We start from the raw sequence: 56,615 nt of genomic DNA on the forward strand, positions 1-56,615 counted from the left end.
GGCGGGCAGGGGTCGGCTAGATCAGTACCGCACCGTTCGACGCCGATCCGACCAGCTTGGAGTATTTGGCCAGCACTCCTCGGGTGTAGCGCGGCGGCAGTGGTGCCCAGCCCTGTGCGCGGGAGTCGAGTTCGGCTGCGTCGACGAGTAGGTCGAGGGTGCCCTTGCCGACGTCGAGTCGGATCTGGTCACCGTCGCGGACGAAGGCGATGGGTCCGCCGTCGACGGCCTCGGGTGCCACGTGTCCGACGCAGAGGCCGGTGGTGCCGCCGGAGAATCGGCCGTCGGTGAGCAGCAGGACGTCCTTGCCGAGTCCCGCACCCTTGATGGCTCCGGTGATCGCGAGCATCTCGCGCATTCCCGGTCCGCCCTTGGGTCCCTCGTAGCGGATGACAACGACGTCGCCCGCTGCGATGGTGCCGTCTTCGAGGGCGTCCATGGCAGCGCGTTCACGCTCGAAAACGCGTGCGGTGCCGACGAAGACGTCGGAGTCGAAGCCCGCGGACTTGACCACGGCCCCGCCGGGGGCGAGTGAGCCTTCGAGGATGGTGATGCCGCCCGTCGGGTGGATCGGCTTGTCGAGTGCGCGCAGCACCTTGCCGTCGGGGTCCGGGGGTGCGATGTGAGCGAGGTTCTCCGCCACGGTCTTTCCGGTGACCGTCATGCAGTCGCCGTGCATCAGGCCGGCGTCGAGCAGAGCCTTCATGACCACCGGAACTCCGCCGATCGCGTCGACGTCGGTCATGACGTGCTTGCCGAAGGGCTTGACGTCGGCCAGGTGCGGAACCTTCGCGCCGACGCGGGTGAAGTCGGCGAGGGTCAGATCCACCTGCGCCTCGTGTGCGATGGCGAGCAGGTGCAGCACCGCGTTGGTCGAGCCGCCGAAGGCCATGACGACGGCGATGGCGTTCTCGAATGCTTCCTTGGTGAGGATGTCGCTGGTGCGGATGCCGCGTCGCAAGAGGTCGACGACGGCCTCGCCGCTGGCATGTGCGAATCCGTCGCGTCGGCGATCGGGAGCGGGGGGAGATGCGCTGCCGGGCAGCGACATTCCCATCGCTTCGGCTGCGCTGGCCATCGTGTTCGCGGTGTACATTCCGCCGCAGGCACCTTCGCCGGGGCAGATGGCGCGTTCGATGGTGTCGACGTCGGCGCGTGACATCAATCCGCGCGAACAGGCACCGACGGCCTCGAAGGCGTCGATGATCGTCACCTGGTGCTCGCTGCCGTCGGACAGGGTCGCGAACCCGGGCAAGGTGGAGCCGGCGTAGAGGAAGACGCTCGCCAGGTCCAGACGTGCTGCGGCCATGAGCATTCCGGGCAGCGACTTGTCGCAACCGGCGAGCAGGACGGAACCGTCGAGGCGTTCTGCGCTGATGACGGTTTCGACGCTGTCGGCGATCACCTCACGTGAGACCAACGAGAAGTGCATGCCCTCGTGACCCATCGAGATACCGTCGGACACCGAAATGGTGCCGAATTCCAGCGGGTAGCCGCCGGCGGCGTGGACGCCCTTCTTGACGGCCTTCGCCAGACGTTCGAGCGAGAGGTTGCACGGGGTGATCTCGTTCCACGAGGACGCGACACCGATCTGGGATTTGCCCCAGTCTTCGTCGCCCATTCCGACGGCGCGGAGCATGCCGCGGGCAGCGGTCTTCTCCAGTCCGTCGGTGACGTCGCGACTGCGCGGCTTGACGTCGATGCCTTCTTGGGGATTCTGCGGGGTCGTCATGACACTCCTGAGCGGTCGGCGAATATGGATCCTCGGTCGCGTCCTGGAGGTTCCGCTCCTGAGGTCGCATTCACTGTCAACCCTAAACCCGTGGGTTCGGCGCATCACGAGGAGTGGTGGTCGAGGTGAGTCCTCGGTCGGATTTCTTCACCGCAAGTTCCCCTCCCGCAGTGACCAATGGCCCTGTCGTGCACTGCCCGCGTGGGTCGACAGTGGTGGGCAGCCATCGCCTCGCGGTGGAAGGTCGAGGAGAGATGATGAACGATCAGCCGGATTCTGCCGTGGTGGAGATGTTGGTGGAGCTCGCGTGTCGCGCTCCGTCGGTGCACAACAGTCAGCCGTGGAGGTGGGTTCTCTCCGAACACGGACTCGATCTGTTCACCGATCGGACGCGACTGCTGGGGGCGATCGACCCGACCGAGCGGCAGATGGTGCTCAGCTGTGGGGCAGCGCTGGACCATCTGTGTACCGCAGCCGCCGCTTTTCGGTGGACGGCCGACGTCGAGACGATGCCGACGGCCGGTGCGCCGGACCATCTCGCGCGTATTCGATTGACCCACGACGCGCACCCCCGATCGCACGAGTTCGACCTGTTGGCGGCCATCAATCGACGCCATTCGGATCGTCGGGCGTTCGGTCCGGTGCCGGACAACCGCATTCCGACGCGGTACTTGGGGCGGGTCGACGGAGCCGACGACATCCGGACGACGTTCCTGTCGGCCGAATCCAAGGAAACGCTGGCCACGGCATCGCGGCTGAGCGCGAGCATTCGAAAGTACGACGCGTCGTATCAGGCCGAGATCAGGTGGTGGGCCGGACACTCGTTCCGGTCGGGAGGAATTCCGCCCGAGGCCCTCACCGATCGCGCAGAGGCATCGAGGGTGCAGGTGGGCCGTGACTTTCCCGAGCCGCACCGAGTCGGTGGAACGGAAACACGAGAGCCGGTGACCGACGAGTCCACCGTGGTGCTTCTCGGTACTGCGTCCGATGAACGCCTGGACTGGTTGCAGTGCGGGCGGGCCATGTCCGCCTTCCTGCTGGCCGCAACCGCCGATGGGCTCGCTACCTGCCCTCTCACACATATGACCGAGCAGTCGGGCAGTCGCCGCCTGGTCGAGTCCTTGGCCCCCGGCCGGGGTGTGCCGCAGGTGCTCGTTCGGATCGGTGCGCCGATGATCGGCTCGCCTCTCGCTCCGACCCCGCGGCGAACGGTGTCGTCGGTGCTGTCGGTGGCCGCCCGCAGTGCGGCACGGGGTTCGCGCAGAACCACGCCGCTGTGACCGGGTATCACGGACCGGAAACTGGGGACCAAATGCTCTGTGGCGCGCTCGCTCTCGAGCTGTCCAATGGGACACGAGTATCCGAGAACGGATGACCGTCGACGGGCCCGGCCGTGTGGTCCGCCCAGACCGAGGACAGGAGATGGCCATGGTTCTGGCACATCATCAGAAAATCGTTGTGGGCGTCGATGGTTCGCCGAACAGTATCTCCGCTGCACTCTGGGCGGCAACCCTGGCCGAGCGACTGAAGGCCCCGCTGCACATCGCCGGGGCGGTGCAGCATCCCGCGTTCTACCTCGGCGAGTCCGCATCGGTCGTTCCCCTCGACATCTGGGACGAGCAGCGCCGCGCCGCAGAACGCATCGTCACCGACGTTGCCACCTCTGTGCTGGCCCGGCATCCGCACAGCGTCGTGACCACGTCCGTGGAGGAGATGCCTGCGTGCTCCATGATGGTCGAGCTCTCGCGCACCGCGCGCATGCTCGTCGTCGGCAACCCCGGTTCGGGGCCGATCGTGTCGGCGTTGTTCGGGAGCACAGCACAGAGGACATCGACGACGGCGTGGTGCCCGGTGATCGTGTGGCGCGAGGGAATCGACGCCGTCGACGCACCGATCCTCGTCGGTATCGACGGGAGTGCGACGAGTGAAGCGGCGGTCGAGCAGGCCTTCGATCTGGCCTCGAGGTTCGACGTGCCGATGATCGCCGCACATGCCTGGAGCTCGTTGTCCCAGGGTGCCGCTCTGTCCCTCCCCGGATCACCCGACGACAGCGAGATCGAGCGTGAACAGCAGCTGTTGCTGTCCGAGTGCCTTGCCGGGTGGAGCGAGAAATATCCGGACGTCACCGTGGAACATGTCGTACAGCAAGGCAACCCGGCTCACCTGCTGATAGAGCAGTCCAAACGGGCAGGCATCGTGGTGGTCGGCAGTCACGGGCGAGGAATCGTCGCCAGTGCCCTGTTCGGATCGACCAGCAACAACCTCACCCGGCATGCGCACTGCCCGGTGATGATCTGCAGGGACCGATGACCAACCGGACGGTGCCGAATCGTTCGCGCCACCACGAGGAACGCCGTCGCATACTCGACGCGAGCACCGCGAACCGGCTCGCACACAGCGCGACACGGGCTCGGTTGATCGGCCACGATCACTTCGGCCCCACCGTCGACGTCGTGCCCTGCATCTGGATCGGGAGTCGGGTGTACTTCTACGCCGAGGGGCGGTCGCAGTTGGGGCGTAGCATTCTCGACTCGTCGGTCGTGCTGGAATTCGACGACGAGAATCCCTCTCGCGCAACAGTGTCCACCGTTGTCGTCCACGGTATCGCGCGTCCCGTCCTGGACGTGCGACGAGATGTCCTCGAACAGGCTCTGCCGCGGCCGCATTCGGAGGAACCGCCGATGCACCGGCTGGTCGAAGTGGCTCCGACGTCGGTCTCGGGCGTCGAACTGACATGCCCCGACCGCAGTAGCCATCCGAAATCGAACGACGTACCGCGGAGGACCGCAACGATGACCGACGACGACGCAGCCGAGGCGCCGGGGGCGGTGGTGCTGGGGTCCGAGTCCATCACCGTCGACATCCCGACGGCCACGGGACCGAGAGTCTTCCCGGTGACCACAGCCGCGATCGGGGGCGTGGTCCATGCGGTGATGATCGCGGAGTACGGACCGATCGGTGGAGTCTCTCCGGACGGGCATGTTCTCGCAACGGCCGTGTCGGACCTGTGGCCGAATGCACGAGTGTTCGAGCGTCGCAGTACCGGTGACCGCGGTGCCGACCCGCGTGGCTACGAGAGCTTCTACGTCGAACTGGACTCGAGCGGCCACCGATCCGACGCCGATCTCGAAGCGGTGTCTGCCCTGTTCCGCTGACCGCTCCCGGCCTCGTCACCGGCGACTGTCACCCGAACGCCGCACTGCCGCGGAGCGAACGGCCAGTGCAGCCTCCACCGATTCCGACACGGTCCCCGCGCACGACACCTTCTGTGCCGTCGGCCACGGGGCCCGGCTGCGCGTCATCGCCTCGTAGACCTGCCTGGTGGCGTCGGACACCGACGATCGGCGAGTGGCGATGCGCTGCAACGACGTCGAGGCCGGCACGACGCATTCGATCTCGATCGAGGTCGAATGCGCGAGGGTGGACAGCAAGCGTGCGCGCTCTCGCATACTGGGGTCGGTCCACGTCGCGTCGATGACGACCGAACGGCCCGCTGCCACGAGTCCCCGTGCGCGACGGAGCAATTCCGCGTAGGTATGGTCGGTGACGCTCGCGCTGTACAGCCCTTCGCCCACCTCCGAATGCCGTGGCTCGGACGGATCGAGACCGGCCAGCTCCTTGCGCACCACATCGCTGGACAGAACCACGGCCCCTGTTCGAGCAGCGCACTCGGCTGCCACCGTGGACTTTCCGGTTCCGGGAAGCCCTCCGACAAGAGTCGTCGTCACCGTCGCCGCTTCGAGGTGCATCAGTGCCAGTCGGGCATGCGCGACGGCATCTGCAGTCGACGTCGCGCAGCCCTGGAGAGCGCGAATGCATGCGACCTTGGCGCGAACCGTGGCTCGGTAGGCGATGTAGTGGTCCACCAGCGACCTGGGTGGTGCGTCGCAGGCAGCCTCGAGGTAGGTGTCGACGACGAACCGCGCTGCGTCGAGTCTGCCGAGGTACTCGAGATCCATTGCCAAGCAACATATGTCGTCGAGACCGTCCAGGTATCGAAGGTCGTCGTCGAAATCGAGGCAATCCAGGATGCGCGGTCCGTCGGGCATGCAGAAGATGTCGTCTGCGAGCAGATCGCCGTGGCCGTCGACCGTGCGTTCCTGCGCCACTCGGAGGTCGAACAGGGAGCCTCTGCCTGCAAGGTAGCGGGCCGATCGCTCGTCGATCTCGTCGATCACCGCGGGGTCGATTATGGGGCGCGGGAGCGCACGCAGTTCGCGGATGTTCGCGGCCCATCGCCCACGGAGAGCTTCACGGGTTCCTGCACGATCGATCGTGTTTTCGTGTGCGCTGAATTTGTGCACTCGGGCCACGATCCGCGCGATCGCGACCAGTTCCTCGGTGACGTCGGCCCCACTTCGCGCCAGTGCGGACAGCTTTCGTGACTCGGGGAGCCTGCGCATCTTCAACAACGGCTCCGGTGGCGCGCCCTCGGGGTCGGTCAGTTCGGCGATACCCAGATACACATCGGGCGCGAACCGGGCATTGAGCGTGTATTCGCGATCGAGTGCGCGCCAACGTGAGTCGACGGTGGAGAAGTCCAGGAAGTCGTTCTGCACTGGCTTCTTCATCTTGTACGCGACGGAACCGAGCAGCATCACGTAGGCGGAGTGGGTTTCGTGGACGGTCACGCATCCGGAGCTGTGATCGGGGCCGGTAGTCGTTGTGGGGTGTGTTCGCTGATCGAGATCGGCCATCGGTGTCCTCCGGGCGAAGAGTGGTCCGACGAACGTCGATGTGGTGCATCGCCGATGCTGTCGTCGAGTCGGATGGGATCCGTCGTCGGCACACGTTACGAGAACCGCTGCCCACCCACACCGGACCTAGGTCACCGGGTTCGAGGACATAGGTCGCCCAGCGGACCTCGGGCGTGGATCGTGACCTGCTGTGATCGTGACCTGCTGTGATCGTGACCTGCTGTGATCGTGACATTGTGCCCTGGTGCAGGGCCCGTGTGCGGCGGAAAATTTGGGCAGACACACGATCAGGGAGAGTGGGCGGTTGCGGTGTTCGGATACGACTTCGCTCGCTGGTGGCGCCTGGCACCGTGGAGTACCAATCCCCTGATGCGGGGCCGTGATCGAACCGCGGCTCTCGCCTTCGCCTGCGCGATGGCGGCGATTCTGGGACTCGTTCCTTTCGCCGCGCTGGTCGGATCGCTCACCTACGCCGATCTCGATGCCGAGTCGGTCCGAACGAGCGCTACCACTCAGCAGATCGATGCTGTGGTGACGACTGAGCCCACGCTGCGGTCGCAACCGAGTGGCACCGTCGACGTCATCGATCACTACGCGACTGTCGCCTGGGAGTGGCCGCCGGGGCAGCTGCACAGTGACGAGATTCGCGTACCGGACGGCACCGAACGGGGCGGCACGGTTCCGACGAGAGTCGATGCCGAGGGCAGGCGAGTTGCGGAACCGTCGTCCGCGACGTCGAACGTGCTGTTGGGAATCGCTGCAGCCGTCGGCTTCTGGGTGGTGGGCACGGTCGTCGTCGCCACCTCTGTCGAGGCGACGCGGTACTTCGACCGGCGAGCGCGGATGCGCCAGTGGGACCGCGACTGGCTGAAGTTCGAGACCGAACGTGGTCGGACGAGGGGAGATTCGGCATGAGGGACCTCGGCCACCTCGATGATGGACCAAGTGCTCTGAATGTGGGGGCGACTGCAGATCTACGTTCGATTCTATTCGACTGCATCGACGGTCGACCACGAGACGAGGAAGAATCATGAGTAATTCCACCGACCGCGTGCGTCCCATCCTGGTAGGTATCGACGGCTCGAGCGAGGCCGACGCCGCAGCGCGGTGGGCGGCCGCCTATGCGGCGAAGGTGCGCGCACCCGTGCGCTTGATTCATGCAGTCCCCGAGGGGGATTGGTACGGATCGGCGGCGTTCGTCGACGGCGGTGCGCTGGAAAGGGATCTGCGTGCGATCGGGCGCAAGCATCTCGCCCGCGCCGAGGCAGCGATTCACGACGTAGCACCGGCGGTGTCCGTCGAGACGTTCACCGCCGATGGAACCATCGCCTCGTACGTGTCGAAGGCCGACGCGGAGCTGGTGGTGCTGGGATCGAGGAAGTCGAGCGCGCTGCGAGACCTGACTCTCGGCAGCAACACTCTCCGAGTCGTGACGCATGCACCGTGCCCGGTGCTGCTCATGCGTGACGCAGGCGACAGCGCCGACGTCGGGCGTCCGATCGTGGTCGGGGTCGACGGAAGTGAGCAGTCGGATCGGGCGCTCGGTGCTGCTCTCGAGATCGCCCACACCCTCGGAACGCCGGTGGTCGCGGTGAACTACTGGGGATTCGCCGTTCAGGCAGGTCTGGGAACAGGATTCGAGAACGTCGATTGGGTGAGCATTCGCGAACACGAAAAGCATTGGCTCGAAACGCATGTGGAGACCATGCGCGAGAAGTACCCGGATGTTGAGCTGAGCACTGTGAGCGCGCAGTCGAGCCCGACGCGAGGCCTGCGTGCGATGTCCGCGTCGGCGTCGATGCTCGTGGTCGGGTGCCGAGGCCGGGGTGCCTTCCTCGGAACGATCCTGGGATCGGTCAGTCAGAACCTCGTCCACCACGCCGACTGCTCGGTGCTGATCGTGCGGTGAGTCACGCGCTCCGACGCGAGGCAGGTGGTGGTGAGCCGATGTCGCAGTGTGGCGGGCAGTTCGACGCGTCCTCGCCGGTACCGCGGATCAGAGCCGCCGCGATGCCGGCACCGATCACCAGCAGTCCGGCGCACATCAGCATCGCGGTGTGGAAGCCGTCCGAGAACACTTCCGGTGCAGCGTAATCGGAGCCTGCGATACCGGCCAGCGCAGGCAGCGCGGCCACGGCGAGCAATTGACTGGTGCGGGCCACGGCATTGTTGACGCCCGACGCGATTCCGGCGCGATCGGTGGACACCGCACCCAGAACCGCTCCGGTCAGCGGGGCCACCAGAGCGGACAGTCCGAGCCCGAAGACGACAACCGCGGGCAGAACGTCTGTGGCATAGGTGGATCCGGGCCCGATGCGCAACATCAGCAACAGTCCCAGCGCCGAGAGCAGAGGCCCGACGGTCATCGGAACACGAGGTCCGATGCGTCCGGCGATTCTCCCCGCGCGGGCGGACAGGACGAGCATGAGAGCGGTGATCGGCAGCGTGGCGACCCCGGCCGCGATCGGCGAGTAGCCCACGGCGAACTGCAACTGCAACACCAGAAGAAAGAACACTCCGCCCAGCGCCGCGTACACGGCGAAGGTGACGAGGTTGGCCGCCAGGAACACGCGTGAGGCGAACAGCGACGGCGGTACCAGTGGATTGCGCGAGCGACGCTCGATCACCACGAACACCCCGGCCGCGACGACACCCAGAGCGAGGGCCAGGGTGTGTGACTCGATCAGACCGTACGTGAGCAGACCCAGCGCCGCCGCGACAGTGACCGCGCCCGGCACGTCCAGTCGGCCGGATGCGTGCGGATCTCGGCTCTCCGGAACGTGTTTCGCGGTCACCCAGATCACGACGACGGCGAGCGGAATGTTGATCAGGAACACCGAACGCCAGCCGACGGCGTCGACCAACCAGCCCCCGAGCAGCGGGCCGATCGCCGACGCCACGCCGCCCAGTCCCGACCACAGGCCGATTGCAGCTCCTCGATCCTCGGCCTTGATGGAGGCCGATATCAGCGCGAGAGAACCCGGCGTCAGCAGGGCCGCGCCGACCCCCTGAAGTAGTCGCGCCGCGATCAGCACCTCGATACTGGGGGCGAGCCCGCACAGCACCGACGCGGCCGCGAACCAGACGGTGCCCCAGACGAACACCCGCCTGCGCCCCAGCCGGTCACCTAGGGACCCGCCCAGCAGAATCAGCGACGCCAACGTCAGGGTGTAACCGCTGAGCGTCCACTGCAGACCGGTGACGCCCGCACCGAGATCGCGACCGATCGCAGGTAACGCGATGTTGACCACGGTGGCGTCGAGCATCGCCAGAGCCGAACCGAGCACCGTGGCTGCGACGATCCACCGCCCCCGAGCGCTCGAGACCGAGATGTCGGTGGCGGTCACAACCGTTCGACGCAGACGACGAAGTTGCGTGAGTCCTTCTCGAATCCGTACAGCGCCGGGTCGGGGCAGTCGTCGACGGACGAGGTGCCCTGCAGGATGGTCACGACGCGGCGGGTGTCGGCACCGGGGGTGGCGCAGTCGATCCGCTGGGCGAATTCACCGACCAGGTCCATGCATCCGCCGACCTGCCAGTCGATGTCGAGGCACAGGGCTCCCTGTTCGATGTCGAAGTAGGTCTCGTAGTAGTACTGATCGGCGTCCTCGGGGCACTCGGCCGATGTCGGTGTCTTGGCGAAGACGACGTAGTTGGATTGCGGGGATCCGCAGGTCGCGTTGGCGATGGCCGCCTCGTCGACGGTGCCGCCCAGGTTGACGCACTCGCCGATCTCCACGTCGATGTCGACGCTGCCGCCGTCGTCGATCTCGGGGGTCGGAGTGCTGGTGGTGGTGCGAGGTGCACTCGTCGTGGTGGGCGCGATGGTGGCACCGGAGATGGCGACGGCGGTACCGGACACCTCCGAGGCGCACCCGCCGAGGATCAGGGCCGCGCACGACGACAGCGCGAGAACGAGAGCGCGGACCGAACGGTTGGATGACGCCATGGTGAGTCCTGCCCTCGTAGGTTCGAGCGTGCCGTGTTCATCGACCGTGCTCGTGTAGAAAATATCGGACTCGCTCGTCGGCTGCATGAGGCAGGATGAACTGCGTGGATCTTCCTCTTGCCGTGCCGGTCGCGCCGATGCTCGCCAAAGCCGCGAAAGTGGTGCCCGCCCAGCCCGAGGACGGGCCGGCCGTGTGGTCGTACGAGCCGAAATGGGACGGGTTTCGCGCCATCGTCTTCCGCGACGGAGACGAGGTGGTTCTGGGGTCACGCGGCGGCAAGGACCTGGCCCGGTACTTCCCGGAGTTGGTGGAGGCCATCAAGGCCGAGTTGCCCGAGAAGATCGTCGTCGACGGTGAGATCGTCGTACCCCGCGAGAAGGACGGTTCCACTCGCCTCGACTGGGAGTCGCTGTCCGAACGAATTCATCCTGCGGCGAGTCGGGTGACGATGCTCGCGGAGAAGACTCCGGCGCAGTTCATCGGTTTCGACCTGTTGGCCGTCGGCGACGAGGACCTGACGAGTGAGCCGTTCTCGACGCGGCGAGCGAGACTGCTCGACGTGGTCGGCCCGCACCCGAAGAGTTGCTTCGTCACCTCGGCGACCGAGGATGCGGCAGTGGCCGAGGACTGGTTCGAGCGTTTCGAGGGTGCCGGACTGGACGGTGTGGTGGCCAAGAAGCTCGACGGGCTCTATCTGCCCAACAAGCGCGAGATGATCAAGATCAAGCATGCGCGCACTGCCGACTGCGTGTTGATCGGCTATCGAATCCACAAGTCCGGCAACGGTATCGGTTCTTTGCTGCTCGGTCTGTACGACGGTGACGACCTGCGGATGATCGGCGGTGCGTCGGCGTTCACCGACAAACGCCGGTTGGAATTGCTCGAGGAGCTCGAACCGCTGCGACTCGGCGACGACGTCACGTACGACGGTGAAGCCACCCGCTGGAATTCGTCGAACGACCGCAACTGGATCCCGGTGCGTATCGAGCGGGTCATCGAGGTGGCCTACGACCAGATGGAAGGGGCACGGCTGCGGCACGTGGCGCGCTTCCTGCGGTGGCGACCCGATCGTGATCCACGCTCGTGTGCCTACGACCAGCTCGAGGTTCCGGTGCGCTACGACGTCGCCGACGTCATTGCCGGGGGACGATAGCCATGGCCGCGAAAACACCACCGGCGTTCGTGCAGGCCGGCGAACGCGAAGTCCGAGTGTCGAGCCCCGATCGCGTCATCTACGAGGCCACCGAACGCACTCCGGAGATCACCAAGCTGCAGGTGTGCGAGTACTTCGCGGCCGTCGGTGAGCCGCTGATGCGGGCCATCGGTGACCGCCCCACCGCGATGGAGCGTTGGCCCGACGGCTATCGCGAAGGCATGAGATTGGCACTCGGCCCCCAGGACAAGGAGGGCGACGGCTTCTACCAGAAGCGGTTGCCCAAGGGTGCGCCCGAGTGGATCGAGACGGTGAAGATCGCGTTCCCCAGCAAGCGCACTGCCGAGGAGTTGTGTCCCTCGGAACCGGCTGCGCTGGTGTGGGCGGCGCAGATGGGCACGCTGACGTTTCATCCGTGGCCGGTGCGTCGACCGGACGTCGACCATCCCGACGAGCTGCGGCTCGACCTCGATCCGCAGCCCGGGACCACGTTCGCCGACGCCCTGCGCGTCGCCGACGTGACCCGAGAGCTGTTGGAGGAATTGGGCTTACGCGGCTACCCGAAGACCAGCGGCAATCGGGGTATCCACATCTACGTTCGCATCGAGCCGCAGTACACCTTCGAGCAGGTGCGCCACGCGGCCATCGGTCTGGGCCGAGAACTCGAACGGCGCGACGACGGGGTGACCACCAACTGGTGGAAAGAGGAACGCGGAGAACGCATCTTCATCGACTACAACCAGAACAACCGAGACCGAACCATCGCCAGCGCCTGGAGTCTGCGCGCTCGACCGGGCGCGACGGTGAGCACCCCGATGACGTGGTCGCAGTTGTCCGAGGTCACCGATCCACGTGACTACAACCTCGTCACGGTGCCGGACTACGTGTCGGACGGAGACCCGTGGGCCGATATGGACGAGCAGGCCTACTCCCTCGAACCCCTTCTGCACCTGTGGGAAACACTGCCAGGAGGGGAGCTGAACTTTCCGCCGGATTACCCCAAGATGCCCGGCGAACCGCCGCGCGTGCAGCCGTCGAAAAAGGTTGCCGAGCACTGGGATGCAGAGGGTAATCGCACGGACAGCTGACGGAGCTACGATCTCTCTTTCGCGACTGCCTGCACGGAATATCCATCACCCCACGTGCGCATGTCTTTTCGCTTCGCGATCGGCCTTTATTCCACTCATGGTCAGGATGACGGCTCCACCGAGTGCCAAGGCCATCGAGAGCGTCAGCATGGCCGTGGCGGGGACGAAGCCCAGGACCAGTAGCCCCGCGATCGACACCGCTGATGCGAGGCAATGGGTGGCGCCCGCCATCATGTAGGGATATGCGGCTCTATGGCCGGCGACCCAGGCTTCCTTGCTGGACTTGGTTGCCCGCGTTTTGATGCCGATCAGCGAATTGGGTTCTTGGTCCGGGTCTTTGGTCACCAGTGCGGTCACGTATACCGTCAGCGACAACACGAACAGTGTCAGCGCGATCGCTCCCGTTACCGCGCGCGCGGATTCTGCGTCCACGGTCGATCCCTTCCGCCTCGGTTGCCATACGCCTCACCGCAGCATACCGGCCGGTCTACTTCGAGTCGCCGGGCAAGGGTGCACACTACGGAGCCGTATCGACGGGATCCGGTCGATTCGGCCGTGTTCTGTGCAACCCGGCCCACCCTCACATGGATTCGAGTTCCCGGATCAACGTCGCCGCATCGTACGGTCCGATGTGACGGGTCAGGTTCTTGTCGCCGCGTCCCAGGTAGAACGTCGGGGTGCCGTCCACGTCCGAGGACGAGGCGTCGAGTTCGTCGTCCTCGACGCGAACGACGTGATCGCCGGTGCGGATGTCGTCCTCGAACTTGTCCATGTCGAGGCCGAGTTCGCGTGCGTAGCCGTCGATGTCGTCGGGTTCGAGAGCATCACTGTTGCGGAACAACATGTCGGCCATCTCCCAGAACTTGCCCTGCGCTGCGGCGGCCTCGCTGGCGTATGCGGCGTAGCGGGCGTGCGGGTGATAGTCGTCGAGCGGTAGGTGTCGGTAGACGTAGCGCAGGTCGTCGCCGAAGTGTTTGCGTACCTCGGCGACGCTGCCGGTTGCCTTGCTGCAGAACGGGCACTCGAAGTCCGCGTACTCCACGATGGTCAGTGGTGCGTCCACCGGACCGCGGATGTGATCGCGTTTGGCGCTGACCGGACGCAGGATGCGTAGCGACGCTTCGGCTTTCGGCGGGTGGATCTTCGCGTCGATGCGGAACAGGATCCAGCCGAGCGCCGCCGCGATGACGGAGGCCGCCAACACGCCGACGCGCGCCTCGTCGGCCAGCAGTTCGTCGTCCAGTGCGAGGTCGATGATGAACAGCGAGATCGTGAACCCGATTCCGGACATCGCCGCACCACCGGCGATGTGCGACAGTGTCAGTCCCGGAGCCAGGGACGACGGTCGCAGCTTCGCGAAAACCGCGGAGGCAGCGGTGATTCCGACGAGCTTACCGAGGACGAGACCGGCGATGATGCCCCAGGTGAGTGTCGAGGTCGATGCAGCTTTCAGTGTCTCCGAGCTGAGCACCACTCCGGCGTTGGCGAGCGCGAAGATCGGCACGATGATGAACGCCGTGTACGGCTGATAGAGCCGCATGAGACGTTCGTTGACCGAGACTGCTCGATCGAGTCCGAGGCGAGCCGCGCGGGCGTATTCGGGATTGGGCGATTGCCGGAACGCGCGCGTCAGGTCCGACGCACGTTCCACCTCGGTGCGTCGCGGCGGGTAGACCGGAAGGATCAGCGCGATCATCACTCCCGCAAGAGTGGGGTGGACTCCGGACTCGTACATCGCGGTCCAGGTGAACAGTGCGACGACGAAGTACCCCACGCCGCGCCACACCTCGAGCCGGCGCAACAGGAAGATCAGTCCGAGCCCGACGAACGCCAGAATCAGTGGCACCACATCGAGGTCGTCGGTGTAGAAGAACGCGATGATCGCCAGTGCGCCCACATCGTCCGCAACAGCGAGGGTGAGCAGGAAGATGCGGAGCCGCGCAGCCTTCTTCGGCCCGAGGACGGCGAGCGCCCCGAGCAGGAATGCGGTGTCGGTGGAGATGACGACGCCCCACGCCTGAGCCGCGGGCCCGGACGGATTGAAGGCGAGGAACAGCAGCGCCGGCGCGGCCAGGCCGGCAACGGCAGCGACGATAGGTATCGCGGCACGTGATCGATCGGTGAGCTCGCCCATCGCGAACTCGCGCTTGACCTCGAGGCCGACGACGAAGAAGAACAGTGCCATGAGCCCGTCGTTGACCCAGTGGGCGAGATCGAGGGAGATGCCGTGCCGGCCGACGGTGATCGACAGCTCTGTGTGCCAGAACGACTGATAGGTCTCGCCGAAGGGTGAGTTGGCCCAGATCAGGGCGATCAGCGTCGCCGCGAGCAGAAAGCCCGCCGCCAGGGTCTCGCTGTTCTTCTCCCCGCGAGCCCGGGAGATCCGTTCGACGAACCGTGCCATGGGCCGACTCGTCGGCGTGATCTGATCTGCCATCGTTCGGCCTGTGTCCTTCCGAGAGTGTTGTGAAGCAGTCTGTACCAACGCGACGGTCGGCGCTTTGCTTCCACGCAGGTGAGTGTGGTTGTCGGGCCAGCTGCCCGGTGTTGTGATGGGAGAGATGTGCACGACATATTCGGTAATCGGCATTAGTCCGTCGAGAATCGGGAATACAAGCCCGACTCACCCCTGCCACGAAGGAACATCCATGCGTGATTTCATCTGCCGCAAATGCGGACAGAAGCTGTCGTTCGAGAACTCACTGTGTCTGAGCTGCTCGAGCGCACTCGGCTTCCATCTGCCGAGCAGAGCCCTGCTGGTGCTCCCCGACAAGGCCGACGACGGTGTTGCCGAGGCAGAGGTGGACGGTGCCACGTGGAAGATGTGCGCCAACCTCAACACTGCCCGCTGCAACTGGCTCGTCGACACCGCAGACGCCGACGAACTCTGCGTGTCCTGCCGGCTCACCCGCACTCGCCCCGCCGACGACGACGTCGACGCGATGGCCGCGTACGCGGACGCGGAGACCAACAAGCGCCGCGTCGTCCTCGAACTCACCGAACTCGGCCTGCCGATCGTGGGTCGCGACGAGGACAACGCCACGGGCCTGGTCTTCGATCTGCTCTCGAGTGCCGATCAGCAGGTGATGACCGGCCACGACAACGGCCTGATCACTCTCGACCTCGCCGAGGGCGACGACGTGCACCGCGAGCAGCTGCGCGTGGCGATGTCCGAGCCGTACCGCACACTCGTCGGACACTTCCGGCACGAGATCGGCCACTACTACCAGATGGTGCTGGTCGGAAACGGCGAGCATCGCGCGGCGTTCGAAGAGCTCTTCGGAGACCCGGATTCCGATTACCAGGCCGCGCTCGATCGCCACTACAGCGAGGGTGCACCGGCCAACTGGGAGGACGACTACGTCTCGTCCTACGCCACCATGCACCCCGCCGAGGACTGGGCCGAGACGTTCGCGCACTACCTCCACATTCGTGACACCCTCGACACGGCCGCTGCGTTCGGCATGGCACCGGCCGGTTCCACGCTGGAGAGCCCGCTGCCGGGTGACGTCGGCTTCGATCAGATCATCGAGTGGTGGCTGCCGTTGTCGTGGGCGCTGAACCAGATCAACCGATCGATGGGCCACCAGGATCTCTACCCGTTCGTGCTGCCGCCGACCGTCGTGAAGAAAATCGGGTACGTGCACTCGCTGATCGCACCCAGCACACTCTGATGCTCTGCTAACTGTTCTTGAGCTTCGTGGCCCGGGGCGTATCCTGTGTTGTCGGCATGCCGCCGATGCGGGGTACGCCCTGTGCAGTAGCGGGACCAGTGTAGTAGCAGGACGAGGTGGCGACCATCAGCGAGCAGACAGTGGATTCGACGGGCACTCGCCCGCCGGTCACCGATTACGAGCTGAGCCGACGGTTGGCCGAGGTCGCGGAGAAGCTGCGGCGTCAGCATTCCGATCCCGAGCGTGTTCTGGCCGTCATCACCGAGTCGGCGGTGGCCAATGTGCCGTCTGCAGAGTTCGCGTCCATCACCACCGTGCTGCAGGGCAAGTTCGTACACAGCGCGGCGCTGTCGGGAGAGCCCGCAGGCCACTGCGACAAGATCCAGGAACAGCTGGGCGAGGGACCGTGCCTCGAATCGGCGATCGAACAGACGACCATCAGGATCGACGACATGGACAGCGACACCCGCTGGCCACTGTTCGCCGACGCGGCGTCCGCTCTCGGAGTCAAGAGCATGATCTGCTTCCAGCTCTACGTCGAGGGAGTCAACTTCGGCGCACTGAACCTGCACTCCACCCGTACCGACGCGTTCAGTGCCGAGGCCGAGTCGATCGGCTCACTGTTCGCTGCGCACGCGGCCATCGCGTTCTCCACCGCACGGGAGGAACAGCAGATCCGAGCCGCATTGACGAGCCGAGATCTGATCGGTCAGGCCAAGGGCATGTTGATGGAGCGCTACAACCTGAATTCGCAAGCGGCATTCGCATTGCTCGCCAAGCTGTCTCAGGACACCAACGTCAAACTCGCCGATCTCGCCGAACAGCTGGTCATCGACGCCGCGAAATCGACAGACTGAGCCCCGTCTCCAGCGGTCGGGCGCAGTCAGCGCACATCGAGGCCGTCGGTACTCGCTACCGACACGGCCGGGCCGTCCGACGCGACGAAGACCTCGATCCTGACGTCCTCGTCCAGGTAGCGACTGAGTAGCGCCAATCCTGGTGTGGCGGCGATGATCTCGTGTACGCGGTCACCCGAGATCGGGTAGTCGTCCACGTCGTGACGCCAGTGCGCCGCCACCAGGGTGCCGCCGGCCTCCAGGTGCTCGACGACGCGGGTCGCCGCCGCCGTCAGGTCGTCGGCGTCGAGGTAGTACCCGACTTCGCTGATGACGACGAGATCGAACATCGCCTCGGGTGTGGGCAGGGTCGACCAGTCGTCGGACAGTGACCACAGCGCGAATTCGACTGCAGCAGTATCACCGACGCGCCTGCGTGCGGAATCGAGGGCGCTGTCCACCACATCGGTGGACACCACGTGATCGCACCGGGTCGCCAATTGTTCGGTGAGCACCCCGATGGAGCAGCCGGGTTCGAGCGCGCGCCGATAATGCGGCTTCGGTAGCGACGCCAGGGTCAGAGCATATTTACGCCGCTCGTACCACTTGCTGTCGAGCATGAACGGATCGTCCTCGGCCGCATAGACATTGCGGAAGTAGTCGGCACCGAGGCTGGTTGGAGAACTGTGGCTCGTCCGAGAATCCATGCTCACGCGAACACCACTTCGAACGGTCGCCGATAGCGGGCCAAGATGTGGGGCGGCAACACCGCTCGGTCCGCAGGGTGATCGGACAGTGGATGGATCTGGGAATCGAACTGCTCGATCGACGCTCGCTTGGCGGCGAGGGTGTGCTCGGGAAGGTCGATACGGCGTCCACGCGTCCACGGCACAGCAGGATGATTCGGAGTTGCCCAGTGCCACATCCAGATCGGGTACTCCACCACGGGGATCCCGACGGCGTTCGCCGCGGTGAGACAGGCACGCGCAGTGGCTTCGTGGTCGGGATGTCCGTCTCCGCGCCACGGCGTCAGACACCAGGTGCCCGGAGCGGCGTCGAGCAGCGGTATCAGTGCATCGGCCACCGCGCCCTCGTGATTCTCGACGGCCCCATCGGCGATCTGCAGCCGCGTCGGAGAGTGGTCGATACCCAACTCAGCCAAGGCACGCTCGGATTCGACGGGGCGACGCGCACGCAGATCTTCCGCCGTGACAGTGGGGGAACCGGGATGGGAGCCGTCGCCGTCGGTCACCGCGACCACCCTCACGTCGACACCTGCCGCGGCCGCCAACGACAGCAGGCCACCGACGCCGAGTACCTCGTCGTCCGGGTGCGGAGCGACGACGACCATGGTGACGACGTCCTTCCACTGCAGACCGGGGATTGACCAGTCGGCCGACATCCAGTCCGATTCGGCGGTGCCGACATCGACTTCGGCGTCGAATGCGTTCTCTACCATGGGTTGTCCTCCTCGGCGATGTCGTGCCCGAGCGCTTCGAGATCGCGTTCGGCGTGGCTCTGCCTCAGATAGACGGTGAGATCTGCGACGCGCCGCGCGTGCTCGGCATCGCTGCACAGCGGGCCGGCACCGAGAGCGCGACCGACGCGGTCGATGCACTGAGTCGCCGCGTCCTCGACCACTGCCCGCACGATGCGGGCTCGGGTTCGGGCTCGACCGGAGCGGTCGAACGGATCCGCGTCCACCTCGGCGGCAGCGGTGGTCAGCGCGCTCGAGGCCGCACCGAGTGCCGCTGCGATGGCACCGAGATGCGCGGCGCGGTGCGGGTCCGGCCTGTCGCGGACGGCGGCATGAAGCGTGTCCGCCACCGCGCACGCGCTCCCGAACCAAGCTGCAGACACTCCGATGGCCCCGTGCCAGAAGCCCGGCCGAGTCAGGTAGTCGGTCGGTCCACCGACCGCAACGGCCGGGACGCTGTCGAATGCAACCGAGCCGGAATCGCTCTCGCTCATCCCCACCGCATGCCACGTGTTCGGTACCGGAGTTGCGCCCGGATGCGTCAGATCGACGGCGAACAGCCGCGGACTGCCCTCCACGCGCGCGGTGACGAGAGCATGCGTGCACAGTGACGCACCTGAGCACCACGGCTTCGTTCCGGTGAGAACCCAGCCCGAGTCCTCCAGCACTGCTTCGAGAATCGGCGCGGGCGGTTCCGCAGCCCACACTCCCCAGATCTGCCCGCGCTGCGGCGTCGGACCGTCGAGTTCGTGCAGGATGGCGATCGCGTCGGTATGTGCTTCGGACCACCGGCCCAGCACCGTGTTGTGACGGCTCAGGGCGGCGAGCGACTGCCAGCGCAGGTCGGTGTATCCCGAGCCGGGCAGCGCCAGATCGAGACGACCGTCCGCCTCGAAGGCCAAGAACGCGTTGCGCAGCCCGGTGTCGATGTCTGCGCGGCCGGTGGACTCGAGAAAATCGGTTTCGCTCATGCGGTGGCCTCCAGAGCACGTAGGAATCCGGCCATGCCGTCGGGCGCTCTACCGCGCAGTCGACCCGATGTCGTGACCGGAATGTCGCACACCCGACGGCACTCGATGCCGCCGAGCTCGAGTCGTCGGACCAGATCGTGGTCCTCGCCGGTGGCCAGTGGTCCGAACCCGCCGACGGCGAGGTACTCCGCCGCTCGGACACCGAGGTTGGCACCGTGCACGTGGGGATGGCCGAACTCGTGTCGGTAGTGCGCGTCGTACGAGGTTCGCAACCCGAGGTTGTCCTCGACGTGGCCCTCGAAATCGACCGCCACCGTTCCGGCCACTGCTCGAGCGCCCTCGGCGGCATGCCGTAGATGGCCGAGCAGCCAGTCCTCACCCACCCGGGTGTCGGCATCGGTGGTGGCGAACCAGGTGGCGTCGAGTCGACCGCCGTCTCGGGAGCCGCTCGAGAATCCGGCGGCTCTGGCCGCTCCGACGTTGCGATGCATCACCTCGATCGCCGACACGGACGGGTGACGTGCCGCGATGCGCACGGAGTCGTCGGTGCACGCATCGAGCACGACGATCGTCGAGACGGACACCGAGGCCGCGTCCATGACGCGGCGCTGCGCTCGCGCCAGGGCGGTCAGGCAGGCGTCGAGCAGATCCTGCTCGTTGTGCGCCGGTACGACGACGACGATGTGGCTGACAGGGGTACGGGGGAAAGCATCGGAGATCACGGTCCACCCTTTTCGGACACCGGACGTCGGAAGAGTCCGTTTCGGAAACCGCCGGTGTCTGGACGGGATGTGCTCCCGTCGCACATACCCATTCCCCGGCAGCCGACACATGTGGACCGACCTGCAGTGACAGCGCTCGGGACCGGTTGCGGGAAGATACTCGTACTCGCGGTTTCTTTCGTCCGTTTCGGAAATATCCGATTAGCAAATGTCGGGGCGGTATGTGTTAATGGGCTTTGCTCACGCACAGCTCTGTCGGTGGGCATCGCGACGCAGCACGAAGGATGGTCGGATTACATGGCATCACCGGTTCGCACACGCAGATTCGCCCGTATCGGCGCGATCCTTGCAGGTACAGCCCTTGCTGCATCCGCCGCATTCGGTTCGGCGCAGGCCGCTCCGCTGTGGCCGGGCGGGCCCGACATCTCCATTCCCGGCCTGCCGGGGTCCTCGGATCCGGCTGCACCCGCTCCGCAACAGCTCGTCCCGCAGCTCGCACCGGCGAACTTCGCCGATCCCAGCATCAGCCCGTCCGGCGGCGAGGTCGTCGGAGTTGCGCAGCCCATCGCCATCCGCTTCGACGAGGCGATCGGCGATCGTGATGCCGCACTGCGGGCCATCCGCGTCACCACGAACCCGTCCGTCGACGGCCACTTCTACTGGATCAACGACACCCAGGTGCGGTGGCTGCCGAACGAGTTCTACCCGGCGCACACCCAGGTGACCGTCGAGGCGGGCGGAGCGAAAGCCGAATTCTCCACCGGCGACTCGATCATCACCACGGCCGACGACAACACCAAGCAGATCACCGTCACCCGCAACGGCGAGGTCGTCAGGACCATGCCCACCTCGATGGGCAAGGTCGGACACGAAACCCCCAACGGCACCTACATCGTCGGCGAGCGGTTCCGCGACATGTACATGGACTCGTCCACCTACGGCGTCCCCGTGGACTCCGAGGAGGGCTACCGCACGTACGTCGAATACGCGACGCGCATCTCCTACAGCGGCATCTTCGTGCACGCGGCTCCGTGGTCGGAAGCACAGCAGGGCTACTCCAACGCCTCGCACGGCTGCCTCAACGTCAGCACCGAAGACGGCAAGTGGTTCTTCGAGAACGCCCAGAAGGGCGACCCCGTCATCGTCGTCAACACCGACGGCGGCACCCTCAGTGGATCCGACGGACTCGGAGACTGGAACCGCTAGAGCGGCTTCACATAGGTTGGTTTGCGCGACGGGAGACGTTGACGCTCAGTTCACCGTTCGTTAGCCGAGGCTGAGCACAGTCCTCGCGGTGAGTGCAACAACCGAACGAGTGCTGCCCAGGGCACGCGAGAAGCGTTTCTTCTCGCGGCCGTGGACCGATTACGCGCTCTTCCTGATTCTGGTGGGCCCCAACCTGGTTCTGCTGGGCGTGTTCACCTATCGGCCGCTGGTGGAGAACTTCCAGTTCTCGTTCTTCGACTGGAACCTGTCCTCGCCCACCTCCACGTTCGTCGGCTTCGACAACTACCGCGAGTGGGCCTCCCGCGAGGACACCTGGCAGATCGTCGGCAACACCGTCGTGTTCACGGTCGCCGCAGTGGTGGGCTCACTGGTTCTCGGCCTGGTGCTCGCGCTGCTGCTCGATCGAAAGCTCAGGGGCCGCAACTTCGTTCGCTCCGCCGTCTTCGCCCCGTACGTCATCTCAGGCGCGGCGATCGGCATCGCGTTCCAGTTCGTCTTCGACCCCAACTTCGGGCTGGTCCAGGACCTGATGCGACGCTTCGGTCTCGGCACGGTTCCTGACTTCTATCAGGACCCCACGTGGGCGATGGTCATGATCACCGTGACGTACCTGTGGAAGAACCTGGGCTACACCTTCGTCATCTACCTCGCGGCCCTGCAGGGCGTGCGTAAGGAGCTGATGGAGGCGGCCGAGATCGATCAGGCGAGTCGCTGGACCACCTTCCGCAAAGTGCTTCTGCCGCAACTACGTCCGACGACGTTCTTCCTGTCGATCACGGTGCTGCTCAATTCGCTCCAGGTCTTCGACATCATCAACGTCATGACGCGCGGCGGCCCGCTGGGCACCGGCACCACCACGATGGTCTACCAGGTCTACGAGGAGACGTTCCGCAACTTCCGGGCCGGCTACGGCGCCACCGTCGCGACGATCCTGTTCCTCGTGCTGTTGATCGTCACTCTCGTGCAGGTACGAATCATGGATCGGGACGATCAGCGATGACCTTGGTGAGCAAGCCCGATGCAGCAGTGCCGGAGAAGGTTTCGCGTGGTCGCGACCCGCAGCGCACGCGCCGAAGCGCGAACATCCTCGGTTACGCAGCCATGGTCGCCGTCCTGCTGATGATCGGGCTGCCACTGTTCTGGATCCTGATCACCTCGTTCAAGGATCGACCGGACATCTACGTGCAGCCGGTCACGTGGTGGCCCAGCGTGTTTCATCCGCAGAACTACGACGAGGCGACGACGGAGGTGCCGTTCTTCACCTATCTGCGCAACTCCATCATCATCACCACGGCCGTGTCGTCCATCAAGTTCGTTCTCGGGGTCCTCAGCGCCTACGGTCTGGTGTTCCTGCGCTTCCCTGGCAAGAACATCGTCTTTCTCGTCATCATCGCCGCGCTGATGGTGCCCAACCAGATCACCGTCATCTCCAACTACTCGCTCATCTCCGAGTTGGGCTGGCGGAATTCGTTCCAGGGCATCATCATTCCGCTGGCAGGCGTCGCCTTCGGTACCTTCCTGATGCGCAACCACTTCCTGTCGCTGCCGCCGGAGATCATCGAAGCCGCGCGTATGGACGGTGCCGGACCGGTACGGCTGATGTTCCGGGTGATCCTGCCGCTGTCGGGCCCGACCATGGTGGCCTTCGCCATCATCACGATCGTCACCGAATGGAACGAATACCTCTGGCCGTTCCTGATGTCCGACGACTCGTCGGTCGCACCGCTTCCGGTCGGGTTGACGGTGCTCCAGAACAGCGAGGGCTACACCAACTGGGGCGCGGTGATGGCCGCGACGGTGCTGACCATTCTGCCGATCCTTCTCGTCTTTCTCGTCCTGCAACGCCACATGATCAAGGGCCTCACCTCCGGTGCGGTCAAGGGCTGATTCACCTCACTATCAGGAGTCGAACACCATGGCACACATCATCAATCGGCGTGGCTTCCTCACGCTCACCGGCGCAGCTGCGGCCGCCGCAGCCCTCGCGGCGTGCAGCGGCCCCGGATCGGGCGGGTCGGGCGGCGAGGCTGTCGAAGGCGATGCGAACACCATCAACTTCTGGTCGAACCACCCGGGCAAGTCCCAGGAATTCGAGAAGGAACTGATCTCGCGCTTCCAGGCCGAGAACCCCGGCCTGACGGTCAATCTCATCGACGGCGGCAAGAACTACGAGGAGGTGTCGCAGAAGTTCAACGCGGCGCTCTCCGGCAACGACGTGCCCGACGTGGTCGTGCTCTCGGACGTCTGGTGGTTCAACTACGCGCTCACCGGGGCGATCGAGCCACTGGACAAGCACTTCTCCGCAGCAGGCGTCGACCAGTCCGATTACGTGGATTCGCTGCTGGCCGACTACAACTGGAACGGCAGCCACTGGGCATTGCCGTACGCGCGCTCGACGCCGCTGTTCTACTACAACAAGGCCGTCTGGCAGCAGGCCGGACTGCCCGATCGCGGACCGGCCACCTGGCAGGAATTCGACGAATGGGGCCCGCGCATCCAGGCCGTTGTCGGAGACGGCAAGCTCGCCCACGGCTGGGGTAATGCCGTCGACTACCTCGGATGGACGTTCGAGGGACCGATCTGGACGTTCGACGGGTCGTACTCCGACCAGTTCGAGCTGAAGTTCGACGACCCCAATACCATTGCGGCAGGCAAGTTCCTGCAGGACATGATTCACACGAAGAAGTACGCAGCGGTGTCCAACGACATCGCCAACGACTTCGCCGCGGGCATCCTCGCGTCCACCATCGCCTCCACCGGCGACCTGTCCACGATCAAGGCCGGAGCCGCGTTCGAGTTCGGGACTGCCTTCCTGCCGGCTACCGACGGCACCCCCGGCTGCCCCACCGGTGGTGCCGGCCTCGCCATCCCGGCGAAGATCTCGGACGAGCGAAAGGTGAACGCACTCAAATTCATCGACTTCGTCACCAACGGTGCCAACACCGCCTACTTCTCCCAGAACACCGGCTACATGCCGGTCCGCAAGTCTGCGCAGCAGGACCCGTCGGAGATTGCATTCCTCGAGGCGAACCCCAACGCGAAGACGGCCGTCGACCAACTGGCGCTGACTCGCTCGCAGGATTACGCCCGCGTGTTCGTTCCCGGCGGCGACAAGATCATCGGTAGTGGACTCGAGCAGATCGCGCTGCAGAATGCCGATGTCGCAACGACATTCGCGTCCATTTCGGATCAACTGCAGCAGATCATCGACCGCCAGATCACCCCGAAGCTGCCGAAGTAATGGCCGCCGTTCACTACGCCGGTGTCTCGCACCGGTACCCGGGTGCCGATTCGCTCGCTGTCGACAACCTCGAACTCGACATCGCGGACGGTGAATTCATCGTTCTCGTCGGACCTTCGGGCTGCGGGAAGTCGACGAGTCTGCGGATGCTCGCCGGTCTCGAGTCCGTCGAAAGCGGTCACATCGACATCGGCGGAGTGGACGTCACCTCGCTGGCACCGCGGGCCAGGGACGTCGCGATGGTGTTTCAGAACTACGCGCTGTACCCCAACATGACCGTCGGCGACAACATGGGCTTCGCGCTGCGCAATGCCGGAATGAGCAAGTCCGACACCGCAGCACGAGTACTCGACGCGGCGAAGATGCTCGAGCTCGAGCCGCTGCTCGGTCGTAAACCCGGCAAGCTCTCCGGCGGCCAGCGCCAGCGAGTGGCCATGGGGCGCGCCATCGTGCGTCAGCCCAAGGTGTTCTGCATGGACGAACCGCTGTCCAACCTCGACGCCAAGCTGCGGGTGTCGACCAGAGCCCAGATCGCCGGTCTGCAGCGACGATTGGGCACCACCACGGTGTACGTCACCCACGATCAGGTCGAGGCCATGACCATGGGTGACCGGGTCGCGGTACTGCTCGACGGCAAACTGCAGCAGATCGCAGCTCCGCGGGAGTTGTACGACAATCCCGTCAACACGTTCGTCGCGGGATTCATCGGATCACCCGGCATGAACCTCGTCGACGCCCCCGTGCGCGACGGTGCGGCCGTACTCGGCGAGTTGCGCATTCCCGTCCCGTCCGCGGCGGGCGAGCGCGTCGTTGTCGGCGTGCGACCGGAATCGTGGGACCTGGTGGGCGACGGCAATGGCCTGCAACTGACCGTCGAGCTGATCGAGGAACTGGGCGCGGAATCGTTCGTCTACGCTTCCGCACCCAGTACGACCGGCGGGTGGACCACCACATCCGGACGAATCTCGGTCCGAGTCGATCGCAAGCTGTCGATCGCACTGGCCGAAACGATTCGACTGGTGCCCCGGCTCGACGAGCTGTTCTTCTTCGACTCCGTTACCGGCCTGCGGTTGTCGTAGCCGGCTCGCCGAGATCCACCGGGAGAGTGGCCCACCCGTGTAGGACTCGGGTGTTGCGACGGGTTCCCTCGCCTGCCGTCCGCAGGTGAGGGAACCGATCGAACAAGGTCTTGAGGCCCACTTCCGATTCGGCCTTGGCGAGTGCAGCACCGAGGCAGTAGTGACGCCCTCCCGAGAACGACAGGTGCTTACCGGCATTGGCGCGGGTGACGTCGAAGCGATTGGGGTCCTCGAACACCAGCGGATCCCGATTGGCGCCTGCCAGCACCAGCACGACGAGCTTGCCCTCGTGCACCGTCACCCCCTCGACCTCCACGTCGTGCTTGGCCATGCGGGCCGTGAGCTGCACGGGAGACTCCATCCGCAGCATCTCGTCGACTGCGGTGGGCCAGTGCGACGGATCCTGTTGCAGCACAGCCAGTTGGTCGGGATGGTCGAGCAACAGTCGGATGCCGCTGCCGAGCAGATTGACCGTCGTCTCGAACCCTGCGGCCAACACCAAACCTGCGGTGGCCCTGAGCTCCTCGTCGTTGAGGCCGATGCCCTCGTCCTTCGCGGCGATCAGCTGGCTCATCAGATCGTCACCGGGATTGCGGCGTAGCTCCGCGATGTGCTCCGAGAGCCAGGCGTCGAACCCGATCAGCCCACGCTCGACCTGCTTGAACTGGGACCACGACAATCCGATGTCGAGGCTGGGTGCGGCCATCTCGCCGAACTCGAGGACTCGTTGATTCTCCTCCTCGGGAACGCCGAGGATGCGCCCGATGACCGCGACCGGCAGTCGCGCGCAATAGCGATCGACGATGTCGACGACCGGAGAGCCGTCGGACAGCTCGTCGAGCAGAGCGTCCGCCGTTTCCTGCACCTGATCGCGCATCTTCTTCACCGCGCGGGCAGTGAAGACCGAGGACACCAGCTTGCGGTACCTGGTGTGGTCAGGCGGTTCGACCGAGAGCAGTGAGGGCGGCAGGATCGGGTGCAGTGCGCCGGATCTGGTGTGCTCCTCGACCCACCGCATCGGACCGGGAAGGGTCGCACCGAGCTGAGTGACGCGGAAGTCGTCCGAGCGCAGCAGGTCGAACGCCACCCGGTGATGCACGGTGATGTTCGAGATCCGAGTCTTCACCAGCGGTGCGGTGGCGCGCAGCTTCTCGTAGACCGGCGTCGGATTGGCCCGCGTCGCCGGATCGGCCACCAGCATCGCCTGCGGATCGCCCGCGGCCGCTGCTCGTTTGGCCGCGAACCGAATGACCCCGTGAGCAGCAAGCCAGCGTACGTATTCCCTCATCCTTGAATTCCCTCCCCATTGCCCTACGCGGAATTACCAGATCCTGACGCGCTTCCCCGGGTCCAAGTACAGCGCATCTCCGGGCTGTACGTCGAAGGCTTCGTGAAAACTGTCGAGATTTCGTACGACGCCGTTGCAGCGGAACTCCGGCGGCGAGTGCGGATCGACGGCGAGTCGACGGATCGCCTCGGCATCGCGCGCCTTGGTACGCCACACCTGTGACCACCCGAAGAACACGCGCTGCAGCCCGCTCAGGCCGTCGAGCACCGGGGCGTCCTTGCCTTCGAGCGAGATCTCGTAGGCGGCGACCGCGATCGAGAGTCCACCGAGGTCGCCGATGTTCTCGCCGATGGTGAACTCGCCGTTGACCTTGTGGCCGGGCAGTGCCTTGGGCTCGAACTCGTTGTACTGCTCGATCAGTGCCGTGGTGCGCTTGCCGAATTCGGTGCGGTCGCTGTCGGTCCACCAGTCGACCATGTTGCCGTCACCGTCGTACTTGGCACCCTGGTCGTCGAATCCGTGACCGATCTCGTGGCCGATGACGGCTCCGATACCGCCGTAATTGGCCGCGTCGTCGGCCTCGGGGTCGAAGAACGGTGGCTGCAGAATGGCTGCGGGAAAGACGATCTCGTTCATGCCGGGGTTGTAGTAGGCGTTGACGGTCTGCGGCGTCATGAACCACTCGTCACGGTCTACCGGGCCGCCGAGCTTGTCGAGGTCGCGCTGGTAGTCCGCGGTGTAGCCGCGGCGGTAGTTGCCGAGCAGGTCGTCGGCGACGATCTCGACACCCGAGTAGTCGCGCCACCGGTCGGGGTAGCCGATCTTGGGGGTGAACTTGCCCAGCTTGTCCAACGCCTTCTGCCGAGTCTCCGGGCTCATCCACTCGAGCTCGGAGATGTTGCGGCGGTAGGCCTCGGTGAGATTGTCGACCAGCACCTGCATCCGCGCCTTGGAGTCGGCCGGGAAGTGGCGTTCGACGTAGAGCTTGCCTACGGCCTCGCCGAGCACGTCCTGCACCAGGGAGACGCCACGCTTCCAGCGCTCGCGGTTCTCTTCGGTACCGGTCAGCGTCGTTCCGTAGAACGCGAAGTTCTCGTCGACGATCGCGCTCGTCAGAAACGGTGCCCGTGAATGCACGACGCGCCAGGCCAGCCACGCCTTCCACGCTTCGATGTCCTCGGAATTCCACAGCGAGACGAACGTGCTCAGGAACGGAGGCTGCCGAACCACGATCTCGGCGAACTGCTCGGTGGTTGCGCCGAGCCCGGAAATCCATGCAGCCCAGTTGAATCCGGCACCGTTCTTGACCAACGTGTCGTAGTCGACGAGGTTGTAGCTCTTCTCGGCGTCACGCCTGGCGACGACGTCCCAGTGGCCTGCGGCGATCTTCTGCTCGAGGTCGAAGACCGTTTGTGCGTCGTACTCGATGCCGCTGAGCGCGAACATCTTCGAGATGTGCTCGAGGTAGCTCGAGCGGATCTCGGCGTACTCGTCCTGGCGGTAGTACGACTCGTCGGGCAGACCGATACCGGACTGGCTGAAGTGCACGAGGTAGCGATCGGACTGCTTGGCGTCGGTGTCGACGTAGTGGCCGATGGCACCGCCGACGCCGGTGCGTTGCAGGGAGCCGAGAACGCCTGCGAGGGTGACGAGGTCGGTTGCGTCGGAGATGGCGGTGAGCTCGTCGGCGATCGGGGTGACGCCGAGTTGCTCCGCGCGATCGGCATCCATGAAGCTCGAGAACAGGTCGCCGATCTTCTGTGCGTCACTGCCCGCGGGCGGGTTCGCATCGGCCGACTCTTCGATGATGGTCTGGACGTCGACCTCGGCGCGGTCGTACAAGGTGCGGAATGCGCCGTCGACGGCGCGGTCGGCCGGGATGGCGTACTCCTCGAGCCATTTGCCGTTGACGTGCACGAACAGGTCGTCCTGCGCGCGTGTGTTCTCGTCCTGGTAGCTGAGATCGATGCCCGAGTTCACTACTGAAGTCATCCGTCCATCTTTACACTCTTGTGCTTGATTGAACGGGTGTTTAATGTGCTGTACATGCGTACAGCATCGGAGGATCTCACGACCAGGGCTCGAATCCGCGACACCGCGATCGGCGTCTTCGGCTCCCACGGCTTCACCGCAGGCGTGCGGTCCATCGCCACGGCGGCAGGTGTCTCGCCGGGGCTGCTCAATCACCACTTCGGGTCCAAGGACGGCCTGCGCACGGCGTGCGACGAGCACGTCCTGCGGGTGATCCGCGAGTCGAAGGCAGCATCGTCCGCCCCCGCCGGAATGATGGAACAGCTCGCCCGTATCGACGAGTACGCGCCGCTCGTCGCCTACATCGTGCGGAGCTTCGCCGCAGGCGGAACGTTGGCGCGAGAGTTGTTCGAGCACATGGTCGACGACGCCGTCCGCTACATCGAGGACGGTGTCCGCGACGGCCGTTTCACCCCCAGTCGAGACCCCGCGGCCCGGGCCCGGTTCCTGACGCGACAGAACGTCGGCGGACTGCTGTTGTACGTGCAGATGGCCGGCCCCGACGTCGATTTCCGCGACGCCCTGAGCGCGCTCGGTGACGAGATCACCCTTCCTGCGCTCGAGCTCTACACCGACGGATTGTTCACCGACTCCCAGGCTTTGCACACCTATCTGGAGGCCACGTCATGACCGAGGCGATCTCCGTGAACGGGCTGGTGAAGACCTTCGGGTCGGTCCGGGCGCTCGACGGACTGGACCTGCACGTACCGACCGGTGAGGTGCACGGGTTCCTCGGCCCCAACGGGGCCGGTAAATCCACGACGATTCGGGTGCTGCTCGGTCTCGTCCGCGCGACGTCGGGAAAGGTGCGCTTGCTCGGCAGAGACCCGTGGGCCGATCCTGTGGCGCTGCATCGACGCCTGGCCTACGTCCCGGGTGACGTGACTCTGTGGCCGTCGCTGACCGGCGGTGAAGTGATCGATCTGCTCGGCCGGATGCGCGGCGGAATCGACACCGCCCGCCGCGCGGAATTGCTCGAACGGTTCTCCCTCGACCCCGGCAAGCGCACTCGGACCTACTCCAAGGGCAATCGGCAGAAGGTTGCGCTGATCTCGGCTCTGGCCTCCGACGTCGAGTTGCTGATCCTCGACGAACCCACCTCGGGACTCGATCCGCTGATGGAGCAGCACTTCGGCGACTGCGTGAAAGATGCTGCCCGACGCGGAGTCACGGTGCTGTTGTCGTCGCACATCCTGTCCGAGGTGGATGCGCTGTGCAGTTCGGTGACCATCGTCAGAGAGGGGCGGACGGTCGATACCGGGACGCTGGCCTCGATGCGCCACCTGTCTCGCACGACGGTCACCGCCGATCTCGAACGCATGCCCGACGGTCTCGCCGCACTCGCGGGGGTGTCCGAAGTTCGAGTCGCGGGATCCTCCGTCACCTGCACGGTGGAGAACGACGCCCTTGCGGCGACGATGCACGTACTGGCCGACGCCGGGGTTCGCAGCCTGGTCAGTTCCGCTCCGACGCTCGAGGAACTGTTCCTGAGGTACTACGCATGAATGCCCTGACCGGGACGGGCGCGTTGCTGCGGTTGTATCTGCGCCGCGATCGTGTGGTGGCATCGGTGTGGATCGTTCTGCTCGGGGCGCTGCCGCTGCTGTATGCGGTCAGCTTCGAGGGTCTGTATCCGACGGCGGCGGATCGCCAGGCCTTCTACCTCGGCACCCTGTCGACGCCTGCGCAGGCCGCGCTCGTCGGCCCCATCTTCGGCAGCGATCTGGGGGCTCTGGTGTCGTGGCGCTCGGGTGCGGTACTGGCGCTGGTTCCGCTGGCGGCGATCCTCACCGTGGTCCGGCACACCCGAGGTGAGGAGGATGCGGGTCGGACCGAGCTGATCGGCTCGACGGCGGTGGGGCGCTACGCCGGGTTGGCCGCGGCGATCGCGTTGGCGGGCATCGGGGTGGCGGCGACGGGCGCAGTGTCGGCGATCTCGCTGGCGGCGTTCGGCCTCCCGGTGGCCGGGAGCCTCGCGTACGGGGCGTCGGTCACGGTGGTCGGCCTCGTCTTCGTCGGTTGTGGGGCAGTGGCGGCACAGGTGGCGTCGGGGGCGCGGGCGGCCCGCGGTTACGCCCTCGGTGTGCTGGCCGTGGCGTTCGCCGCGAGGGCGATCGGCGACGCAGGCTCGGGCACCCTGTCGTGGTTCTCGCCGATCGGTTGGTCGGCGCAGGTTCGACCGTTCGCCGAGGAGAGGTGGTGGCCGATGCTGATGTCACTGGCCACCGCGGGGGTGCTTCTCACCGCCGCGTTCGCCGCCGCCGAGCGTCGCGATCTCGGTGGTGGACTGGTGGCCGAACGCCGCGGCCGCAACGAGGCCGCACCGTCACTGGCCGGGCCGGTTGCGCTCGCCTGGCGGTTCACTCGTGGGGCGACTCTCGGCTGGACCGTCGGCATCGCCTTGTTGGGCATCACCATCGGTTCGTCTGCGCACGGCATCGGTGGGCAACTCGGCAGCAGCAACGCCATCACGGATGCGCTGGAGGAGTTCGGTGGCAGCACCATCGAACAATCGTTCATCGCCGCTGTACTGAGCATCGTCGGTGTGGTGGTTGCGGCCTACTCGGTCTCGGCCCTACTGCGGCTGCACAGCGAGGAAGAGGCGGGCCTCGCCGAGATCGTGCTGGCCACCGGTGTCTCGCGCCTGCGGTGGCTGGCAGGTCATCTACTCTTCGCCGTCCTCGGCCCGGCGTGGCTGCTTCTGGTCGTGGGCGTCACCATCGGCCTGACGTACGGGTCGGCCACCGGCGATATTGCAGAAGAACTGCCATCGGTCCTGCTCGGCGCATTGGGTCAGTTGCCTGCCGTGTGGGTGGTGACGGCCATCGGCGTGGCCCTGTTCGGCGCTGTCCCTCGATTCGCGACCGTCCTGTGGGCCGTTCTCGGCGGCTTCGTCGCCCTCGGCCAGGTCGGGTCGGTGGTGGGCCTGCCGCAGCCGTGGCTCGACCTCTCGCCCTTCACTCACGTTCCGCGGTTGCCGGGAGCAGCATTCGCGCTCGCGCCCATCGGCTGGCTCGTCGTGGTCGCCATCGTCGTCGGTATGGGAGGTTTCACAGCGTTCCGACAAAGAGGCATCCGAGGGTGACGGCGGTCGGATAGCATCGGCGGTGGCCGATTTGTCCGGCCCGGTCCTACATGGTGGCGTCCTGTCGGTTCCGTGATCTCTGAGCCGAACGCGCATGGAGGTTACGTGCAATCGACATTCCTGCGCACGTGGTGGAACCAGCCGCACAGCTACGAGTCGGTGGTGAGCTACCTCGAGCTGCACGGTGCGCTCGCACCGTATCGCCTCGCTGCTTCTCTGAGCACGTTCTTGTACGGACTCGGCGCAGCCGCGTTGCTGTTCCTCACCGATGCCCCGCCGACCTCTGCGATCGGTAGGACGGTCTTCGTCGTGGCGATCGTGTCGACGCTGCTGGTCGGTGTCGCCTGGCTGAAGGCTCCGTGGCCGTCGAAGCGGGTGTCGATGTTGTTCGCCGCGTACTCGGACATCGGGGTAACGCTGATTCTGTTGTCCTACGGATCGCCTCAGACCGTCTTCTTGGCCCTCGCGATGCTCGCAGCCAACAGCGTCTACGTTCAGCTCTTCCACAGCCCGAAAGTCATGGCGCTGCATCTGCTGTGGGCCGGAACGGCCGTGACGCTGTTCTTCGTGCTGATCCTGTCGTCGCCCGACGCCGATCAGGGCCTGGCCATCGCCCAACTCGTCGTGCTCGTGCCCATCACGTTCATGGGCCCGACGTTCTTTCAGTACCTGCTCCTCAAACTGCAGGTCCAAGCGCAGGCGGCCAACTTCGATCCGCTCACTCAGGTACGCAACCGACGAGGGCTCGACGAGGCACTGCCGGTGTATTTCCTCGGTGCGACCGATGTGTCGGTGATGGTCGTCGACGTGGACCGATTCAAGTCGATCAACGACAGATTCGGTCACCACCAGGGGGACGCGGCCCTGCAGCTGATCGCACGTCGGCTGACGACGGACGGTGTGCTGGTCGCGCGGGTGGGCGGTGAGGAGTTCGCGGTGGTGACCAAATCGGCCGATAACGAGGCCCTCGCACTGGCCGAGACGTATCGGTGTGCCGCGCATTCCGCGGAGGACCCCGCACCGCTGACGGTGAGCATAGGCGTCGCGCATTGCACGTACCCGATTGCCGAGGACATCGGCTTCGACATCGTCGAACTCACCACGCTGCTGCTGCGACGAGCCGACGCGGCGATGTACGAAGCCAAGCAGCAGGGTGGCAATCAGGTGATCGTGGCGGGTTCGACGCGCCGAGGCGACCGGACTCCGTCAGGCACCGAGACGTAAGTGTCTCGGCCGCGACTCAGTTCGGTGTCGAGTCGTCGTACTGGTTCTCGACGTTCTGCTGGAACTCGTCGGCACATTGCTGTTGCGCTGCAGTATCGCTGCCTGCGTTGCTGATGCAGTCGGTGAAGTCTTGTCCACCGACTGCGTTGAACAGGCCGACGCCGACGACGACGAGAACGATCGACAGTGCTGCCGCCACGAAACCGAGAATGATCGCGACGAGTGACACGGTGCCGTTCGTGGCGGTGCGTTTCTTGTACCTGGACCGTCCGACGAAGCCGAGAACGATGGCGATCAGGCCGAGAAGGATTCCGCCGACGATCGTCCAGGAGAACAACACGCCCAGAATCGCCAGGACCAGAGCCACCGTGCCGACGGTGTTCTTCGGCGCTGTCGGCTGTTGTTGATACCCGCCCTGCTGGGGGTACTCACCGGGTGAAGGATAGTTTCCGGGAGGGGGATAGTTTCCGGGCGGCGGATTCTGATTCGACACGTTGAATACCTCCGAAATCGGCGATCGTGAACGCTGGGAGTGTATGCGGGTGTCTCCTGTGCGCACAGGACCCACGTGCTCCCGTGATCAACTTGTCATCGAACGTATAGGTCAACCGCCGAGACGTGAATGCATCTCCCAGATCAGCACCTCGGCCGGCTCGGTAGCGGTGATGCGTTGTCCGCCAGTCGAACTCATGCGGACTGCGTCGCCCTCCCAGAGATCGCCCACACCTTCGAGCGTGACGATGCCGCGCGCGACGAACAGGTGCACGAACGGGGCGTCGGGCACCGTCACCGAGGTTCCGGGCAACAACCTTGCCGCGTGCAGCGCAGCCGACTTCTGGGAAATCCCGATCGCAGCCTGACCGCGATGCTTGTCCATCCCCGACGCGACGGTGACCAACCCTCCACGCAGCAATTCGTCGCCGATCTCGAGCTGTTCGTATCCGGGAGTGGCACCGGGGCTGTCCGGAAGCACCCACATCTGCACGAAGCGAACGGGCTCGGTGTGCTTGTTGCCGTCGATGCTCCAGGAATCGTTCTTCTCGGAGTGCAGGATGCCCTTGCCCGCTGTCATCCGTTGCGCGAGGCCGGGATGGATGATTCCGGAGTGCCCGATGGAATCCTGATGCACCAGTGAACCCTGCATCACCCAGGTGACGATCTCCGTGTCGCGATGCGGATGTGTCTCGAAACCTTGACCGGCAGTGACGATGTCGTCGTTGTTGACCAGCAACAGTCCGTGATGGGTGTTGTCGGGGTCGTAGTGCTGGCCGAAGGAGAACGAATGTTTCGAGTCCAGCCAGGACACACGGGTTTTCGATCGATCACCGGCGCGGTGTACGTCGATGTGGGCGGTCAGTGGAGCGGACATGTGACCACTCTACGAGCATGTCTGTGCACCGGCGTACGACCTGCATAACGTTCGGGTGTCTTTGCGGTCGGTGTGTGGGCGTCGCTGGGAGTGGGTAGGTTTCGCTGCGTACGGTCACAAGCTCCGCAAACTCCGAAGAAGGCGGCGAGACATTCTCATGGTCGGTTCCAGCTCGAGTGTGGCACGCACGGTCGAACCCCAGCTCGAGGATGCTCTGGCGGCGTGGTTGCCAGGTCAACGGTGGTTCGGCGCAAAGGGTTCGACCGTGAGTGCGGTGCGGATCGTCGCGCGCGACGTGCTCCGGGACGAGCCACATTTCGCGGCCGAGCATCTGCTGGTGGAGGTGCAGCTGACGCAGGACGGCGCGGCCGTCACACAGACCTACCAGGTGCCCCTCGGGTTCCGGACCGAACTGACCGACGACCTCCGGCCGTGGGTACTGCCCGTGGCGGGAGACGTGGCCGTGTTCGACGGTTTGCGCGACCCCGAGATCATCGGCTTGTACGGAGATGCTCTGGCCACCGGAAAGGCCACGGGCAGCATCGAATTCAAGATCGTCGACGGTTCGAGTGTGCCGAGCGGTCTGCGCGGTCGGGTTCTGGGGGCGGAGCAGTCCAATACCTCGGTGATTCTCGGTGATCTACTGTTGCTCAAGCTGTTTCGTCAGGTGCCGCCGGGGATCAGCCCCGATGTGGAACTGCATCGCGCGCTGGCAGAGGCGGGGAGCGTCAACGTCGCACCACTTCGGGGCTGGCTCGAGGCCGAAGTCGGCGGTGAACCCACGACCCTCGGCATGGCTCAGGATTTCGCCGCGAACTCCGCCGAGGGCTGGACCGCGGCTCTGGCCAGCGTGCAAGAGGTGTTCGATTCCCCGCAGACGCCGATCGAAGACCTGCCCGCCGATTTCGCGCCCGACGCATTTCGAATCGGAGCGGCCGTGGCGCAGGTACACCACGACCTGGCGGCGGTGCTGGGTACCGCCGAACGGTCGGTGGAATCTACCGCCGTCGAGGAGATCCTCGCCCGCATCTCGGGAGTGGCACGGGTGGTGCCGGAGATCGCGCAGTACATCCCGGCGGCGAGCGCTCTGATCTCGCGAGCGGAGGCGTCGAACAGCACCACGGTGCAGCGCATCCACGGTGACCTGCATCTGGGTCAGGTGCTGGGCACGCCGGAACGGTGGTTGCTCATCGATTTCGAGGGTGAGCCGGCAAAGACCTTGGCCGAGCGCAGGCAGATGGACAGCGCTCTGCGTGACGTGGCCGGAATGTTGCGCTCGTTCGATTATGCGGCCAACCACCTGCTGGTCGATCTGCCCGAGGACCGGACGGCGCGAGAGCGGGCCGAGAAGTGGGCGGCCCGCAGTATTTCGGCATTCTTCGACGGATACGCCTCGGTGGCCGGGCACGATCCCCGCGAGGAGGCCGACCTGTTGCGCGCATACGAGTTGGACAAGGCCGTGTACGAGGTTCTGTACGAGGCTCGCAACAGGCCTACCTGGCTGTCGTTGCCGATGCGCGCTGTGGCGCGCCTGGTGAGCTGAGCGGTGAGCTGGGGGTGCACGTCGACCGGACTGTCTACGACAAGTACCGTATTGCCTGACACGGGAGGCAGGACATGAACGGTATTTTGGCAATTTTCGGCATCGCGGTGGTCGTCATCACCATCGTCGTAGTGGTCGTGCTCGTCGCGGTGTTGTTCGTCGCATCGATCAAGCCCGACAGTCTCAACATCGACCTGGACCGCAAGAAGCGCGCTCGGGAAGAAAGTTCCACCAAGGCCTGAGACTTCCGTCACGTCCGAGACCGATTCGTTCGCGGGCGGAGTTGTATCGAGTCGAAGCGCCGACCGACGCTTCCGGTTCTACAACTGGAGTCCTCGTGAGCACTGCCCTGAAAGTCCCGGCTTCGTCCGGGTCGGCGGGCTGTGCGCCTCGCATCAGGTCGCGGATGCTCGGGGAGTCGGTGCTCGCTCAGTTCACGCGCTTCGTGATCGTCGGGGTGTCGAGTAACGGTGTGTACGCCCTGTTGTTCGTCGCACTCGCTTCTCTCGGATCGTTCACTGCCAACCTTGCAGGTGTGGCCGCAAGTACCGTCCTTGCCAACGAGCTGCACCGCCGTCACACCTTTCATGCGGCCGGTCGTGTGGGCTGGTTCCAGACGCAGTGGGAAGCCGGGGGACTCGCCCTGATCGGGCTGGGTCTGAGTACCGCCTCACTGGCCGCAGTGCACATCCTGTTCCCGGCAGCGCCGACGTACGTCCAGGTTCTGGTCGTCATCGCTGTGGGCGGCATCTTCGGAGCCGCCCGGTTCCTCGCTCTCCGTGGCTGGGTCTTCCGTCCGGCGACGCTCGCGTCCTCGGGTTCCACTCTCGCTGCTCGCTGAGCTGTGACGTCGCACCATTCCGTGCGGACGTCGATTGCTACCTCTAACAGAATCCGGGCAAGGCTCCACACGTCACGCACGTATCGCCCTAGGCTTGCGAGCTGACGTCAACGCGAGGAGGCATCTCGATGGCCAGGGATCTGACACAGCTCGAGCTTCTGCAAGAGTTGGTGCCCACTGCCGAGGACAATGTGAACCGTCACATTTCGATGGCGCGGGAGTGGCACCCTCACGACTACGTTCCGTGGGACGAAGGTCGCAACTTCGCCGCACTCGGCGGCCAGGACTACGACCCGGAGCAGTCCAAGCTCTCCGACGTCGCACAGGCCGCGATGATCACCAACCTGCTCACCGAGGACAACCTGCCGTCCTACCATCGTGAGATCGCCGAGAACTTCTCCCAGGACGGTGCCTGGGGGACCTGGGTCGGTCGCTGGACCGCCGAGGAGAACAGGCACGGCATCGTTATGCGCGACTACCTCGTCGTCACCCGCGGCGTCGATCCCGTCGCTCTCGAAGAGGCCCGGATGATCCACATGACCAACGGGTACGTCTCGCCCGCCGGTGCGGGGGTCGGTCTGCTGCACTCGGTCGCGTACGTGACCTTCCAGGAACTCGCGACGCGCGTCTCGCACCGCAACACCGGCAAGGTCTGCGACGATCCGATCGCCGACCGCATGCTCCAGCGCATCGCCGCCGACGAGAACCTGCACATGATCTTCTACCGGAACATCACCGGCGCGGCGATGGACATCTCTCCCGACCAGACGTTGCAGGCTGTCTCGGACATCGTGATGAACTTCGTCATGCCGGGCGCGGGGATGCCGAACTTCCGCCGCAACGGTGTGTTGATGGCCAAGCACGGCATCTACGACCTGCGTCAGCACCTCGAGGACGTCGTCTGGCCGGTGCTGCGCAAGTGGAGCGTGTTCGAGCGCAACGACTTCACCGCACGCGGTGAGAACAAGCGCGAAGAACTCGCCGCATTCCTCGAAGACCTCGAGCGGCAGGCCACCAAGTTCGAGGAGATGCGCGATCGCTCCCTCGCCCGCGAACGTGCGAAGGCCGAGTCGCGCGCGTCCTGACGTGACCGATGTGAGCGGAACTTCGTAGCCTGCTCCGAAGTGTCGCTGGTCGTTCCTGCAGGCTCCACTCCTCACCGCTCACATAGGGTGTGGTGTGAACGAATTCTGGGACCGCATTTCCGCGGTGAGTCCTGATCCACCGGTGTGGATCGTCCAAGCCGCTGCCCTGGCTGCACTCGTCATCGTCGTGTTGCCGCAGACGTGGCGGATCGCACGCAACGTCGTGACCATCGCGCACGAGGGCGCGCATCTGTTCGTCGCGCTGATCACCGGCCGACAGCTGATGGGGCTGCGACTGCACTCCGATACCTCCGGCGTCGCCATCTCCAAGGGCAAGCCCACCGGCCTCGGCGTCATCGCGATGACGTTCGCCGGCTACGTCGGGCCGTCGCTTCTCGGCCTCGGTGCCGCTCTGGTGCTGGGCACACAGCGAGCGTCGGCGGTGTTGTGGATCGGCATCATCTCGATTGCGTTGATGCTGTTGATGATTCGCAACATCTACGGACTGCTGTCCCTCGTCACCGTTGGTGGACTGTTGTTCGTGGTGTCCTGGTGGGGCACCGGAGAGCAACAGGTCGCCGCGGCGTACTTCATCACGTTCTTCCTGCTGATCGCCGGTCCGCGCCCCGTTCTCGAACTGCAGAAATCCCGCAGCGGAGGACGGGCTCGGGACTCCGACGCCGATCAACTGGCCCGGCTGACCTTCCTTCCCGGCATCGTCTGGGTCGGCCTGTTCCTGCTCGTGACCGTCGGCGCATTGGCGTTGGGGGCGTGGAGAATTCTCGTTCCGGTGCAGTGACGGAGGGCGGCTTGGGCGCCTCGACTGTCCGGTCATGGATTTTCCGTCAACATCCCGACCAGTCGCGCTACGCGGTCTGCGCGGGTCTGCTCTCGCGCAGCGTTGTCGATGGGCATCAACAACTGACGACGCTCGCTCGGCCGCTTCCGCTCCCACGCGGATGTGCAGTGCGCCGTCTCCATAGCCTCCGCGACATCCTGCGGGACAGGTACCAGATCGGGATCGGCCGGTTCGAACTCACACGACACCAGATCACCGGGGTGGACGCCCAATCGGCGCTGAAGGCCTGCACCGATGTAGACGAACGACCCGGGCATCACATTCGAATCTGCTTTGTTGAGACCGAGATTGAGACTCAGCCCGTCGATCGAACCGTCGATCCGGCGAGTCGGCCACCGCTCCGCTGCCTCGACCAATCGAGTCGGAACACGGATGATCGTGTACGTGTTCTTGCCCCACGTCATCGGCTCGAGCACTCCGTCGAATCGAATGCTGTCACTCACGATTGCCTCGCACCGTCGATACACCGCTGAAGGAAATGTCGCCTGAGACTGCAGCATATCGAGTGATCTCCGCAGAAAGGAGACCCGTATCGAACCCCCTCGCCGATCGAGACCCATTAGGTTCGAGTCGTGAACCTCACCGCGGTATGGACCGCGTACATGGCGACGCTTCGTGAACGTGCGCCCATCACTGCTGCGTCGATTCGGCCGCCGCGGACCGCGGGCGAGCGAGAGTCTGCGGAACGTGCGACAACGCCGTGGACCGAGGAACTGCGCGAGTTCTACGGACTGCACGACGGGCAGCACGTTCCGGAGGGTGAGGACTACGGCCCAATCGGTTCGGTGCTACCGGACTCGACCCTGTTGTCGCTCGACGAGGTTCTCGCCCGGCACACGTTCAGCCTCGAAAACCCGCATCCGATCGACGATCTGGGCGATGACTGGCCGGACGTCGTCCGCGCTCAGGAGGCAGGTGAGACGGCCGAAATGTTTCTCCCCGCCTATGTCCCGTTCGCCGAGGATGGTGCCGGTGGCACAACCTACGTGGACACACGTCCCGGTACGCGTCGAGGGTGTATCCGCAACTTCTCGCATGATTCCGCTGACCAGGGTGCGCCGTGGTGCGACTCCCTGACCGAATACATCGCAGCGGTCCACCGCAGCATCGAGACCGGATCGGCGATCTACGACGATCTGACTCCCACGTTCGCGGACGGTGTGCTCGAGTGGCGTGACCCCGAGCTTTCCGACGGATCGATGGCACATGCGGCGACGCTCCCCGTCATCCGAATACCTTTCGCACTCATCGACTTTCGTCCGTCGCAACTGTCGGATGACGACGACCTGATCGATCTCGACCATGTTCGTCGCACCGTCATCGAAACCGCTCGGAGGCTGCATCCGCAGGCCGTGGTCGAGGACGCCCGAGCGGTGTATCGGCAGGTGCCGCGTGTGCGTGGTGCAAACATGAATTGGTGGGTGGGGATCGACGGTGCGGAGCTCATCTTCACCGCGATCGTCACCGGAGAGGACCACGACGTCATCGTCCTGGAGCTTCCATCCGGGGGATGCGTCTTCGAAGCCGACGAGTGAGACGAGCGCTGTACTGGTGCCGACGAACGAAGGGGTACGCATGGCCGTCATGGACGACGCACCGAGGGTGCATGCCGAGACACGTGCCCAGTGGCGGACATGGCTGATCGCACATCACGACAGAGCGAAATCGGTGTGGCTGGTGTCGTGGAAGAAGGCCACCGGGAGACCGGCGATCAGCTACGACGACGCCGTGTCGGAAGCACTCGCCGTGGGGTGGGTCGACAGCCGACCGCGCAAGCTCGACGACGAGCGCACCATGTTGTATTTCTCGCCCCGGAAACCCGCGAGTGCATGGTCCCGTCCGAACAAGATCCGCATCGAGGCCCTTCGTGAAGCGGGCCTGATGCTTCCGGCGGGGGAGCGAGCCGTCGAGGCTGCCGTCGCCAATGGAGCATGGACCGTACTCGACGAGGTCGAGGAGCTGATCGTTCCCGACGACCTTGCGGCTGCATTCGCCGAACACGTTGATGCGGAGGACAACTGGAACCAGTTTCCACCGTCCGCGCGTCGAGGGATTCTGGAGTGGATCGTGACCGCCAAGCGGCCCGAGACCCGAGCCGCTCGTATACACGAGACTGCTCGGCTCGCATCGATCGGCGAGCGCGCAGCTCGATGGCAACCCAAGCGCGACGGACGATAACAGCCGGGGTCGCCGACTGTCACGAGCGAAGCGATCCTCGAAAGAGTATGTCCAGCAATTGGCGTCGCGCCTCGGTCGGTGAGTAGGGCAAGACGGACCTGATCTCTACAGGTGAGACGCCGCGCGCCGCTGAAGAGCACTCCAGTAATGCCATCGAGCGTGCTTTCCCCGCGGGTGCTCCCACCCCGAACAACACTGTGTTCGACCTCGTCGACGACACCGGCCAGATCGTCGGGTACCTCTGGATCGGTCGCGACAACTCGGACGACGCCAGCTCGTGGTGGGTGTGGGACGTCGTCGTCGAGCCGGATATGAAACCACAAGTGTGAAGATGCGCAAGCAGCTCTGACCCCCCTCAGTTCTTGGCCTGTCGGGATGGCCGTGAGCTGGTGGAAGGTCGCGCCGATGCCCGAGCTTGTCGTACCGACGTTCGACGACATACATCCGATACAGAGCGGCCGTGCTGGTTGTGGCCGAACCCGCTAGAACACCACCCACAGCAGCGACGCGAGGGCGAATATCGCCAGTCCCAGCGTCGTTTCCATGACGGTCCAGGTTTTCAGTGTCGTCTTCTCGTCCATGCCGAAGAAGCGGCTGACGAGCCAGAAACCGGAGTCGTTGACGTGGGAGAGCACGGTGGCTCCGGCGGCCAGTGCGAACACCAACAGCGCGATCTTGAAATTGCTCAGATCGAGCTCGGCGACCTGGACCGAGATCAGCCCGGCGGTGGTGGTCAGGGCCACGGTGGCCGAGCCCTGCGCGACGCGAAGGGCGGTGGCGATCAGGAAGGCTTGCAGCAGGATCGGCAGTCCGAGGCCGGACAGCGAGGAGGTGAGCGACTGCCCGATGCCGCTGGCCCGCAGCACTCCACCGAACATGCCGCCGGCACCGGTGATCAGGATGATCGAACAGATGGGTCCGAGGGCCTGATCCATGTACTTGGCACCGTCGGCGACGGGGAAGCGTCCCGGCGCGAGAATGAACAGAGCCAGCAGCAAGGTGATGAGCAGCGCGATGGGCGTCTGACCGATGAGTGTCAGCGCTGCTGCCCAGGTCTCGTCTCCGGTCAGCACACCCGAGGTTGTCAGAGTGTTGACCACGGTGTTGAGGGAGATCAGTACGAGCGGCGTCAGCAGGATGAGCAGCACCGCACCGAACTTCGGCGCAGGGTCGCGGAGGCCGGCCATCTCTTTGTCGTGTTCTTCGGAGTTGGCTGCGCCGTCGGCGAAGAGGTCGGCGGGCAAGGTGTGGAACCGCTTACCGAGCTGCGTGCCTACGAGGTACGAGCCGACGAACCAGGAGACGACGGCGACGGGGACGCCGACCAGCAGTACCGATCCGATATCGCCGCCGAGAAGTTCGGTGGCGGCGACAGGTCCGGGGTGCGGGGGAACGATCGCGTGCATCGCGGCGAATGCGCCTGCCGTCGGGAGGGCGTACAGCAGCACCGATCCACCGAATCGCTTGGCGACGGTGAAGATGATCGGCAGGAAGACGACGAGGCCGGCGTCGAAGAAGATGGGAAAGCCGAAGATGAGTGCGGCCACACCGAGGGCGAGCGGTGCACGCTTGGCACCGAATCGGTTGATCAGGGTATCGGCCAATACCTGTGCACCACCGGTGATTTCGAGCAGTCTGCCGACCATCACGCCCAACGCGACGAGTAGGGCGACCGATCCGAGTGTGGAACTGAAGCCCGAGAGCAGGGCCGACGGCACGTCTGCCAGTGGGATTCCCGCCGCGACGGCGGTGACCGCGCTGACCAGGACCAGGGAGACGAAGGCATGCAGCTTCACCTTCATGATGAGGAACAACAGAATTGCAACGGCTGCGGCGGCGATCAGCAGCAGTGCTGTCGTTCCGTATGCCGGTTCGATCGGATCCATCGGTGTACCTCGTTCGCTCGGCTCGAATTTTGACCATAACGGACAGACGGGACGTCGCGCGGGGTTACGAGCGCTGGTTGTGAGTCGGCTTCGGGCGAGTGGAGTACCGTTCGGGTATGAGTGATGGGGATCACGTATTGGGCGGGGACGGCTCCGAAGAACCGACGAAGGAGCAGCTGCGCGAGCAAGCGCAGCGGTACGCCGCGGCAGCGCGACTGAAGATGAAGGAGCGTCGGGCGAAGGCGTCCGGTGGTCTCGGAGCCGTTGTCGCCGAACGCGCAGGTGGCTGGGACCTCGACGATCAGAACACCGTGGCGATGGACCGGCAGCAGCGGCTGTGGAACGGTGTGATGGACCGCTACTTCCGAATGGAGATCGACGGGTGGGAGACCATCCCCGAGTCGCCGGTGCTGGTCGTGGGCGTGCACTCGGGTGCGCCGTTCGTGTGGGACGCGTGGACCGTCGGTGCGCAATGGTGGCGACACTTCGGCGAGAAGCGGATTCTGCACGGCACCGCGCACGACGCACTCATGGCGTTCCCGTTGATCGGCAAGGTCTTTCGATCCATGGGTGTGCTGCCCGCGGCACCGGACTCGATGTCGACGGCACTGGCCGAGGGTCGGGACGTCATCGTGTGGCCGGGCGGTGAGGTCGATTCGTTGCGGCCCTGGAGCAAGCGAGACGAGGCCACTCTCGGCGGTCGAACCGGCTTCATCAAGCTCGCCATTCGGATGGGCGTTCCCATCGTGCCGGTGGCGACGGTGGGTGGCGCCGACGCGATGCCGGTACTCATTCGTGGTGACAAGCTGTCGAAAGCGTTGAAGCTGGACAAGATTGCACGGTTGAAGGTGTTCCCGATCGCGATCTCGCTTCCGTGGATCATCGCGCCCGCCGCGCTGCCACAGATTCCCTTGCCCGCCAAGATTCGTACTCGATTCATGCCGCCCGTCGAACTGGATCACGATCCGGCTCGGTGCGAGGACGAGGCGTACGTCGACGCCAAATACGAGGAGGTGCGCGCGAGCATCCAGTCCGGGATGGACGCTCTCGCCAGTAAGCGAAAGTTCCCCGTCTTCGGCTGATTGTTCGCCGCCTCGGCAACGCGGACCGAAGCTGACCGCGATCGTTTCTAACGTCTCCGTCGTAGGGATTCACCGCTACGACGAGGGGCGTCACAGATGATCGAAACATCGGGATTGACCAAGACTTTCCGGCAAGGCAAGAAGACCGTGAATGCGGTACGCGGCATCGACCTGGCGATCGGTGAGGGAGAGTTGGTGGCTCTGCTCGGTCCGAACGGGGCAGGCAAGTCGACCACTCTGCGGATGCTGACCACCCTGCTGACACCGACGTCGGGCTTGGCCCGCATCGCCGTGTTCGACGTGGGCAAGGACCGGGATCGAGTACGGCGCAGCCTGGGCTACGTGGGGCAGGGAAACGGTGCGGGACACAATCAACGCGTCCGTGACGAGCTCGTCGTGCAGGGCCGGTGCTACGGCATGACGCGTCAGCGATCGCGCAGTCGTGCAGACGAATTGATCGAGGCACTCGAGCTCGGCGAGCTCGCTGCCCGTACGGTCTCGACACTCTCGGGTGGGCAGCGTCGACGGCTCGACATCGCACTGGGTCTGGTGCACCGTCCGCCCCTGTTGTTTCTCGACGAGCCGACCACCGGAATGGATCCGCAGAGTCGAGCGAACCTGTGGGACCACATTCTCCGGCTCAGGCGAGAGATGGGCACCACCATCGTGCTCACAACCCACTATCTCGACGAGGCCGATTCCATGGCCGAGCGGGTGATCGTCGTCGATCGCGGCACCGTCATCGCCGATGACACCGCTGGCGCACTCAAGTCGGAACTGGCAGGCGATCTCATCGTCCTCACCGTGTCCGACGCCGCGGCGTTGGTCCCGCTGCTCGACGGTGTGGCCGGAATCAAGGACGTGACGGTGGCGGGTTTGAGGTTGAACATCAGGGTCGAGCGAGCCGAGGTGGTTCTCCCGGATCTACTGCGGTTCAGCGAGTCTCATGGAATCACGGTGCACACGGCGGACATGACGCGACCTACCCTCGACGATGTGTTCCTCGGCCTCACTGGGCGCAGTCTTCGTGAGAGCGCCGCGGCGGGCACGTCTTCCCTCGAAACCGCGGGAGAACTCCGATGAACGTACTCTCGGGAAGCGCCTTGGTGATGGGCCGCGAACTGCGGCCGATGGTCCGCGATCCGTTCACCGTCATCTTCAGTCTCATCCAACCGCTCATTCTCCTCGCACTGTTCGGCCCACTGCTCACCGATGTTCCCGGTCTGGGGGACGGAAGTGTGTGGGACTGGTTCGTTCCCGGCGTGCTCGCCATGATCACCATCTTCGGAACGTCCATGACGGGTTCGAATCTGTTGGCCGAGTTGCAGCAGGGTTCGCACGAACGAATGTTGGTGACCCCGTTGCCGCGATCGGCGCTGCTCGTCGGGCGCGCGTTCAAGGAGATGGTGCCGCTGGCCGCACAGGCCGTGCTGATCGTTCTGGTGGCATTGCCGCTCGGGCTGTCCGTGAATCCGATCGGTGCGGTCGTGGGGATCGTGCTGCTCGGTGTGTTCGGCGTCGGGCTCGGCGCACTGTCCTACTCATTGGCTTTGGCTGTGCGCGGACAGGATTGGGTCTTCTGGTCCATCCAGCAGACATTGATGTTCCCGCTGCTCATCCTCTCCGGCACGATGCTGCCGCTGACGGCCGCCCCGGGGTGGATGCAGTTCCTGGTGAACATCAACCCCCTCGGATATCTCGTCGACGCCGAGCGTGCACTGTTCGCCGGCGACTTCGCGAGTTCGACGGTCATGGCAGGTGTCGTCGCAGCCGCGGCCACTGCGGCGGTCGGACTTGCCGTCGGGATCCGGGCAATGGGTTCCTCGCGGGTGTGAGGCCGGCTCGAACCGTTCGCGGTGCTCACAGCGCTGCACAACCGAGCCCACAGGCGCAGACTGGCGGTCGTCCGGGCAGGGTTCACGAGGAGTGCAACGCCGATGAACAGTCGATCGACTTTGGGATGTGCGGTAATTCTCCTCGCTGTCGCGGGGTGTTCGTCCACTGGAGAGAACCCGTCCACTCCGGCTGAGCCGTCGGCCGCAGAATCGGTGGAATCCGTGGAGTCGGTCGAAGAGGATTCGGGTGGGTCGGATTTCTGCACGCTGTACGCCACACAGGTGGCGCAGGGTCTGGCCAACCTGCGGGAAGCCGAGGCCGGTGGTGTCGGAGTGGCCGAATCCATTGCCGACGATCTCGCTGCGAAGGCCCCGGTGACCCAGTCGGAGCTGCAAGCCGTCGCTCCACCGGAGCCATTGGCGTGGCTACGAGCCATGGAAGAGGCCGACGCCAAGGGTGCGGCAGGCGACTTCAGCGCGATGGATGGGGTGTTCGAGAACCTCACCCTGCTCACCGACTGGTCGATCGCGAACTGTGGCCCCGAGTACGCGCCGATCTTCACCGAATACAAGGCGATCATCGGGTAGGCGATACGAATGAGGGCTCGGCCCCGACGGCGCAGCTCGAACCATTAGGCTCGGCTCATGGATCGGCCTGCGGTAATTCTCGAAAACGATGTGACCGTGTACGACTTCTATCTGCGTCATCAGCAGAATCGTCAGGTCGCGAGGCTGGCGTATGCCGCTCTCGCCCGACGCTTCCGCCCGCGGGTGTCGTACCCCGACGGTGCTCGTGAGGAGCTGCGTCGTCTTGTCTACGACAACACGCGTCTGCTCATCGCGGTCAATCATCTGACCGAGAACGATCCGTACACGCTCGCAGCGGCGGCATGGGCGTCGCCGCTGCGTCCGGTCATCGGCCGCACGCGGGTATTGGCCAAGGACGAGCTCTTCCAGGAACCGAAGCAGCGCAGGCGAATCGACATGATGGGTGGCATCCCCGTCTTCCGCGGCAAGAATCACGGCATGCGAGCCGTCAGCGCAGCAGGCAGCCGCATGATGGACGTCAGTGCCGAGCGAATGAAGCGGGGCGACGACCTCGCAGTGTTCCCCGAGGGCACCTGCAATCTCGAAGACCCGACGACGGTGCAGCACGTCGGCAGCGGGATCGGCCACATTGCGATGCGGGCACGCAAGCTCGGGGTCGAACCGGTGCTGGTCTGCATCGGTCTGAGCTACGGCCCCGGTACGCCGAAGGTGAAGCAGGCGAGCGTCTACATCGACACGCCCATCACCGAACTGCCCGAGAAGCCGATCGACATCACCCGAGTGGTGGCAGAGGGAATGCAGAAGGCGCTCGACGGAGCGGTGGCTGCGTACTGACTGCGCCGCCGGGGTTGGTAGAAACAGATGACAGGTAATTCGATTCGGCGTTGTGTCAGGAGATATTCGTGAGCGATCAGATCAAGACGGCCATTGTCACCGGTAGTGCGCGTGGTATCGGCGCTGCGGTAGCGAAGCGGCTGGCCAAGGACGGTTTCGGAGTTGCGGTGGTCGACCTCGACGAGGCCGCGTGCAGCGATACAGTCGGTGCGATTCAGGCCGCAGGTGGGCAGGCAGTGGCCATCGGTGCCAACGTCGCCGACGAGGAATCCGTCCAGACCGCGGTCGATCGCATCGCCGGCGAGTTCGGTGCGCCGACCGTACTGATCAACAACGCAGGCATCACTCGCGACAACCTGCTGTTCAAGATGACCGTGCAGGACTGGGATTCCGTTCTCGGCGTACACCTGCGCGGATCGTTCCTGATGACCCGCGCGGTCCAGAAGCACATGATCGACGCCAAGTGGGGTCGCATCGTCAACCTGTCGAGCACGTCCGCCCTCGGCAACCGCGGCCAGGCGAACTACTCCGCCGCCAAGGCCGGAATGCAGGGCTTCACCAAGACCCTCGCCATCGAACTCGGCAAGTTCGGTGTCACCGCCAACGCCATCGCCCCCGGGTTCATCGAGACGGAGATGACGGCGGCCACCGCAGAACGTGTCGGCATGCCGTTCGAGGACTTCAAAGCTGCTGCGGCGTCGCAGATTCCGGTCAATCGCGTCGGACACCCCGACGACATCGCGCACCTGGCGTCGTTCTTCGTCAGCGAGGGTGCAGGCTTCATCTCGGGTCAGGTCGTCTACGCCGCTGGTGGGCCGAAGGACTGACCTCTCCTGAACGCGTGAATGGACCATTCACAGGCCCAGACGGGTGTCAATGGTCCATTCACGCCGAACGGATACGGACTACGGCGTCGGCATTCCGCCGTTGACGTTCAGTGTGTCGCCGGTGACGTAACCCGATTCGGCGGACGACAGATAGACGTACGCACCGGCGATCTCGGCAGGCTGCCCGGCGCGTCCGAGCGGTGTTTCCTTGCCGAATTCCGGCAGTGCCGAGGTCGGCTGACCGCCGGCTGCCTGCAGCGGTGTCCAGAACGGTCCCGGCGCAACCACATTGACGCGAATACCCTTGGGTGCCAACTGCTGCGCAAGGGCCTTGCTGATGGTGTTGATGGCCATCTTCGTGGTCGCGTAATCCACCAGTCCGGGTGACGGTGTGTATGCCTGGATCGAGCTGGTGTTCACGATGGTGGAACCGGCGGGCATGTGCGGCACCGCTTCCTGGATGATCCAGAACAATGCGTAGACGTTGGTTTTGAACGTCTGATCGAATTGCTCGGACGTCAGGTCGGCCAGGTCTTCGACGAACTGCTGTTTACCGGCAACGTTGATCAGCAGGTCGAGGCCACCGAGTTCGTCGACGGCAGTGCGCACGATACCGCGCGCGGCCTGCTCGTCGGTGATATCTGCCGGTGCCAGGACTGCGGTGCGTCCGGCGTCGCGTACCAGCTGAGCAACTTCCTGAGCGTCTTTTTCTTCCGACGGTAGGTAGTTGAGCACCACGTCGGCACCTTCGCGGGCGATGGCAATCGCTGCTGCGCGACCGATTCCGGAGTCGGCACCGGTGACGAGCGCTTTGCGGCCGGTCAGGCGACCGGAACCGCGATAGCTGTTCTCGCCGTGGTCGGCGAGAGGCTGAAGATCTGCGGCCAGACCGGGCGGATCCTGGTGCTGCTCCGGGAAGCCGTCCTGACGGTACTGCGTGACGGGGTTGGTGAAGGTGTACTGATCGCTCACTGTGGAATCGACTCCGAATACGGTGAAATGCGTGAAGAACCTTTGCTTGATTCCGTGTATTTCACGCATGCCCCGATCCGGTCGGCCACAAACTGTGACCGACCGGACCGGCCTTACAGCAACTCAGGGCAGTATCGAGTCGACGTAGCCGCCGTCGACGCGTAGAGCGCCACCGGTGGTCGCAGAAGCCTGCTCGGAGCTCAGATAGACGATCATGTTGCCGATCTCCTTCGGCTCGATCAGCCGGCCGATCAACGATTGCGGACGGTTCTCCTTCATGAACTTGGCCTGAGCTTCGTCCCAGGGCAGTTCGTCGCCGACGAGTTCGGCGACGAACTTCTCGACGCCCTCGGTGTGGGTAGGTCCGACAATCACGGAATTGATCGTAACGCCAGTTCCTGCAGCGGCTTTCGCGAACCCGCGGGTCACCGCGAGCAGGGCTGTCTTCGTCATTCCGTAGTGGATCATCTCTTCGGGAATCACGACTGCGGAATCGCTGCAGATATTCTGGATTCGGCCCCAGCCCGCTTCGGTCATCGCCGGCAGATACGTGCGGATCAGCCGGATTGCCGAGAGCACGTTCACCTCGAAATAGCGTCGCCATTCGTCGTCGTCGATGTCGAGGGCGGCTTTGGCTCCGAAGATTCCGAGATTGTTCACCAGAACATCGACCACCGGGACCGTGGCGAGCAGGGTCTCGACCCCCTCGGCCGTCGCGAGATCGGCTGCCACGACGATCACTCGTGCGCCGGGTACTTCGGTGAGCAGTTGTTCCTCGGCCGAATCCAGCGCGGATGCGCTCCGACCGTTGAGTACGACGCGCGCACCGGCGCGGGCCAATTCGGTGGCGATGGCCAATCCGATGCCCTGACTGGAGCCGGAGATCAGTGCAGTTCGGCCGTCGAGATCGATGTTCATGAAGCCTCCCAGTGTTGTGGAACGACTCCAGTGTGCGCCTTTCGAAGACGTGAATGGTCCATTCACCGGCCCTGACGGGGGTGAATGGACCATTCACGCAGACTCGGGGGGACTACTACGAATACGAGTAGAAACCCTTACCGGTTTTGCGCCCCAGCATTCCGGCGTCCACCATGCGCTGCAGCAGTGGCGGCGGAGCGTAGTGCGGTTCGCGGAACTCCGCGTAGAGGGACTCGGCGACCGCGAGGGTGACGTCGAGGCCGACCGTGTCGGTCAGACGCAACGGGCCCATGGGGTGTGCGCAGCCGTTGACCATGCCCTCGTCGATGTCCTCAGCGCTGGCGAAGCCGGACTCGAGCATGCGGATGGCCGAGACCATGTACGGGATGAGCAAGGCGTTGACGATGAATCCGGCGCGATCACCGGCGCGAATCGTCTTCTTGCCCAGTGTGTTCCCAGCGTAATCCGTCACCGCGGCAACGGTCTCTTCGCTGGTGAGAAGGCTGACGACGATCTCGACCAACGGCAGCACCGGCACCGGGTTGAAGAAGTGCACTCCGACGACCTTGTCGGGACGCTTCGTCGCGTTGGCCATCTTGATGACGGGGATCGACGACGTGTTGGTGGCCAGGATTCCGTCGGGCTTGACGATGGAATCGAGCTTTCCGAACAGATCGAGCTTGAGCGATTCGATCTCCGGTGCTGCCTCCACCACGAGATCGCGGTCTGCGAAATCGTCGATGTCGAGCGTCAACGTGATTGCTGCTCGGGCCTTCTCGGCCGCGTCGGCTTCGATGCGGCCGGACTTGACGGCGCGGGCGAACGACTTGTCGAGGCGTGCCTCTGCAGCATCGGCTGTGGCCTGACTGGTTTCGAGGATCAGCACCGAACTGCCGGAGCGAGCACACATCTCGGCGATGCCTGCTCCCATGGTGCCGCCGCCGATGACGCCTACGAGGTTGATGTCGCTCATTTGAGCAGCGCCCGCGACATGACGACACGCTGGATCTGGTTGGTGCCCTCGTAGATCTGGGTGATCTTGGCGTCGCGCATCATGCGCTCGACCGGGAAGTCGGTGGTGTAGCCGGCACCGCCGAAGAGCTGCACGGCGTCGGTGGTGACCTCCATGGCCACGTCCGAGGCGAAGCACTTCGCTGCTGCCGAGATGAACCCGAGGTTCTTCTCGCCGCGCTCGGCGCGGGCTGCGGAGCTGTAGACCATCAGTCGAGCCGCTTCGACCTTCATCGCCATGTCGGCGAGCATGAACTGCACTGCCTGGAAGCTCGAGATCGCGGTGCCGAACTGCTTACGGTCCTTGGTGTATGCGATGGCTGCGTCGAGTGCACCCTGTGCCAGGCCGACAGCCTGCGCGCCGATGGTGGGGCGCGTGTGGTCGAGTGTTTCCAGCGCGGTCTTGAAGCCGGTGCCCGGGTCGCCGATGATGCGATCGCCGGGGATCTTGCAGTTCTCGAAGTAGAGCTCGGCGGTGGGTGAGCCCTTGATGCCGAGCTTCTTCTCCTTGGGGCCGACGACAAATCCCTCGTCGTCCTTGTGCACGATGAACGAGGAGATGCCGTTGGCGCCCTTGTCGGGGTCGGTCACGGCCATGACGGTGTACCACTCGGACTTGCCGCCGTTGGTGATCCAACACTTGGAGCCGTTGAGGATCCAGTCGTCACCATCGGCCTTGGCGCGGGTGCGCATGCTCGCCGCGTCGGATCCTGCTTCGCGCTCGGACAGGGCGTACGACGCCATCGCGCCACCGGCGAGAGACGGCAGAACCTGCTTCTTGAGCTCCTCGGAGCCCTTGAGGATCAGGCCCATCGTGCCGAGCTTGTTGACCGCGGGGATCAGCGAGGACGAGCCGCACACGCGTGCAACCTCTTCGATGACGATGCAGGCAGCGACGGAATCGGCACCCTGGCCGTCGTACTCCTCGGGAACGTGGATGGCGTTGAAGCCCGAGGCATTCAGCGCTTTGAGCGCCTCCTCGGGGAAACGGGAGTCCTCGTCGACCTCTTTGGCGTACGGAGCGATCTCCTTCTCCGAGAGAGCCCGAATGGCCGCGCGCAGTTCGTCGTGCTCTTCGGGCGATTGATACAGATCGAAGTCGGGATTTCCGGCCATGTCGGCCACGCTCCTCGGTGTGTCGGGGGTGGCACTGCCCACAGGGGGCACTCAGTGCCAAGGATTGCCCCAGTGTACGTCCGGATTCGGACCGATTCAAGACCGGGTCTTCGGCATCCGGCACTCAGTGCCATTCGGTCCGGACGGATCAGGCGGTTGTGTGATCGGCCAACGCATCGACGACTTTGGTGACGGACGTGCCCCGGGGGAACGACGCGACGACGATCTCACCGAAGAACTGCGCGCGGACCTGCGCCAGTGCCGAACGCAGATCCTCGACGGATGTCGGCAGGCCGTCGCGAATCATTCGACGAAGGATGTAGTTGTGCGTCGCAGTCACCGAAGCCGAGAACTGCAGAATCTCCAGGTGAGGGTGATCGGGCAGAACGCGCTGCAGATATTCGACGAAGAGTCGGTCGTAGCGAAACACGGTGACGATCTCCCGATCGCGCAGCGCAGGGTTGCGGTGCACCACCTGATAGCGCAGGCGCGACATCTCGATCCAATCGGAGAATCGCTCGTACACCTGCTGCGCGGCATCGCACACCGCCTGCCAGGGATCGCCCTCGTTCGATTCGAGGAAGTCGCCTGCCTGCTCGAGCAGTATTTCGTGATCGGCGAAGACGACGTCTTCCTTGGCGCGGAACTGACGGAAGAATGTCCGACGCGAGATTCCGGCGGCACCGGCGATGTCGTCCACCGTCGTCGACTCGTATCCCTTGACGGAGAACAGGTCGAGGGCCGCTGTGGCCACGGTGAGCCTGAAGTCGGTCGATTCTTCCGGGTCTCCGCGCATGGGAGTGAAGGTAGCCGAGTTTCGGGACGTGCAGGGAGGTCGTCCCGTTCCGTCCTTTGATTGCTAGTGTTCGCAAGTAGCCTGCTGCGCGGTGGTGGGTGCCACGGGAGGACTTCATGGCCACGGATTCGAGCCGGCCGCTCTACAGAATGAAAGCCGACTTCTTCAAGACGTTGGCGCATCCCGCCCGTATTCGGGTGCTGGAGTTGCTGAGCGAGCGCGAGCACGCCGTGTCCGAGATGCTGCCGGAAATCGGCATCGAGCCGGCCAATCTGTCTCAGCAGTTGTCCATCCTGCGGCGCGCCGGTCTCATCGAAGGCACTCGGGAAGGCCTGTCGGTGTCCTACACATTGACGTCGCCGAAGGTGGCCGACCTGTTGGTCGTTGCGCGGGAAATACTCACGGGAGTGGTGGCCAACCAGGCCGAGCTGCTCGAAGGCGAGTCCGGAGCGCGCGCCTGACTCGACGGCTCGGGATGGTCTGGCTCACGTCGCTGTTCACCTGATTCATTACTTGCTAAACTTAGCAAGTAGCTCGATCAGGATCGATGAGTTCTCAGAAAGCGTCACATGTCCGAACCGACGAAACCCGCCCGTATGACCGACGCCGTGAGGGCTGTGACGGCGCTCCTGCCCAGGTGGAGCGAGTGGAAGCCCGCCCTCCGCGCGCCCGGTGCGGATCTGCTGGCCGGCCTGATCGTGGCCCTGGTCGCGTTGCCTCTGGCGCTCGGCTTCGGCGTCAGTACCGGCCTGGGTGCGGCGGCCGGATTGACCACGGCGATCATCGCGGGAGTCGTGGCCGCGGTATTCGGCGGATCGCGGTTCCAGGTGTCCGGTCCGACCGGTGCCATGACGGTGGTGCTCGTGCCGATCGTCGCCGAATACGGGCCGACCGGAGTGCTCGCCGTCGGCCTGATGGCAGGGGTGATCCTGCTCGCGCTCGCCGTCGCCGGAGTCGGTCGAGCCGTCCGGTACATGCCGGCACCCGTCATCGAAGGGTTCACCGCCGGCATCGCCGTCGTCATTGCGCTGCAACAGGTTCCGTCGGCCCTGGGTATCACCGACGCCGAGGGTGACAAGGTGTGGCAGTCCGCGTTCGACGCGGTGCGCTCGTTCGTCTCGCACGCGAGCATTCTGACGCCCACCGTGGCCGTCACGGTCGCGATCGTCATGCTCGTCGGTGGCCGCCTGGCTCCGAAAGTACCGTTCTCTCTGGTTGCGGTCGCGGGAGCAACGGTGGTCACCCAACTGTTCGATCTCGACATCGCCCGGATCGGCACGATTCCGTCGTCGTTGTCCGCTCCGAGCCTGAGCTTCTTCCATCTCGGTGACGTGACGGCGTTGTTGGCACCGGCGTTCGCCGTCGCTGCGCTGGCTGCCCTGGAATCGTTGCTGTCCGCGACCGCGGCGGACTCGATGGGCGTCGGCGCGCGGCACAATCCCGACCGTGAACTGTTCGGGCAAGGGCTGGCGAACATCGCCGCACCGTTGTTCGGCGGTATCCCCGCCACCGGTGCCATCGCCCGCACTGCCGTCAACGTCAGATCCGGAGCACGCACCAGGCTCGCCGCGCTCACCCATGCCGTGATCCTCGCCGCGATCATGTATTCCGCCGCGGGTCTGGTGGCCGACATTCCACTCGCAGCCCTCGCCGGGGTGCTCCTGGCGACGACGGTGCGCATGGTCGAAACCGCGTCCATCCGAGCAATTTCCCGCGCCGGTCGTGGGGACACCGTGGTGATGTTGTCGACCTTTCTCGTCACGGTCGTTTTCGACCTGGTGACGGCGGTGGCGGTCGGCGTCGGGTTCGCTGCGGTGCTGGCACTGCGCGCCGTCGCGCGATCGGCCACCGTCGAGCAGGTACCCCTCGATGCACTCGACGCGGTCTCGAAGGAAGAACAAGACCTGCTGCGCGAGCACATCGTCGCCTACCGGATCGACGGCGCACTGTTCTTCGGAGCCGCGCACAGCTTTCTGCTCGAGCTCGCCGACGTGTCGGACGTGAAAGTGGTGATCCTGCGCATGTCGCGGGTGACCACCATCGATGCCACCGGAGCCATCGTCCTCAAGGACACGATCACCGAACTCGAACACCGCCGCATCACCGTCCTCATCTCCGCGGCCAAACCCGAACACCTGCGTCCGCTGACGGCGCTGGGGGTGTTCACCACCAAGGACGACGAAGCGCGCCGTGTTTTCGAGACCACGCCGCAGGCCATCGCCTACGCGCGCACGCTGGTGACCGAGGCAACCGCGCCTCGCGGGTAGGGTCCAAGTCACACTTGCGTAGGAAAGGACCGGCTCATCGTGGCTCTCGTTGCAGGGATCGACTCCTCCACCCAATCGTGCAAAGTCTTCGTTCGGGACGCCGAATCGGGAGAGTTGGTGCGCCAGGGGCGAGCCGCCCATCCCGACGGTACCGAGGTCGACCCGCAGCGATGGAAAGACGCGCTCGACGAGGCGGTGGCAGCAGCAGGCGGACTCGACGACGTGGACGCGGTGTCGGTCGGCGCGCAGCAGCACGGCATGGTGTGCCTCGACGACGCGGGATCAGTGGTCCGTAAAGCGTTGTTGTGGAACGACACTCGGTCGGCGCAGGCCGCGACGGACTTGGTGTCGGAGTTGGGGAAGGAGACCGGCGTCGACGGCGGGCAGGCCTGGGCCGACGCCGTCGGAGTGGTTCCATTGGCCTCGATCACCGTCGCCAAGTTGCGATGGCTCGCCGACCACGAGCCGGAGAACGCCGATCGCACTGCGGCGGTGTGCCTTCCACACGATTGGCTCAGTTGGCAGCTCGGCGGGGCATCGGGGCTCGACGCTCTGGCCACCGATCGAGGCGACGCCAGTGGCACCGGGTATTTCTCGGCCGCCTCGAACGAATATCGAACCGACCTGTTGCAGTTCGGTTTTCGTGGGCGTAACCCGCAGCTTCCGCGGGTCGCCGCACCGAACGAGACCATCGGCCGCACACCGAGCGGGGCCCTCATCGGGCCGGGGACCGGAGACAATGCCGCCGCGGCCCTTGCTCTCGATGCCCAGCCCGGTGACGTGGTGGTGTCGGTGGGGACCTCCGGCGTCGTATCGGCCGTGACCTCGGTTGCGGCAGCGGACGGTTCGGGTCTCGTCGCCGGATTCGCCGACGCCACCGGCCGTCAGTTGCCGTTGGTGTGCACGCTCAACGCCGCCCGGGTGCTCGATGCCACGGCGCGTCTACTGGGCGTCGATCATGACGAACTGTCTCGATTGGCGCTGTCGACGACCAGCGAAGGTCTGGTGTTGGTGCCGTATCTCGAAGGTGAGCGCACCCCCAACCGCCCCGATGCATCCGGTGCGATTCACGGCCTGCGACTGAACAATTCGACGCCCGGTCACCTGGCGCGCGCGGCAATCGAGGGACTGCTGTGCGGCTTGGCCGACGGCATCGATCACCTGCGTGCACA

General features: G+C 65.0%; 56 protein-coding genes (1 of these 56 running past the window's edge). 35 read left to right on the plus strand and 21 right to left on the minus strand.

The annotated features are described in order from the left end of the window. Positions 1-16: 16 nt before the first annotated feature. Positions 17-1,732, minus strand: a complete 1,716-nt coding sequence (ilvD, locus tag CH271_RS23685) for a dihydroxy-acid dehydratase (protein ID WP_037196185.1) — start codon at positions 1,730-1,732, stop codon at positions 17-19. Positions 1,733-1,989: 257 nt separating this feature from the next. Between ilvD and CH271_RS23690 the strand changes: the two genes are divergently transcribed. The 3 genes from CH271_RS23690 to CH271_RS23700 all read left to right on the plus strand — a co-directional run bounded on the left by CH271_RS23690 (position 1,990) and on the right by CH271_RS23700 (position 4,887). After that, the gene (locus CH271_RS23690; RefSeq protein WP_306437416.1) at positions 1,990-3,012 is read left to right on the plus strand and encodes an Acg family FMN-binding oxidoreductase; all 1,023 of its coding nucleotides are present in this window, start codon (positions 1,990-1,992) and stop codon (positions 3,010-3,012) included. Between the two features lie 142 nt (positions 3,013-3,154). Further along, on the plus strand, positions 3,155-4,042 hold the full coding sequence (locus tag CH271_RS23695; RefSeq protein ID WP_179274827.1) for a universal stress protein: 888 nt from the start codon (positions 3,155-3,157) through the stop codon (positions 4,040-4,042). Next, positions 4,039-4,887, plus strand: coding sequence for a hypothetical protein (locus tag CH271_RS23700; RefSeq protein ID WP_094635122.1), 849 nt, complete (start codon positions 4,039-4,041; stop codon positions 4,885-4,887). The genes CH271_RS23695 and CH271_RS23700 overlap by 4 nt, the downstream gene beginning before the upstream one ends. 15 nt (positions 4,888-4,902) lie before the next feature. Here CH271_RS23700 and CH271_RS23705 read toward each other — a convergent pair whose 3' ends face one another. After that, positions 4,903-6,429, minus strand: a complete 1,527-nt coding sequence (locus CH271_RS23705) for a bifunctional aminoglycoside phosphotransferase/ATP-binding protein (RefSeq protein WP_094635124.1) — start codon at positions 6,427-6,429, stop codon at positions 4,903-4,905. Between the two features lie 309 nt (positions 6,430-6,738). On the opposite strand from CH271_RS23705, the gene CH271_RS23710 reads away from it, so the two are divergent. Both CH271_RS23710 and CH271_RS23715 read left to right on the plus strand, forming a co-directional pair. Beyond that, the gene (locus tag CH271_RS23710; protein ID WP_094635126.1) at positions 6,739-7,344 is read left to right on the plus strand and encodes an Rv1733c family protein; all 606 of its coding nucleotides are present in this window, start codon (positions 6,739-6,741) and stop codon (positions 7,342-7,344) included. Positions 7,345-7,459: 115 nt separating this feature from the next. Beyond that, positions 7,460-8,338 (plus strand): universal stress protein, encoded by an 879-nt coding sequence (locus CH271_RS23715; protein WP_094635128.1) that lies wholly within the window; start codon positions 7,460-7,462, stop codon positions 8,336-8,338. Position 8,339: 1 nt separating this feature from the next. Here CH271_RS23715 and CH271_RS23720 read toward each other — a convergent pair whose 3' ends face one another. Together CH271_RS23720 and lppU are read right to left on the minus strand one after the other, a co-directional pair. Next, entirely contained in the window at positions 8,340-9,776 is a 1,437-nt protein-coding gene (locus CH271_RS23720) for an MFS transporter (protein ID WP_094635130.1), read from the minus strand. Beyond that, positions 9,773-10,378, minus strand: a complete 606-nt coding sequence (lppU, locus tag CH271_RS23725) for an LppU family putative lipoprotein (protein WP_094635132.1) — start codon at positions 10,376-10,378, stop codon at positions 9,773-9,775. Before lppU ends, CH271_RS23720 begins: the two co-directional genes overlap by 4 nt. Before the next feature lie 104 nt (positions 10,379-10,482). On the opposite strand from lppU, the gene CH271_RS23730 reads away from it, so the two are divergent. Together CH271_RS23730 and CH271_RS23735 are read left to right on the plus strand one after the other, a co-directional pair. After that, positions 10,483-11,532, plus strand: a complete 1,050-nt coding sequence (locus CH271_RS23730; protein WP_094635343.1) for an ATP-dependent DNA ligase — start codon at positions 10,483-10,485, stop codon at positions 11,530-11,532. Between the two features lie 2 nt (positions 11,533-11,534). Continuing rightward, entirely contained in the window at positions 11,535-12,620 is a 1,086-nt protein-coding gene (locus tag CH271_RS23735) for a DNA polymerase domain-containing protein (RefSeq protein ID WP_094635134.1), read from the plus strand. Between the two features lie 45 nt (positions 12,621-12,665). On the opposite strand, the gene CH271_RS23740 is transcribed toward CH271_RS23735, so the two are convergent. Together CH271_RS23740 and nhaA are read right to left on the minus strand one after the other, a co-directional pair. Further along, a complete protein-coding gene (locus CH271_RS23740) occupies positions 12,666-13,052 on the minus strand; it encodes an SdpI family protein (protein WP_094635136.1) in 387 nt (128 codons plus the stop codon). 148 nt (positions 13,053-13,200) lie between these two features. Beyond that, positions 13,201-15,057, minus strand: a complete 1,857-nt coding sequence (gene nhaA, locus CH271_RS23745) for a Na+/H+ antiporter NhaA (protein WP_037196169.1) — start codon at positions 15,055-15,057, stop codon at positions 13,201-13,203. Between the two features lie 211 nt (positions 15,058-15,268). Between nhaA and CH271_RS23750 the strand changes: the two genes are divergently transcribed. Both CH271_RS23750 and CH271_RS23755 read left to right on the plus strand, forming a co-directional pair. Then, positions 15,269-16,294, plus strand: a complete 1,026-nt coding sequence (locus CH271_RS23750; protein ID WP_094635138.1) for a zinc-binding metallopeptidase family protein — start codon at positions 15,269-15,271, stop codon at positions 16,292-16,294. 116 nt (positions 16,295-16,410) lie between these two features. Beyond that, the gene (locus CH271_RS23755) at positions 16,411-17,151 is read left to right on the plus strand and encodes a GAF and ANTAR domain-containing protein (protein ID WP_170945799.1); all 741 of its coding nucleotides are present in this window, start codon (positions 16,411-16,413) and stop codon (positions 17,149-17,151) included. A gap of 26 nt (positions 17,152-17,177) precedes the next feature. On the opposite strand, the gene CH271_RS23760 is transcribed toward CH271_RS23755, so the two are convergent. From CH271_RS23760 to CH271_RS23775, 4 genes are read right to left on the minus strand one after another with little or no spacing between them, the layout of a single operon-like run. Beyond that, positions 17,178-17,837, minus strand: coding sequence for a class I SAM-dependent DNA methyltransferase (locus CH271_RS23760; protein WP_094635140.1), 660 nt, complete (start codon positions 17,835-17,837; stop codon positions 17,178-17,180). A gap of 2 nt (positions 17,838-17,839) precedes the next feature. Next, the gene (locus tag CH271_RS23765) at positions 17,840-18,589 is read right to left on the minus strand and encodes a PIG-L deacetylase family protein (protein ID WP_094635142.1); all 750 of its coding nucleotides are present in this window, start codon (positions 18,587-18,589) and stop codon (positions 17,840-17,842) included. After that, a complete protein-coding gene (locus tag CH271_RS23770; protein WP_252341952.1) occupies positions 18,583-19,578 on the minus strand; it encodes an acyl-CoA dehydrogenase family protein in 996 nt (331 codons plus the stop codon). The genes CH271_RS23765 and CH271_RS23770 overlap by 7 nt, the downstream gene beginning before the upstream one ends. Beyond that, positions 19,575-20,300 carry a glycosyltransferase gene (locus tag CH271_RS23775; protein ID WP_256986526.1) on the minus strand — a complete coding sequence of 242 codons (726 nt, stop codon included), beginning with the start codon at positions 20,298-20,300 and terminating at the stop codon, positions 19,575-19,577. Before CH271_RS23775 ends, CH271_RS23770 begins: the two co-directional genes overlap by 4 nt. Positions 20,301-20,597: 297 nt before the next feature. On the opposite strand from CH271_RS23775, the gene CH271_RS23780 reads away from it, so the two are divergent. The 5 genes from CH271_RS23780 to CH271_RS23800 all read left to right on the plus strand — a co-directional run bounded on the left by CH271_RS23780 (position 20,598) and on the right by CH271_RS23800 (position 25,847). Beyond that, positions 20,598-21,506 (plus strand): L,D-transpeptidase, encoded by a 909-nt coding sequence (locus CH271_RS23780; RefSeq protein WP_037196145.1) that lies wholly within the window; start codon positions 20,598-20,600, stop codon positions 21,504-21,506. An 88-nt stretch (positions 21,507-21,594) separates the two neighbouring features. After that, positions 21,595-22,527: a carbohydrate ABC transporter permease gene (locus CH271_RS23785; protein ID WP_170945798.1), complete on the plus strand. Its 933-nt coding sequence runs from the start codon at positions 21,595-21,597 to the stop codon at positions 22,525-22,527. Beyond that, positions 22,524-23,414: a carbohydrate ABC transporter permease gene (locus tag CH271_RS23790; RefSeq protein ID WP_094635145.1), complete on the plus strand. Its 891-nt coding sequence runs from the start codon at positions 22,524-22,526 to the stop codon at positions 23,412-23,414. Before CH271_RS23785 ends, CH271_RS23790 begins: the two co-directional genes overlap by 4 nt. Positions 23,415-23,442: 28 nt before the next feature. After that, on the plus strand, positions 23,443-24,768 hold the full coding sequence (locus CH271_RS23795) for an ABC transporter substrate-binding protein (RefSeq protein ID WP_094635146.1): 1,326 nt from the start codon (positions 23,443-23,445) through the stop codon (positions 24,766-24,768). Further along, a complete protein-coding gene (locus CH271_RS23800; protein ID WP_094635148.1) occupies positions 24,768-25,847 on the plus strand; it encodes an ABC transporter ATP-binding protein in 1,080 nt (359 codons plus the stop codon). Before CH271_RS23795 ends, CH271_RS23800 begins: the two co-directional genes overlap by 1 nt. Here the strand turns inward: CH271_RS23800 and CH271_RS23805 are convergent. Next, entirely contained in the window at positions 25,825-27,135 is a 1,311-nt protein-coding gene (locus tag CH271_RS23805; protein WP_037196141.1) for a cytochrome P450, read from the minus strand. The genes CH271_RS23800 and CH271_RS23805 overlap by 23 nt on opposite strands. Before the next feature lie 33 nt (positions 27,136-27,168). Continuing rightward, positions 27,169-29,127, minus strand: coding sequence for a M13 family metallopeptidase (locus CH271_RS23810; RefSeq protein WP_094635150.1), 1,959 nt, complete (start codon positions 29,125-29,127; stop codon positions 27,169-27,171). 54 nt (positions 29,128-29,181) lie between these two features. Between CH271_RS23810 and CH271_RS23815 the strand changes: the two genes are divergently transcribed. From CH271_RS23815 to CH271_RS23830, 4 genes are all read left to right on the plus strand, one after another. Next, complete coding sequence (locus CH271_RS23815; RefSeq protein ID WP_094635345.1) at positions 29,182-29,796, plus strand: TetR/AcrR family transcriptional regulator; 615 nt, start codon at positions 29,182-29,184, stop codon at positions 29,794-29,796. Next, on the plus strand, positions 29,793-30,671 hold the full coding sequence (locus CH271_RS23820; protein ID WP_094635151.1) for an ABC transporter ATP-binding protein: 879 nt from the start codon (positions 29,793-29,795) through the stop codon (positions 30,669-30,671). The genes CH271_RS23815 and CH271_RS23820 overlap by 4 nt, the downstream gene beginning before the upstream one ends. After that, positions 30,668-32,251 (plus strand): ABC transporter permease, encoded by a 1,584-nt coding sequence (locus tag CH271_RS23825; RefSeq protein ID WP_256986527.1) that lies wholly within the window; start codon positions 30,668-30,670, stop codon positions 32,249-32,251. The genes CH271_RS23820 and CH271_RS23825 overlap by 4 nt, the downstream gene beginning before the upstream one ends. A 105-nt stretch (positions 32,252-32,356) precedes the next feature. Beyond that, positions 32,357-33,475 carry a GGDEF domain-containing protein gene (locus CH271_RS23830; RefSeq protein WP_094635152.1) on the plus strand — a complete coding sequence of 373 codons (1,119 nt, stop codon included), beginning with the start codon at positions 32,357-32,359 and terminating at the stop codon, positions 33,473-33,475. 16 nt (positions 33,476-33,491) lie between these two features. Here CH271_RS23830 and CH271_RS23835 read toward each other — a convergent pair whose 3' ends face one another. Together CH271_RS23835 and CH271_RS23840 are read right to left on the minus strand one after the other, a co-directional pair. Then, on the minus strand, positions 33,492-33,968 hold the full coding sequence (locus CH271_RS23835) for a DUF4190 domain-containing protein (RefSeq protein ID WP_230596528.1): 477 nt from the start codon (positions 33,966-33,968) through the stop codon (positions 33,492-33,494). Between the two features lie 111 nt (positions 33,969-34,079). Further along, positions 34,080-34,844: a pirin family protein gene (locus tag CH271_RS23840; RefSeq protein WP_094635154.1), complete on the minus strand. Its 765-nt coding sequence runs from the start codon at positions 34,842-34,844 to the stop codon at positions 34,080-34,082. A gap of 157 nt (positions 34,845-35,001) precedes the next feature. Here CH271_RS23840 and CH271_RS23845 point away from each other — a divergent pair, with 157 nt between their 5' ends. The 5 genes from CH271_RS23845 to CH271_RS23860 all read left to right on the plus strand — a co-directional run bounded on the left by CH271_RS23845 (position 35,002) and on the right by CH271_RS23860 (position 39,112). Beyond that, positions 35,002-36,387, plus strand: coding sequence for a maltokinase N-terminal cap-like domain-containing protein (locus tag CH271_RS23845; protein WP_094635156.1), 1,386 nt, complete (start codon positions 35,002-35,004; stop codon positions 36,385-36,387). Positions 36,388-36,461: 74 nt separating this feature from the next. Then, the gene (locus CH271_RS29010) at positions 36,462-36,629 is read left to right on the plus strand and encodes a hypothetical protein (protein WP_170945796.1); all 168 of its coding nucleotides are present in this window, start codon (positions 36,462-36,464) and stop codon (positions 36,627-36,629) included. 164 nt (positions 36,630-36,793) lie between these two features. Further along, complete coding sequence (locus tag CH271_RS23850) at positions 36,794-37,228, plus strand: GtrA family protein (protein WP_371828466.1); 435 nt, start codon at positions 36,794-36,796, stop codon at positions 37,226-37,228. A 128-nt stretch (positions 37,229-37,356) separates the two neighbouring features. Then, positions 37,357-38,313, plus strand: a complete 957-nt coding sequence (locus tag CH271_RS23855) for an acyl-ACP desaturase (RefSeq protein ID WP_094635158.1) — start codon at positions 37,357-37,359, stop codon at positions 38,311-38,313. Positions 38,314-38,407: 94 nt separating this feature from the next. Then, entirely contained in the window at positions 38,408-39,112 is a 705-nt protein-coding gene (locus CH271_RS23860; protein WP_094635159.1) for a M50 family metallopeptidase, read from the plus strand. A gap of 32 nt (positions 39,113-39,144) precedes the next feature. On the opposite strand, the gene CH271_RS23865 is transcribed toward CH271_RS23860, so the two are convergent. Continuing rightward, positions 39,145-39,615, minus strand: coding sequence for a YdeI/OmpD-associated family protein (locus CH271_RS23865; protein WP_179273422.1), 471 nt, complete (start codon positions 39,613-39,615; stop codon positions 39,145-39,147). 129 nt (positions 39,616-39,744) lie between these two features. On the opposite strand from CH271_RS23865, the gene CH271_RS23870 reads away from it, so the two are divergent. The 3 genes from CH271_RS23870 to CH271_RS28540 all read left to right on the plus strand — a co-directional run bounded on the left by CH271_RS23870 (position 39,745) and on the right by CH271_RS28540 (position 41,679). Beyond that, on the plus strand, positions 39,745-40,707 hold the full coding sequence (locus CH271_RS23870; RefSeq protein WP_094635161.1) for an SMI1/KNR4 family protein: 963 nt from the start codon (positions 39,745-39,747) through the stop codon (positions 40,705-40,707). Positions 40,708-40,723: 16 nt separating this feature from the next. Continuing rightward, on the plus strand, positions 40,724-41,350 hold the full coding sequence (locus CH271_RS23875; RefSeq protein ID WP_218830232.1) for a YdeI/OmpD-associated family protein: 627 nt from the start codon (positions 40,724-40,726) through the stop codon (positions 41,348-41,350). A gap of 197 nt (positions 41,351-41,547) precedes the next feature. Beyond that, positions 41,548-41,679 carry a GNAT family N-acetyltransferase gene (locus CH271_RS28540; protein WP_143546108.1) on the plus strand — a complete coding sequence of 44 codons (132 nt, stop codon included), beginning with the start codon at positions 41,548-41,550 and terminating at the stop codon, positions 41,677-41,679. A 153-nt stretch (positions 41,680-41,832) separates the two neighbouring features. On the opposite strand, the gene CH271_RS23880 is transcribed toward CH271_RS28540, so the two are convergent. After that, positions 41,833-43,236: a GntP family permease gene (locus CH271_RS23880; RefSeq protein ID WP_094635162.1), complete on the minus strand. Its 1,404-nt coding sequence runs from the start codon at positions 43,234-43,236 to the stop codon at positions 41,833-41,835. Between the two features lie 116 nt (positions 43,237-43,352). Between CH271_RS23880 and CH271_RS23885 the strand changes: the two genes are divergently transcribed. From CH271_RS23885 to CH271_RS23910, 6 genes are all read left to right on the plus strand, one after another. Next, positions 43,353-44,318: a lysophospholipid acyltransferase family protein gene (locus tag CH271_RS23885; protein ID WP_094635164.1), complete on the plus strand. Its 966-nt coding sequence runs from the start codon at positions 43,353-43,355 to the stop codon at positions 44,316-44,318. 96 nt (positions 44,319-44,414) lie between these two features. Next, on the plus strand, positions 44,415-45,401 hold the full coding sequence (locus CH271_RS23890; protein ID WP_094635165.1) for an ATP-binding cassette domain-containing protein: 987 nt from the start codon (positions 44,415-44,417) through the stop codon (positions 45,399-45,401). After that, a complete protein-coding gene (locus CH271_RS23895; RefSeq protein WP_094635167.1) occupies positions 45,398-46,153 on the plus strand; it encodes an ABC transporter permease in 756 nt (251 codons plus the stop codon). Before CH271_RS23890 ends, CH271_RS23895 begins: the two co-directional genes overlap by 4 nt. 102 nt (positions 46,154-46,255) lie before the next feature. Further along, positions 46,256-46,741 (plus strand): hypothetical protein, encoded by a 486-nt coding sequence (locus tag CH271_RS23900; protein WP_143546109.1) that lies wholly within the window; start codon positions 46,256-46,258, stop codon positions 46,739-46,741. Between the two features lie 57 nt (positions 46,742-46,798). Then, the gene (locus CH271_RS23905; protein ID WP_094635171.1) at positions 46,799-47,536 is read left to right on the plus strand and encodes a lysophospholipid acyltransferase family protein; all 738 of its coding nucleotides are present in this window, start codon (positions 46,799-46,801) and stop codon (positions 47,534-47,536) included. Positions 47,537-47,604: 68 nt separating this feature from the next. After that, the gene (locus CH271_RS23910) at positions 47,605-48,363 is read left to right on the plus strand and encodes an SDR family oxidoreductase (RefSeq protein ID WP_037196086.1); all 759 of its coding nucleotides are present in this window, start codon (positions 47,605-47,607) and stop codon (positions 48,361-48,363) included. 78 nt (positions 48,364-48,441) lie between these two features. Here CH271_RS23910 and CH271_RS23915 read toward each other — a convergent pair whose 3' ends face one another. The 5 genes from CH271_RS23915 to CH271_RS23935 form a co-directional block, all read right to left on the minus strand. After that, positions 48,442-49,404: a glucose 1-dehydrogenase gene (locus CH271_RS23915; RefSeq protein WP_256986528.1), complete on the minus strand. Its 963-nt coding sequence runs from the start codon at positions 49,402-49,404 to the stop codon at positions 48,442-48,444. 54 nt (positions 49,405-49,458) lie between these two features. Continuing rightward, a complete protein-coding gene (locus CH271_RS23920; RefSeq protein ID WP_094635172.1) occupies positions 49,459-50,253 on the minus strand; it encodes an SDR family NAD(P)-dependent oxidoreductase in 795 nt (264 codons plus the stop codon). Between the two features lie 115 nt (positions 50,254-50,368). Beyond that, positions 50,369-51,217, minus strand: a complete 849-nt coding sequence (locus CH271_RS23925) for a 3-hydroxybutyryl-CoA dehydrogenase (RefSeq protein ID WP_303396309.1) — start codon at positions 51,215-51,217, stop codon at positions 50,369-50,371. 5 nt (positions 51,218-51,222) lie between these two features. Continuing rightward, entirely contained in the window at positions 51,223-52,380 is a 1,158-nt protein-coding gene (locus CH271_RS23930) for an acyl-CoA dehydrogenase (protein ID WP_037196251.1), read from the minus strand. 148 nt (positions 52,381-52,528) lie between these two features. Next, entirely contained in the window at positions 52,529-53,176 is a 648-nt protein-coding gene (locus CH271_RS23935; protein ID WP_094635174.1) for a TetR family transcriptional regulator, read from the minus strand. Positions 53,177-53,292: 116 nt separating this feature from the next. Here CH271_RS23935 and CH271_RS23940 point away from each other — a divergent pair, with 116 nt between their 5' ends. The 3 genes from CH271_RS23940 to CH271_RS23950 all read left to right on the plus strand — a co-directional run. Further along, on the plus strand, positions 53,293-53,637 hold the full coding sequence (locus CH271_RS23940) for an ArsR/SmtB family transcription factor (RefSeq protein ID WP_094635350.1): 345 nt from the start codon (positions 53,293-53,295) through the stop codon (positions 53,635-53,637). A gap of 108 nt (positions 53,638-53,745) precedes the next feature. Continuing rightward, the gene (locus CH271_RS23945; protein WP_094635176.1) at positions 53,746-55,443 is read left to right on the plus strand and encodes a SulP family inorganic anion transporter; all 1,698 of its coding nucleotides are present in this window, start codon (positions 53,746-53,748) and stop codon (positions 55,441-55,443) included. A 39-nt stretch (positions 55,444-55,482) separates the two neighbouring features. After that, positions 55,483-56,615, plus strand: the 5' portion of a protein-coding gene (locus CH271_RS23950; RefSeq protein ID WP_094635178.1) for a xylulokinase. 286 nt of this gene lie beyond the right edge of the window; 1,133 of the gene's 1,419 nt are visible here — the first part of the coding sequence; the start codon lies at positions 55,483-55,485; its stop codon lies off the right edge, out of view.

Origin of the sequence: Rhodococcus sp. 05-340-2 (assembly GCF_002258915.1) — a bacterium.
In the GTDB taxonomy this organism is placed as follows: domain Bacteria; phylum Actinomycetota; class Actinomycetes; order Mycobacteriales; family Mycobacteriaceae; genus Rhodococcoides.

Bases quoted from the DNA above. Each gene is read 5' to 3' on its own strand.
- ilvD (WP_037196185.1), bottom strand. From the start codon at position 1,732: ATGACGACCCCGCAGAATCCCCAAGAAGGCATCGACGTCAAGCCGCGC.
- CH271_RS23690 (WP_306437416.1), top strand. From the start codon at position 1,990: ATGAACGATCAGCCGGATTCTGCCGTGGTGGAGATGTTGGTGGAGCTC.
- CH271_RS23695 (WP_179274827.1), top strand. From the start codon at position 3,155: ATGGCCATGGTTCTGGCACATCATCAGAAAATCGTTGTGGGCGTCGAT.
- CH271_RS23700 (WP_094635122.1), top strand. From the start codon at position 4,039: ATGACCAACCGGACGGTGCCGAATCGTTCGCGCCACCACGAGGAACGC.
- CH271_RS23705 (WP_094635124.1), bottom strand. From the start codon at position 6,429: ATGGCCGATCTCGATCAGCGAACACACCCCACAACGACTACCGGCCCC.
- CH271_RS23715 (WP_094635128.1), top strand. From the start codon at position 7,460: ATGAGTAATTCCACCGACCGCGTGCGTCCCATCCTGGTAGGTATCGAC.
- lppU (WP_094635132.1), bottom strand. From the start codon at position 10,378: ATGGCGTCATCCAACCGTTCGGTCCGCGCTCTCGTTCTCGCGCTGTCG.
- CH271_RS23735 (WP_094635134.1), top strand. From the start codon at position 11,535: ATGGCCGCGAAAACACCACCGGCGTTCGTGCAGGCCGGCGAACGCGAA.
- nhaA (WP_037196169.1), bottom strand. From the start codon at position 15,057: ATGGCAGATCAGATCACGCCGACGAGTCGGCCCATGGCACGGTTCGTC.
- CH271_RS23750 (WP_094635138.1), top strand. From the start codon at position 15,269: ATGCGTGATTTCATCTGCCGCAAATGCGGACAGAAGCTGTCGTTCGAG.
- CH271_RS23760 (WP_094635140.1), bottom strand. From the start codon at position 17,837: ATGGATTCTCGGACGAGCCACAGTTCTCCAACCAGCCTCGGTGCCGAC.
- CH271_RS23765 (WP_094635142.1), bottom strand. From the start codon at position 18,589: ATGGTAGAGAACGCATTCGACGCCGAAGTCGATGTCGGCACCGCCGAA.
- CH271_RS23770 (WP_252341952.1), bottom strand. From the start codon at position 19,578: ATGAGCGAAACCGATTTTCTCGAGTCCACCGGCCGCGCAGACATCGAC.
- CH271_RS23780 (WP_037196145.1), top strand. From the start codon at position 20,598: ATGGCATCACCGGTTCGCACACGCAGATTCGCCCGTATCGGCGCGATC.
- CH271_RS23790 (WP_094635145.1), top strand. From the start codon at position 22,524: ATGACCTTGGTGAGCAAGCCCGATGCAGCAGTGCCGGAGAAGGTTTCG.
- CH271_RS23795 (WP_094635146.1), top strand. From the start codon at position 23,443: ATGGCACACATCATCAATCGGCGTGGCTTCCTCACGCTCACCGGCGCA.
- CH271_RS23800 (WP_094635148.1), top strand. From the start codon at position 24,768: ATGGCCGCCGTTCACTACGCCGGTGTCTCGCACCGGTACCCGGGTGCC.
- CH271_RS23805 (WP_037196141.1), bottom strand. From the start codon at position 27,135: ATGAGGGAATACGTACGCTGGCTTGCTGCTCACGGGGTCATTCGGTTC.
- CH271_RS23810 (WP_094635150.1), bottom strand. From the start codon at position 29,127: ATGACTTCAGTAGTGAACTCGGGCATCGATCTCAGCTACCAGGACGAG.
- CH271_RS23815 (WP_094635345.1), top strand. From the start codon at position 29,182: ATGCGTACAGCATCGGAGGATCTCACGACCAGGGCTCGAATCCGCGAC.
- CH271_RS23820 (WP_094635151.1), top strand. From the start codon at position 29,793: ATGACCGAGGCGATCTCCGTGAACGGGCTGGTGAAGACCTTCGGGTCG.
- CH271_RS23825 (WP_256986527.1), top strand. From the start codon at position 30,668: ATGAATGCCCTGACCGGGACGGGCGCGTTGCTGCGGTTGTATCTGCGC.
- CH271_RS23840 (WP_094635154.1), bottom strand. From the start codon at position 34,844: ATGTCCGCTCCACTGACCGCCCACATCGACGTACACCGCGCCGGTGAT.
- CH271_RS23845 (WP_094635156.1), top strand. From the start codon at position 35,002: ATGGTCGGTTCCAGCTCGAGTGTGGCACGCACGGTCGAACCCCAGCTC.
- CH271_RS29010 (WP_170945796.1), top strand. From the start codon at position 36,462: ATGAACGGTATTTTGGCAATTTTCGGCATCGCGGTGGTCGTCATCACC.
- CH271_RS23850 (WP_371828466.1), top strand. From the start codon at position 36,794: ATGCTCGGGGAGTCGGTGCTCGCTCAGTTCACGCGCTTCGTGATCGTC.
- CH271_RS23855 (WP_094635158.1), top strand. From the start codon at position 37,357: ATGGCCAGGGATCTGACACAGCTCGAGCTTCTGCAAGAGTTGGTGCCC.
- CH271_RS23880 (WP_094635162.1), bottom strand. From the start codon at position 43,236: ATGGATCCGATCGAACCGGCATACGGAACGACAGCACTGCTGCTGATC.
- CH271_RS23885 (WP_094635164.1), top strand. From the start codon at position 43,353: ATGAGTGATGGGGATCACGTATTGGGCGGGGACGGCTCCGAAGAACCG.
- CH271_RS23890 (WP_094635165.1), top strand. From the start codon at position 44,415: ATGATCGAAACATCGGGATTGACCAAGACTTTCCGGCAAGGCAAGAAG.
- CH271_RS23895 (WP_094635167.1), top strand. From the start codon at position 45,398: ATGAACGTACTCTCGGGAAGCGCCTTGGTGATGGGCCGCGAACTGCGG.
- CH271_RS23900 (WP_143546109.1), top strand. From the start codon at position 46,256: ATGAACAGTCGATCGACTTTGGGATGTGCGGTAATTCTCCTCGCTGTC.
- CH271_RS23905 (WP_094635171.1), top strand. From the start codon at position 46,799: ATGGATCGGCCTGCGGTAATTCTCGAAAACGATGTGACCGTGTACGAC.
- CH271_RS23915 (WP_256986528.1), bottom strand. From the start codon at position 49,404: ATGCGTGAAATACACGGAATCAAGCAAAGGTTCTTCACGCATTTCACC.
- CH271_RS23920 (WP_094635172.1), bottom strand. From the start codon at position 50,253: ATGAACATCGATCTCGACGGCCGAACTGCACTGATCTCCGGCTCCAGT.
- CH271_RS23930 (WP_037196251.1), bottom strand. From the start codon at position 52,380: ATGGCCGGAAATCCCGACTTCGATCTGTATCAATCGCCCGAAGAGCAC.
- CH271_RS23935 (WP_094635174.1), bottom strand. From the start codon at position 53,176: ATGCGCGGAGACCCGGAAGAATCGACCGACTTCAGGCTCACCGTGGCC.
- CH271_RS23940 (WP_094635350.1), top strand. From the start codon at position 53,293: ATGGCCACGGATTCGAGCCGGCCGCTCTACAGAATGAAAGCCGACTTC.
- CH271_RS23945 (WP_094635176.1), top strand. From the start codon at position 53,746: ATGTCCGAACCGACGAAACCCGCCCGTATGACCGACGCCGTGAGGGCT.